This is a genomic window from Nitrospira sp. MA-1 (assembly GCA_032139905.1).
Taxonomy (GTDB): Bacteria; Nitrospirota; Nitrospiria; order Nitrospirales; family UBA8639; genus Nitrospira_E.
On sequence record JAQJDB010000007.1, the window covers coordinates 519,043 to 576,713 of the forward strand.

Below are 57,671 nucleotides of genomic sequence, written 5' to 3' on the forward strand. Positions count from 1 at the left end.
CACATTTAATGCGGATCATAAATGGACATTTACCATTTTCAAGATGCGGTCATGGAGTGAACAGTCTCTGAATGTCCTGGATTTGGTGCGTGGTCTTGGTTCTGCTGCCGAGCCGGTCAAAATTGAACAGCTTGTGTCGACCTATCGGTTTAATCTTCCCAGATACGATCAGACGTTGAGCTCGGTCGGGGAATGCGGGATCGAAATTGTCATTCGTAAGCGTCCCGTTGCGGAAGTGAATGCCGGTGGGCGTTGGGGGCGGCCCACAGACCAACCTCGAGAAGAAGTCCGGATTCATTGGAATCAGTACCGTGACGATCTTCAAACGCTTAAACATGTCAATCGGGAAAAACCACCGTTTCACAATGACCAGCCGCTCTGATATCTGGAGGGATCGATGATCATTCGCGCGCGTGCGCCTCTTCGGCTAGGTCTGGCAGGGGGAGGGACAGATGTATCGCCCTATTGTGATTTGTATGGCGGATGTGTGCTCAATGCCACGATTGATCGATATGCCTATGCTGTCTTGGAGGTGTTGACGGGCAATAAGGTGCAGTTTTGTTCTGCTGATCGCCAGCATTTTAGTGAATATCAGTTGGGAGAAACCATTCCATACAATGGATGCGTCGATTTACATCGAGCCGTCTATCTGTGCATGGTTGAGCAGTTTAATGAAGGACGCCCGTTGCCTGTGAAAGTTACCACGTACTGTGATGCCCCTGTGGGGTCTGGGCTTGGATCCTCTTCGACGCTGGTCGTGGCGATGCTCAAGGCCTTTGTGGAATTGCTGAATGTACCGATTGACGACTACGCATTGGCTCATCTGGCATTTAAAGTTGAGCGAGTAGATTGTGGGTTGCAAGGTGGGAGGCAGGATCAATACGCCGCGACATTTGGGGGGGTTAACTTTATTGAGTTTTATGCGGACGATCGGGTAATCGTCAATCCGTTGCGCATCAAAAACTGGATCATCTGTGAGTTGGAGGCCTCATTAGTGCTTTTTTTTACTGGTGTGTCACGATCTTCCGAAAAGATCATTGCCGATCAACGTACAAATGTCGAGGCTGGCACGGTCTTGGCACTTTCTGCCATGCATGCTATGAAGCGTGAAGCCTGTGCGATGAAGGAATGTCTGTTGAAAGGCGATTTCACTGGATTGGTTGAGTCCATGCGTGAGGGATGGGACAGCAAGAAGCGATCAGCCAAGAGTGTGTCCAACGCACATCTCGATGAAATCTATGAAGCGGCTATCAAAGCAGGAGCCTTGGCCGGCAAGGTGTCCGGGGCTGGCGGGGGAGGGTTTATGATGTTTTTTGTCGCGCCGGAAAAACGAATGGATGTAATTTTTGCGTTGAAAAAATTCTCGGGCCAGGTCAGTAACTGTCATTTTACCAAATACGGGATGCAAGGTTGGAAGATAGATTAAATCGAATCGTGTAGAAGAAGTCAGACCGTGTTTGATCTCTTCTGAACCGTTGTCTTGAAAGAGGTCCCTTGCATGTTCTCTGATCGTATGCGGAAACTGGCTTATGGCTCCGGCCTGCTCGGCCTCTATCATCGCCTTCGAAATCAACGCACGCTGACCGTGGTTATGTTCCATCGTGTGCTAGAGATTTCCGATCCGCGATGGCATTCCTGCGATCCGGAATATACGCTTGAAGTGGGTTTATTCGAATGTTGTCTTGCTTTCTTCAGGCGGCATTATAACATTGTATCGGTCGATGACGTCATCGCGGCTCGCAGGGGTGCTAGAGCATTGCCGCCACGCGCCTTGCTAATTACCTTTGACGATGGCTGGTCGGATAACGTCGATTTCGCCTTGCCCCGCTTACGTGCTGCATCTATGCCTGGCCTGCTGTTCGTGGTTGCCGATGTGATAGGTCGTCGGCTGCCCTTTTACCAGGAACGCCTTGTGGGTGGCTGGCGCCTTGGCAGAATCATTGCGGGAAAATTGCTGGCTGCGACAGGCAGCGCACAACTGTTGCGTGGGAATACCCTCGTGGACTTACGCCTTGCCATTGCGGTCCTCGAAAAACTGGATGATAACGCACGCGAACGGGTCCTCTCAGCATTTGCAGATGAAACTGATGACGGCCTGAGCCACATGGTGGCTAGCGAAGACCTCAGGACACTCGAGTTGGGTGGAATAGCAATTGGTCTGCACGGCAAGACCCATACGCCAATGACCCGCGCCAGTGATCTCGACGCGGAGCTTGGCGGGGCCCGTGGGATTGTTGCTGAATATCTTGAGTCAACCAAGCCACCCGTGACGATGTCATTTCCGCATGGAAGCTACGATCCGGCCATTGTGCAGTGTGCATGCGAGGCCGGGTATGAGCTGGTCTTCACCAGCGACCCGACACTCAATTTACTGGAGTCGCGGCCGGGGTGGTTGCTTGGCCGGGTCGGCTTTGAGCAGTCGGACATCGTCGATCGCCATGGGGCATTCCGTGCCGACAAACTTGCCCTTCTGCTGTTCTGCAAGCCCCAACGAGTACTGGCTACGGACAGCACGGACTAGGCAATAGTACTATTCAGCTTTGTGCGCTGAGGTTGGGTGCCAATTGCTGAAGTGGATAGGTGTCCCTTCATCTGCTATTGGGGGTAAATGGTTGATCATATTAGGTCAATTTTCTACAGGCAGAGATGTTAATTTTTGGGTGTTGTTGCCTTATGCGTCATCAGCTGAATTGTTCGTAAAAAATCCCCTTGTGTCGTCATTGGCTGGTGTTTGGTTTCACGTGTGTAGACAGGAGCGTTTCATTTGGTTCAAATAGGAATCAGAAAAGCCATTGTTCTGGCTGGGGGACGTGGTGAAAGACTTCAGTCTGTCGTTCCGGATCTGCCTAAACCCATGGCACCTGTTGGAGGTCGGCCATTTTTGGAATATATTCTCGATAAAATTGTCGATGCTGGTGTGACCGATGTCATTATATCGGTTGGATACAAGGCCGAGGTCATTCAAGAGCATTTTGGTCGCGCTTACCGCTCACTTCAAATCAGATATTCAAGGGAAAGCTATCCTTTAGGAACCGGAGGAGCGATGGCCTTAGCTCTAAAAGGGGAAGATTCTTCTCCGGCATTGGTCTTCAATGGGGATACGCTTGTTGACATTGATTATTCCGCACTGATGGTCTGGTATGAACAGACCATAGCTCAGGTTGCAATAGTCCTTCGGCAAGTTCCTGATGTGAGCCGGTTTGGTTCCGTCATACTTTTGGGAGAACGAGTCGTTGAATTTCAAGAAAAAGGTCAACAGGGTCCAGGGCTGGTGAACGCAGGTGTGTATGTTGTTCGACCGGAAATATTTTCCCAATATGAATTTGGAAGTGGAGAGCACTTTTCCTTTGAGACAGATATCCTTCAAGCATATTGCCGAGAGCTGCAACCTCGCGCATTCCTCACCAAAGGATACTTTATTGATATCGGCACGCCAGGCGATTATGAACGCGCTCAGAAAGAAGCGGTCTTCAGTCGGTTTAACTGAGCGGCATCGGTTCCGCAACAATGGAGAGTGAGATGGGATACGAGAAAGAGTTCGAACAGTTTTGGGAAAAGGGTTACCTCATTGTTCCAAACCTGTTCGATCAGGAAGAAATGCATATTCTGAAAAATATCATCGTGAATCATGATGGTATGAAGCAGCGGACCGAAGGTCTTGTGCAAAAAATGTCTCAAGGAAAGCGTCCTTCATTTGAAACAATTTTTGTGTGGAATGATACAGCCGGAAATGACGTCTTTGCCAAAGCCACTCGTCGTGCGTCGATTTTCGATCGATTGGGATTTTTCTTCAACGATTCTATCTATGTGTATCATAATAAAATTGCCTTAAAATATCCTGGTATGGTTGGATTTCGCTATCATCAGGATTATGCGTATTGGTATGGAATGGGGAATTTATATCCGGATATGGCTACGGTACTCATTGCCGTTGATCCGATGACCAGGGAAAATGGGTGTTTGAAGATTCTCGAGGGGTCCCACAAGATGGGTAGGATTGACCATGTGTTTCATGATGGAGTGTCCGACAGCGGTGTGTGTCAGGACCGACTCGCCGTGATTGAAACACGTTTGCCAGAAGTGTTTGTTGAATTGAAACGGGGAGATGTGGTCATGTTTCATTGTAATACCCTGCATGGTTCTAATGATAACCATTCGGCCCATTCCCGAATCGCCTTAATCGGTTGTTATAACACCAAAGCAAATAATCCGTATAAGTCGGCGGGGGGCCATCCCTTTTATCATCCCCAAGAACGAGTATTGGAGAAAATTACCGAACAAGATTCAAGAAGCCTTCCTGATTTTGATTTGCAATTTTCCTGATTTTACTTCAGAGTTGGTACCGAAGGATGACTGACCCGTTACCGATTGACGATAATTGATGTACAAATAAGGATCGAATCTGAAATGAACAGGGAGTTAATAGTCCAGGGAGGTAAAAGCAAATGAGATATTTAGGGAGTTTCCTTGTAGTCAGTATTATTGTCATTGTGTTCGGATTCGAAGGTTTGGCATCAGCTTATCTTGATCCTGGTACCGGAAGCATGGTGTTACAGCTCTTGTTGGGTGGTATCGCCGGTGCCGTGGTGATTCTCAAATTGTATTGGAGGCGATTTGTCGGACTATTTCGTGGAAATGCTCAAGAAGAATCTGAACATCCCTCTTCCGAAGATCAAAAGTAATGGGTGGCGTTCAACCCCTTCCAGGATCTTTCCGGGATCCCAGTGGGAACGTGTATCAGGTTGAGGGGGGTATCTTTAGGACGGTCAATGAATGCTTTTCTCAGGATTTTGATTTTGTCACTTCAACAGGGCTATTCAAGAAACTTGCAGCCGAAGACTTGCTCCTTCCTTTTGAGGTCGTATCTTCAGAAGTTCTGAATCTCTCAGATCCTAAGCCTCGGTATGTGTTGAAAGCTCCCAGGCTCCCATTTATCTCCTATCCGTATGAATGGTCATTTCCGGCTTTGAAAGCCGCTGCCCTCCTTCATTTACGCATCCATTTGCAGGCATTGGAAGTGGGTGCCACGCTCTCCGATGCCTCGGCTTACAATATTCAATTTCAGGGAAATCACCCTGTTTTTATTGATCACCTCTCTTTTAGGCGCTACCAATCCGGTGAAATGTGGGTTGGTCATCGTCAATTTTGCGAACAATTCCTGAATCCTCTGTTACTTCGTGCATTGTTCGGAATATCCCACAACGCCTGGTTTCGAGGGACGCAGGAAGGAATTGGAACTGGAGAAATCCGAAGACTACTGAAGGGGCGACACTACTGGAAGTGGAATGTATTGACCCACGTCGTCTTGCAAGATCTTTTCCAAAAAACCTCCACCAAACGTACTAAAAGCTTGCAGGATCATTCGTTAGCCAAGGCCTCGCTCCCTCTTTCTTCTTTCAAGGCGATGCTGGGAAAAATGTCTCATTGGATTAGCCAATTGAAACCTCTGAATAAGGGAGGAAGTACCTGGGGAGACTACGATAAGACCTGTAGTTATTCTTCAATGGAAACCAAATCTAAAAAACAATTCATTCTTGAATTTGCCCAAAAGGTCCAGCCCTCACTGTTATGGGATTTTGGATGCAATACCGGGGAATATTCGGAAACGGCATTGAATGGCGGGGCCAGGAACGTAATAGGGTTTGACTTTGATCAGGGAGCCTTGGAGGGTAGTTATTATCGAGCCGTCGAGAGGCGTCTCTCCTTTCAGGCTCTCTTTATGGATGCGGCGAATCCGAGTCCAAGCCAAGGGTGGAATGGTCGCGAGCGAGAAGGTCTGCAGTCCAGGGCCTCAGCGGATGCCGTATTAGCACTGGCTCTTGTTCACCATCTGGCTATTGCCAGGAATATCCCTTTGGTCCAGGTCATTAAATGGCTGATCACGCTTGCGCCACAGGGAGTCATTGAATTTGTTCCGAAAAATGATCCTATGGTGCAAGAGTTATTAAGCCTGCGTCAGGATATTTTCCCTGATTACACCGCTGAACATTTTATGGCGCTTCTTACAAAAAAGGCAGTGATCATTAAGAGCGAAACCGTCTCAAAAAGCGGACGGCTGTTGGTGTGGTTTAAACGAATGTAATTCAGAAATCTAATACCTGGTCAAATGTACGTGAAAATTTGAACCATCATGAAAATTCCGAGGTGTCGCTGAAAAACGCCTTGAACTTTTCTGCACGTTTTCCTCAAAGACACTTTTCATCCTCCCCATAAAATCTGTATTTGAGCTTTACCTTTTTCTCTAGGGACCTAAATGACCACTTCGTCAGGTGAGCCAAAAAATGACTGGTAAGCGTATTGTCTTGAATGATTTTTTGCATTTGTTTGCTCTCGTTGGCTTTGCCATTGCCCAGCCCCTTTATGATCTTCTTGGACAAAACCCCGAGTTTTTTGTCTCTCATAAAGCCAGTTCTGGGCTTATCATGGGTATGATCTTTGTCCTATCAATGTGTATGCCTTTAGGTCTGGTGCTGCTTGAGCTCGCCGCTTGGGTGGTTGGTGAACGTGTTCGAAATAGCCTGCATCTCATATTTGTCTTTGCCCTGGCGTTTCTCATTGTCCTGCCTCCGGCGCAGCGATTGGTCGATGGGACCGATTTCTTGGTTGTCGGGTTTGCATTGTTAACCGGATTATTCTTTTCGGTCCTTTATGTTCGCTGGCAAGCGACCCGTCTATTCCTTACGGTGCTCTCACCCGTGGTGGTAGCATTTCCGCTTTGGTTTTTAATGTTTACTCCCGCCGGTCGTCTTGTTATGCCTGATGTCACTGAAGCACAGAACGATATTGTGATTACTAACCCGGTCCCGGTTGTCCTGGTGGTGCTGGATGAATTCAACATTACAGCATTATTAGATGCCAAAGGTCTGATTGATCCTGTGCGATTTCCTAACTTTGCGGCCTTGGCTTCGGAAAGCCAGTGGTTTACCAACGCCGCTGCAACGTATGTAGAAACCGCAGTTGCGGTGTCTGCAATTTTGACCGGGCGGAAACCCAGAGCCGATGTTCGACTCAACCCGACGGCAACAGATCATCCTCAAAATCTGTTCACACTATTGGGGGACCATTATCGTCTTAATGTTATTGAGTCGCTGACAAGATTATGTCCTCATGAACGTTGCAAGGAAGAAGAGGGTGCGGATGAATCCTTTCGTGATAAGTCGTTTTTTGCAGATCTGGTGGTGATATTTTTACATATCATTTCTCCCAAAAAATTAGCACGACACTTACCACCGCTTCATGCTCAATGGACGGGTTTCGGAGAGAAATTGTTGAAAAAAGGGATTTTCTCTCAGGCTAAGGTTGGTAGCCATTTCGATCCTTCTCCTGGCGGAAATAACTCCAGAGAGACGCGCCTTACCTCTTTCCTTTCCCAGATAAAAGAAAGCTCCAGTCCTGTTCTCCATTTTCTTCATGTGGTTCTTCCTCATACGAAATATGAGTATCTGGTGTCGGGGCATCAATATTCCTCCAAAGGAGGACACATTCCTGACGGTTGGATTGATGGACCTGGTTGGGGGGGGAGATGGATTGGAAAAGAGCCGATGATTCTCACCGCGTACCACCAATATCTCCAGCAAATTGGATATGTTGACCAGTTTTTAGGGAAATTGCGCAGTTCACTTGAAAATGCACATCTTTATGATAAGGCTCTTATAATTGTCACAGCCGATCATGGTGTCTCCTTTCAGCGTGGGCTATCCATGCGAGAAGTGCAAAAAGGAAATGAAAGCGATATTCTAAAAGTTCCCATGTTCGTCAAATTGCCTGGGCAACATCAAGGGAGCATCAATGAGCGACTTGTCAGCGGGATTGATGTGTTACCAACTATTGCTGATGTCCTTGACTTCAAGATCCCCCGGGATATAGATGGGCTTTCTATGTTGGATAATGTAACCCCGCCAAGGGATGAGATAGATTTTCTCGGAGTTGGAAATATCAAAGCCCAGGACCTGAAGGGATTTCCTCGTCTCAATTGGCAGGTAGAATATTTTGGAGAGCACACTTCACTTGATCGGCTTGTGCCAAAGGGGCCGGCTTCAAGCCTGATTGGACGAGACCCTTCCGATTTGGTCATTGGGCATTCGGCTTCGCTGCATTATATAAATGAAAATCTTAATCAATTAGATCAGGTGGATCCTGATGGCGCATACCTGCCTGCTCTTTTTAGCGGACAAATTGTCGGAACGAGCCGTCGGGACTTGCCCATTGCTGTTTCGCTTAATGGTCGAATTTGGGCCACCACGGAAACGTCCCAATGGGATGGAAAACTGAATTATTTCTCAGTTTTATTCCCTCCTTCAGCCTTCCAGGCAGGGGAAAATGAAATCAGTGTTTTTTTGATCCAGGAAAATCGTGGGGAATTAGCTCACATATCTTTGTTACATCCAGGTGCTGGGAGTGATGAGCCGTCAATGATCAGTTTGCGCCAAGAAACGTCTGGACAAATGAAACTTGTTTTCCCCGATGAGCGAGAGATCCTGGTCGATGTGGGTAAAACACACCTGACTGGCAATCTGGATCGTGTCACTCTTTCAGGGGGGGCATTTATTATAGAAGGATGGGCTGCTGATCTTGAAAAGAATCAACCGGCTGAAGAGGTATGTATTTTTGCGGGCGGCCAATTAGTGGCTAGAGTGGCACTTGGAATATCGAGGCAGGATGTCGTTGAGGCGCACCAGGAGGAAACTTTATTATACAGCGGATTCAGTATTAAAATCCCCCAGAAAGTGATCAAACTGTATTCGAGTTCGATCAATTTGATTGTTGTTTCACAAAACAACCGGGCACGGGAATTCTCATTTTCCCTCAAACAAACGGATTTTATGCGATCCACTCTTGAGAAAGACATTTTCACGCAATAACCCCAGCCTGTAATGGCATATTCAATCATTTGTCATTGCAAGGCCAAGCTAGAACTCAACCGGAGAAAAATAGATACGTTTTAGTGTGTGAGGAGTAGTTCCAGCTTTTGAATCAGCGTGGTTCCCAAATCCTGGCATTCGAGCCTTTTTAGGATTAAAAGTGAAGTCTCCTGGGGTTGGAATGAGTGGGGCATGTTTTGTGGATTCGTCTGATCTGAGATTTTTGGAAGCTACACGTGCTTTTGTCCGTCTGGTTCTGGAGGAACCAATAGTTTGTTCTTGCTGCAATTGTTATTCGTAAAGCAGGGGCTGGGTGCCGAACCGGTTTCCCAAAAAGTATTTCATACGAAAATTATTGGCAGAATTGAAACCTCCCCTTCCGGCTCATTGGCGAGAAGTTAGCCGTGCAATCCTTAAAACGAATGAAAAAGAACTCTGTCATTGTTATGGGATCAACCATTATTGCTATTTTTATCATGGAAGCTTTACTACGTGGGATTGGGGTTCCATCTAAACTTAACTCGGGTTGGGGATGGGAAAATTCTGCGGGTAGAAAATTGTCAAAATATGATGCTTTGACAACCAATCAGTTTGGATATCGAGGACAAAACATTAACTATGATGCCGATGACTATGTGGTGCTGCTTGTGGGCGACAGCCAGGTCGAAGCGTATGCAGGTCGGCCGGAACATATGCCTGAACAGTTTCTTCAGGAATTCCTTACTAGTCAGTTGCATAAACCAGTGAAGGTATTTTCTCTTGCTGCTTCAGGGTGGGGACAGGACCAACAGCTCCTGGCCATTCAAGAATATTTTAGGGTTTATAGGGCAGACTTGGTTTTATTATGGGCAACCCCGGGAAATGACTTTTGGGAAAATGCGTTTCCAGATAGAAGCGTGACTCCGCTAGCGGGCCCTTTGAAGCCAACCTTTAGGTTGATAGATGGGAAGCTCTCTGGCCCTTATTTTACATCAGAATCCTACTTGCACAATAGCGCTATGGCTCAATTAATTGAGACTGTGATGGCAAATATGCAACAGGAAACATTAGAACAACGCATTCTTCGTCGTTGGCTTCAAAAGATGCCATCGTCCCATACAACCCATAAACCCGATAATGAAAATGTGTGTGGGGGACTGACAGTTGTTAATCAAGTAGAGTTTTTTAACACGATTTTTGATCTCAATAAGGATATTGGTTATACGGTTAAGTCTGGACAGGATGTCGTGAATAGCAGAAGTCTCTTTTCTGCTTATATGTTAGATCCATCCAATCGAGATGAATATCTTGTTGCGATTACTGAAAGTCTTTTGTGGCATGTAAAAACGGAAGTGAAAAAGAATCATTCGGAATTTCTTGCTTTTTATCCTGTTCGGGAAGATTTTGATAAGCGAGGAATGCAAATGGTGAGATGTGTGGCGGATTTTCAAGGAAATATATTTAGGGTTTCTTTGGACTTTACAAGTCGCTTGCAAGATGTAATCTCTTCTGAAGACTTAGTTGTCTTTGATTTGCTTGGTGGTAATGAAATTGTTGTTTCACCGGAAGATAGGCATTTAAATGATTTCGGAAACGAATTAGTGATGAAGAAACTGTCCTTAACTCTTATGGAGCGTTCGATATTCAATTGATAGGAATGGTTCCCCTCCGGGGCATCAATGCATTTATTTCGATGGGGTTGGATTAGGCATGCAGGCATTTCCGCCAGCGCGCTGACGAAATTCCCTGGTCTAATGCTATATGTAACCCATGGAAAAGGATGTTATCTTTAGTACATGTCCCCCAGGGTGAGTCTGTTAGCAGTCAGCTGTCTAATAGACCGTATCTATGTAACCTAATAGGAAATCTGGATCAATGGAGGGTATTCCGACTACGCAAAAGCTCTGTTCCATCATCATTGTGACCTATAATTCGAGTTCCTGCATCGGTGCCTGTCTGAGTTCCTTACTAAACATTTCCGATATTGAGCTCGTGGTTGTAGATAATGATTCAAAGGATGGTACTGCAGCAAAATTGCAGAAAGAATTTCCACAGATCACTCTTATTGCCCTTCAAAATAATATTGGTTTTGGGCGTGCGTGTAATATCGGGTTGGCGGCTTCGGGTGGCTCCTTTGCCCTATTTTTGAATCCGGACACCATTGCGAATGAAAAGGCCATTCGGACTCTTGTCCAATTTTATGAGAAGCATCCGCGAGTTGGAATTATCGGAGGCCGTCTTGTTGATCCGTGTGGCAAGCCTTTGCAATCAATGGGGGATACGCCTTCTTTGACTGGCCTTGTGCTGGATAAGCCCTTGGCCTGGGTGGCTAAGCGTGTGGGGGCTCAAGGGGTCTTTCGTCGGATATTAGGCCGATGTTCGGCAAAATTTTTAATGCCTCCTGAAGCAGAGCCCGTGGCCTGGGTGTCGGGTGCATTTCTTTGTTGCCGGCGTTCAATCTGGGATACAATTGGCGGCTTTGATGAAAAATTTTTTTTGTATTATGAAGATGTCGATCTGTGCCTCAGGGCCAAGCAGGCTGGTTGGGAGGTGTGGCACGTTCCTGAAGCGGTTGTAGAGCATCAGTCCGGGGCTTCATTTGGAGGCGATCTTTTTAAACAAAAAGAAATTTATTATGCTAATCAATATTATTTTTTTCGGAAACATTTTGGTCGTCCGATCGCATGGGCCTTGTGGATTTTGCAGAGTGTCTATTCTCGATTAGGAATGTACCGTCGCCTTGGAACCGACCGAATTGGTCGTGGGTTGTTATAGTGTTGATGGGGAGAAACACAGAGAGTCTGTATGAGAAATTGGGGCCGTAATGCGGGTTCTCCAAATTGTTGCCGATGGTAAACCCGGGGGAGGCACAACGCATGTGCTTCAGATCCTCAAAGGTTTACGGCATGCCGTCTCTTTTCAACTCATTACGGAAGAACAATCATATTTAATGAAGGAAGCCGGTGCTCTTGGAATTCCCTGCCAGGGGCTTCGTTTTTTTATTAGCCGGCTTAATCTTGCCCTTCCTTTCCAGCTTCGTGCGCTGGTTTTGGCCCTTCAACCTGATCTGGTTCATGTCCATGGTGGGCGTGCGGGGTTTTTCTTTGCGTTATCTCTATTGAAAATCCCGATGGTATATACCGTCCATGGATTTCATTTTATTGAAAAGTCCCCGAGAATTCGCCGGATGGCATTAATGGCGGAACGTTGGAATTTTCGACGTGCTTGCCATTCTATTTTCGTGTCGAAGTATGATGTGACTCTTGCAGAAAATTCTCGATTACTATCAGGTTGTGACAAAAGGGTCGTCATCTATCCTGGTTTTTCTTTGAAAAATCTTCCGAAGGCTCACCCGCGTACGCTCCTACATATTGGGTTTCTTGGACGATTGGAATATCAAAAGGATCCTCTCTTGTTTTTAGAAATGATGGCCTATCTGCCTGAGTATTCGGCCACGATTGTTGGTGATGGGGCGTTGGCTCCGATGATCAAGCAGGAAATTGCCAAGAGGGGTTTATGCGGACGGGTTCACATGGTTGGGGAGTTGTCTCATGGAGAGGCTCTGGAAATTCTCGCTACTTTCAGCGTTGTGGTTTTAACCTCCAGGTGGGAAGGCTTGCCGGTTTTGGTCTTAGAATCTATGGGTATTGGGGTTCCGGTCGTGAGCATGAATGTGAGTGGATTGGAAGAAATCATTCATCACGAGGTAAATGGAATGCTGGTAGAGAAAAGAAGAGGGGAAGATCTTGCGGATAAAGTTAGAATAATTACCCACAATGAGGGTCTCAGGGCTTTCCTCATTAAGAATGCACAAGCGACTATTCACGAGGAATTTTCCATGGACAATATGCTGGGTTCGATCTTGAAAATATATCAAGAAGCATCTGTTGCATAGCGGTCGGTTATAAAGGACACAAGTGAAGGTTGCGCTGGTTCATGATTGGCTTACTGGAATGCGAGGGGGGGAGCGGTGCCTTGAAGCGTTGTGTGAACTGTTTCCTGATGCGCCAATTTATACGTTGTTCCACGTAAAAGGCAGTGTGTCGGATACGATTGAGCGGCATCCCATTATTCCAAGCTTTCTAAATAGAATCCCGTTTGCGAAGAGCCGATATCGGTATTTGCTCCCTTTCTTTCCTTCAGCCATTCAGCGGTTAGAAATTCAACAGTATGACTTGGTGGTGAGTTCGAGCCACTGCGTGGCCAAGGGTATTCGAGTGCCTCGCGAGACCTGCCATATATCCTATGTTCATACCCCCATGCGATATATCTGGGATGGATTTGATACCTATTTCGGAAACGCAGGATTTTGGAATGTTGGCAGGTTAGGAATGGCCCTTTTTCGGGCGCGACTTCAGCAGTGGGATATGGAATCCAATGCCCATGTGAGTCGTTTTATTGCCAATTCCCACAACGTGGCAGAACGAATCACGCGACAGTATGGGAGACCGGCATACGTGGTCTACCCACCCGTCGATTGGCAGGGCCATCAGGTGTCGCGTTGCCATGAAGGATTTTTCTTGATGGTCACGGCCTTTGCGCCTTACAAAAAAGTTGACCTGGCCATTGCCGCAGCGAATGAATTAGAGATTCGATTGAAAATTATTGGCCAAGGACAGGATGAAAAACGATTAAAGCGAATGGCCGGCCCTACTGTCGAGTTTCTTGGCTGGCAGCCAGACCATCGTGTCAGAGACTTTTACAGTCGGTGTCTGGCTGTTCTCTTCCCCGGTGAAGAGGATTTTGGTATTGTGCCATTGGAGGCAATGGCCACCGGGAAACCGGTAATTGCCTATGGAAAGGGTGGAGCCCTTGAAACCATCGTTCCTCTCAATCCTTTGCCTAAGCTAGGCGAAAATCATTTAGAATGGGGCGCTCAAACGAGGGAATCTCATTCCGGGCTGACCGGGGTCTTCCACTATGAGCAGTCGGTCCAAGCAATCATCGAAGCCATTCAGTTATTCAAACAGCACCTCACTGAGTTCGACCCGGATGCGATTCGGGACCATGTTGAACCATTTGATCGCTCGCATTTCAAAGAGCAGGTGCAGCAAGTTATCATGTCCGCTTACCATGAGTTTCGTCGGGTCCCACTATGTTGAAACGTCACAGTGAGTTTTTAAAAAATCTTCTCTTCCTCTCCGATTTGGTTGTGATCTGCGTATGTTGGGTTGGCGCCTACTTCATTCGTTTTTCTGTGCCGCTATTTCCCATTACCAAGGGCATTCCTTCCATTGACCCGTATCTCTGGCTGCTTTTTCCAATTGTCGCCGTATGGGGAATTTGTTTTTATTCATTTAATCTCTATCGGCCTAGAAGAATGGGATCTCACCTGGCGGAATTTGTCGACATTGCCAAGGCCAATACGCTGAGTATCCTGATCTTGGTCGCATTGACCTTTTTCTCGAAGCCGTTTGAGTTTTCCCGTTTGGTGATCATGTATTTTTGGTTGTTGAATTTGGTGGTATTGGGTTTTTCCAGGATGGTTTTTCGGGAAATTCTCAGGGTATTCAGGCGTATGGGATACAACCAACGCCAGGTGGTGATTATCGGAGCAGGAAAACTTGGGCAGAGGGTGGGAGATACACTCAAAATGCATCCAGAGCTTGGCCTCCAGGTTCGCGGGTATTTGACCAGGAATGCTGAAAAGGTTGGTCAAACGTTGGAAGGGACACCTGTCATTGGAACATTTGACCAGGCGGCAGAAGTTTTAACCAGCAATGTGGATATCGTATTTTTGTGCTTGCCTCCTGAAGTGGAAAGTGAAGCTGAGGGACTGATGAAAATTCTGTCTGCCACCACAGCAGGAGTGAAGATCATTCCATCCATTTATGAGTTCGTGACGTTGCGGGCGGAAGCCGAAATGTTCGAGGGCCTTCCTATTATTACTCTCCAGGGATCTCCGCTTTACGGGTGGAATTTGTTTTTGAAACGGATGGTTGACGTTTGTGGTGCCGCCGTGGCCCTGGTGGTGGCCTCACCAATCGCATTGATGATTGCGGTACTCATTAAACTCACCTCTCCAGGCCCTGTCTTTTACCGGCAGACTCGTGTTGGCCTTGATGGGAAATCGTTCAATATTGTGAAAATTCGGACCATGCGTATGGATGCCGAAGAAAAGACAGGTCCCGTCTGGACAAAAGCCCACGACCCACGCAGGACGCCCATCGGGACGTTTCTGCGACGAACCAGTTTGGATGAATTGCCGCAATTCTGGAATGTCTTAAAGGGAGAGATGAGTATTGTGGGGCCGCGTCCCGAGCGACCGGAGTTTATCGAGAAATTCAGGGCCCAGATTCCCCAATATAACCTGCGTCACACCATGAAAGCCGGAATTACGGGTTGGGCACAAATTAATGGATTGCGCGGAAATACCTCTTGGGAAAAACGTTTAGCCTACGATATGTATTATATTGAGCATTGGTCGTTATGGCTGGATGTGAAGATTATGATTATGACTCTTTGGAAGGGGTTGGTCCATCGGGAGGCGTATTAGCCTTTCACTCTTTGTGCAGCGACACGGAACCCTTCCATGTAAGTCTCTTTGGCAATCGGGTTGAATTTCTTTCCTCGTAATTATTCCTGACATTTTCCCGAGGATGTAGTTTCTTCATTGCGTGAAAGGGCATCAGCGATTCTTTTCAAGAAAAATTTGGGGGGAGACGTCCCTGAATTTGTGAGTAACAGAAGCATAGAGGATTTCATTTGATCCTTGTCCCTGCAGGGATCTCCTGCGACATGTTTAAAAGTTCAAGGACCTCTTGATCTCCTGCAGCTAACACCATCCCTTGGGATTCAATCCCCATCAGTTTTGCCGGCTTGAGATTCGCCACGACAACAATGGTTCGCCCTACCAATTCCTCCGGGGCATATTTTTTCCCAATTCCAGCTACGATCTGACGCTGTTCTGTGCCGATATCCACCTGGAGCTTGAGAAGTTTTTCGGACTTTGGAACTCGCTCTGCCGTTAAGATTTTGGCGACCTTTAATTGAATTTTTTGGAAATCGGCAATGCTGATCAGTATGGCGTCGACTGAGGCTGTTTGCTGTTGGGTCGATTGAACGGTCTGAGGTGTTTCCATGTGTGTCCTGTTCGGGTGAATGGTCATTTTCTGTTCAGGGCTCTTCTGGGATTCCTGTGGGGAGGAATCTCTTCTGGGGAATAGCGAAGGGCCTTTACTGGTTTGTCCCTTATAGAGGTAGGCCCCCCAACGAGGGAATTCTTGCAATGCGGGTGTGGAAAAATTGGTCGACAACCCCAGTCGAGTTTTCATGGTTTCGGCGATCTGTGGCATAAATGGATACACCGCCAACGTAAGAAATCGCAAGACCTCCGTGAGATGAAACAACACGGTGTGAAGACGAGGGGTGTTCCCAGGATCCTTAGCCAACTTCCATGGAGCGGTTTTATCAATATATTGATTGGCTGACTGGACCAAACCCCAGGTCGTTTCCAATGCGCGATTAAATTCTAAGTGGCGAAGGTGCGCGTCAATGGTAGGGAAAAGGGATGAAGCCGCATGTTGGAGTTGACGATCCTGATCCGTTTCGTGCTGGGCGTCAGGCTGAGGAACGGAATTGTTGGAAAAATTCGCCAGCATCGTGAGCGTGCGGGAGAGCAGATTGCCAAGATCGTTTGCCAGTTCTGCGTTATACCGGTTCCCGAATGCTGAGATGGAAAAATCTCCATCCTGGCCGAATGGCACTTCCCTCAAAAGAAAATAGCGAAAGGCATCTGCGCCGAATTCTTCTACCACGGCATAGGGATCAACGACATTCCCTCGACTTTTTGACATCTTTTCTCCATTTACGGTCCACCAGCCATGCGCAAAGATGGATTGAGGGAGAGGCAGTTCCAAACCCATTAACATGGTTGACCAGTAGACGGCATGGGTGGTCAGGATATCTTTTCCGACCAGATGGAGGGAGGCGGGCCAGAATGTTGAGGTGCTGGGAGTTGGAGAGATGTACTCCAGTGCTGACAGGTAATTAACCAGGGCGTCGAACCACACATAGGCTACGCAATCCCGATCAAATGGCAATTCGACACCCCACGACAACCGTGACTTGGGTCGGGAAATTGACAGATCTTCCAGGGGCTTTTGGAGAAACCCTAAGACCTCATTGCGACGGGAGTCGGGTTGAATGAAATCGGGGTTTTGTTGGATATGCTCCTTCAACCGGCTCTGAAACCGACTCATGCGAAAAAAGTAATTTCGTTCACTCACTTGTTCTACTAGTCGCCGACAATCCGGACACAGGCCGTTCTCCACATCCTTTTCTGTCCAAAATCGCTCATCAAATGTGCAATACCAACCGGTGTATTCGGCTTGATAAATCAAGTCTTTGTCGTAGAGGACTTGAAGGTACCGCTGTACGATTGCCTGATGTTGGAGATCGGTGGTGCGAATAAACCCATTGTTGGAGATATGCAATTGCGACCAGAGATTCTTGAACTTTGGCGTGAGGAGGTCACAATGTGCTTGCGGATCGATCCCGGCCTTCGCGGCAGCCTGTTGAACTTTTTGCCCATGTTCGTCTAATCCGGTGAGGAAAAACACCTCGTGGCCTGTTAGCCGGTAAAACCGGGCTAGAACATCGGCGGCGATGGTGGTGTAGGCGTGTCCGATGTGAGGCACATCGTTGACGTAATAGATAGGAGTGGTGACGTAAAACGTGTTGGACATGACAATACATCCTCTGTTAACTCCGAACCCTCATGTGTAAAACGACTCGGGTGGTCGTTGAACCGGGGTAAGCAGGCAATTGATGGTTGTTAGGCGAGCTCTGGTGAATTCGATAATTCCAATTGGTCGTGGAGATGAAAGAAAAATTGCTCCAATCCGATTTGCACATTAAGATTTCGTTGTTGTCCTCGCTCGAGTTGGTTGAGTTCATGGATTAAGGCCAGAAGTGAAGAAGGGGTAATCAGTTGGGCCAACTCGCGAAGAGCAGATTCTTTATCCTGGTACAACGTGGGAGACAAGGAATGATCCAGGGTCAGCAACAGCAAGTCCCTGAGCCCTGCCCAAAACCAATGAATCGCTTCCTGTACCTGGTTAGATTTGACCAGCCCTTCACTCATATCCATCACCCGTGAAGCCGACGCAGTATGTTCCCCAAATAGCAGATCCCAGTACTGACGGAGTTTCACCTTTAATTCTACGGGGTCACAAGACAAAGCTGAACCCAATCGGCCTTCCGCAAATGCCGCGATTAACCGGGCATCCGAGGCTTCTCTACCCGTCCGGTCTCTCAGGAATTCATAAATGCTGGTAGAGGAAAGTGGCGCAAATCGTAATGTAATGCATCGGGACCGAATCGTCGTCAGTAGGTGTTCTGGACGGCTGGTGATCAAGAGAAAGAGGCAATGGTCTGGAGGATCCTCCAATGTCTTGAGCAAGGCATTGGCCGCTTCCTTGGTCATGGAGTCGGCCTGATCAATAAGACATATTTTATGTGACCCCAGGAGAGGACGATAAATGACCAGATGTTCGATATTGCGAATTTGATCAATGGGAATTTTGGGATTCTGTTTCTGGGTATCTTCGGGTTGAATCAACAGAAAGTCGGGGTGTGTGGCTTGGGCAATTTGGTGGCATGACCGGCAGAGGCCGCAGGCATCAGGTGTGGGTGCCGTCTGGGGTGCCTCACAGTGCAGATATTGGGCGAGCGCGACAGCGGTCAGTCGTTTCCCAATGGTCGGTTCTCCATGAAACAGATAGGCATGTCCCAGATGATTCGTGGAGACCGCTGTTTGGAGCCATTTAATCGGTCGTTGATGCCCGACGAGATCTCGAAATGCCATGTTGAGGAGCCCCTTTCGTCTGGACGCGCTTGGTAGGGCGGCTGGGTTGATGAATTGTTTGAGTCAGGCATGTCGATGGCAACGTCTGAATGAGATGTGACATCATGGACGCGATGAGCGTGTTCAGGATATCAGGAGACTGCCTGGCATCCAATTTTTGAATACGTTGGGGGTTCTCCTTTGCGAGGGCGAGGAAGCCTCGACGCACGCGTTGATGGAAATCCAAGGATTCCTGGTCAAGCCGATTTTGGTGTCCGGCCTGTTGTCGTCTGGTCAACCCTTCTTGGGTCGGGAGATCGAGTAAAAAGGTGAGGTGTGGAGTCAGTCCTTCTGTAGCAAATCGGTGGGAATGCTTAAGAAAAGTGATATCACGGTGTCGTCCGTATCCCTGGTAGGCCAGGGTTGAATCAAAAAACCTGTCACAGAGCACAATGATGCCTTTGGCAAGAGCTGGCCGAATCACATGAGCCACATGTTGGGATCGGGCAGCCAGGATCAGAGATGTTTCACATTCTGGAGTGATGATTTCATTATTGGATTTCGTTATAGAGTAGGAAAGCAAAAGACGACGAATGGCCTCGGCAAAGGGGGTGCCCCCAGGCTCTCGAGTTTCTAATACCTGATAGCCTTGAGCACGAAGTGCTCGAGCCAACCGATGGCATTGCGTAGTTTTTCCGGACCCTTCTGTACCTTCAAAGGTAATGAATAACCCGGAAGGCAGTTCACCTTTTCCGTTTTTGTGGTTTCTTGGTTTCATGGAAATTTACACTGAGCGATCCTAGTCTAAGTCATTGAAATTCGCAAGAAAAGTCTTGCGGGAATCCAGTCCTAATTGTAAGATGCGGTAACATCCCTGTGGCTTCCTTCCTTAAGTAATGACCCTGCCTGCCTATGTAGCGGGTACAAGGCAATCTTTTCATGAATACCCTTCGCGCCTCCCTCAGACGCTATTTTTTGACAGGCCTGTTGGTGATTACCCCAATTTGGGGAACCATTCTCATTTTAAAAACCCTGTTTGTGACTGTGGATAGTATTCTGGGAACCGCATTAGCGGATTTGGTGTTGCCCGATTATTACTTCCCTGGTCTAGGTATTTTGGCATTATTGCTGTTAATTTTTTCTGCCGGGGTCTTTGCCACCAATTTTTTGGGTAAACGATTAGTTGTCCGGTGGGAAGAATTTTTAGACCGTGTTCCGATCGTACGTGGGATTTACGCAACACTAAAGTCGATGATGGATATTTTGTCCTTTAAACAACGTGAAAAATATAACAAAGTGGTGATGATTCAATTTCCAAAAGAGGGACACTATTGTTTATCGTTTGTCACGGGGGAGACCAGAAAGGAAATCCAGAATCTGGCTCCAGAGCCTCTGATTCATGTGTTTGTCCCCACGTCTCCAAATCCCACTTCCGGGTATTTTCTCCTGGTTCCCGAGAGAGAAATTGTTCCTGTAGATATGGGAGTTGAGGAAGCCATGAAGCTTATTGTGTCAGGTGGGTTCTATTCTCCTCCAGATAAATCCTCTAGCATTGAAATTGCAAAAAAACGGGATAGAATGACGATCAAGGACTCACCAAAAGTCCAAACCCCATAAACAAGTAACCTTTGACCAATGGCATGACAAGCGTAATGAGTGGTAAAAAAAACACGGCCGCGATGATTCTGGCTGCGGGGCAAGGTACCCGGATGAAATCGGCTTTGCCCAAAGTCTTGCATCAAGTGGCCGGTCGTCCCATGCTGTGGTACGCCGCGACCTTGGCCAGGAAAGTGGCGACACAGACCGTTGCCATTGTGGTCGGCCATGGATCGGAACAGGTCCAGGCCTATCTCGAACAGGAAAAGGCTGATTTTGAGCCGTTTGAAGTGGTGATCCAGGAGAAGCAATTGGGGACGGGGCATGCGGTTCAACAGGCTTATCCCGTGTGTACCAGGAACGACGCTAACCAGGCCGACCAATTCTTGATTCTTAATGGAGATACCCCCTTATTAACCCAAAGCACCCTGGCTTCACTTGTTGATTATCATCAATCTGAAAAGGCTGGCCTGACAATTTTAACGACGGTCATACCGGAATCACATGGATACGGGCGAGTGGTTCGCGGGCCATCAGGCGAGATCCGCCGTGTCGTCGAGCATCAAGATGCTTCAGCGGAAGAACGCGGTATTTCGGAAATTAATGTTGGGACATATGTCGTAGACGCCAGCTTCCTTGGGAAGGCATTGAGCCAATTGCGTCCGCAAAATGCCCAAGGGGAATTTTATATTACCGATATTATTGAAATGGCGGTTCAGCAAGGCCTGAAAGTTGCGGGATGGGTGACGAATGATTATTTGGAGACGACTGGGATAAACACAAGAGAACATCTGGCCATAGCCGAGAAAGAAATGCGACGACGAATTTGCCAGCGTCTCATGTTGTCCGGGGTCACCATGTTGGATCCTGAACGTGTGATTGTTGACGATGGGGTTGAGGTCGGAAGGGATACCAGTCTGTATCCTGGAGTGATGCTGGAAGGTCGGACCGTCATTGGAACCAATTGCGTTATTCACGGCAATTCGAGGTTGAACAATTGCTTGGTCGGCAATAACGTCCTCATTCAGGATTCGTGCGTGTTGCTGGACGCCCAAATAGAAGAAGGGGCGGTCATCGGGCCATTTGCACATTTGCGTCCTGGTAGCGTCATTCATCGAAAAGGCAAAGTGGGTAATTTTGTAGAATTGAAGCAGACTGAAGTTGGAGAAGGGTCTAAGGTCAACCATTTAAGTTATCTCGGAGATACGGTGATTGGCAGGAATGTGAATGTCGGCGCCGGGACCATTACCTGTAACTACGATGGATTTCGAAAGGCACGGACACAGATTGAGGACAATGTCTTTATTGGGAGCGATGTGCAGTTAATTGCTCCGGTTACGATAGGAGAAGGGGCGTTGATTGCGGCAGGGACCACCGTTACGAAAAATGTTCCACCCAATGCATTGGGAATTTCTCGAGTGGCGCAAATCAATAAAGAAGGTACGGCCGCAAAACGGCGAGAAATTCTGTCTTCATCCTCAGCTGCCCATACTCAGGCCAAACAGCATGATGACCCGGAACCATCGTCACTCGGATCGAACCTTCAACAAAAAAAAGACTCTGTCTAGTGTCCCCTATTGATGAACGAAGCCGAGCGATGTCTGGCTGGACTCATGTGTTTTCGTTCCAGATTTCACTGGTCGATACCATCCTGATCTTTCCCATAAAAATAAAAAACATCATGAGATGTAAGGAGCGTTAGATTATGTGTGGAATCATCGGATATGTTGGAGGTGAATTAGCGACCCCTATTTTAGTGGCCGGGCTACAACAGCTGGAATATCGAGGGTACGATTCCGCCGGGATTGCGATTCAACATAATGGAGAGCTGACGATTCGAAGGACGGTGGGCAAGCTCACCAATCTCCAGGCCGTTTTGCAAAACGGAGCTGTCGCTGGAACAATAGGAATTGGTCATACCCGTTGGGCCACGCATGGTCGGCCATCTGAACAAAATGCCCATCCTCACCGTTCGGGAGAGATCGTCCTCGTTCATAACGGTATCATTGAAAATTTCCTGGATCTCCGCCATCGATTGGAATTAGAAGGCTTTCGATTTGAGTCTGAAACCGACACTGAGGTTATTGCGCATTTATTATCCTCGCTGACGTTAAAAGGGCATGGGCTTCAAGAGGCGGTCAGGTTAATGGCCAATGACCTGCATGGGAGTTATGCCATCGCCGTAATGTCGTTGGCTGAGCCAGGATGTATCGTCGTCAGTCGTTCAGGATGCCCCCTGGTGATTGGCCAAAATGGAAAAGGGGCATTTTTGGCTTCTGATGTCACTCCTCTCCTGGCCCATATGCGGGAGGTAGTGTTTCTTGAAGACGGAGATATCGGCATTTTGAAAAATTCTGGTATTGCCATTTTGGATTCGGACGGCCAACCGAAAAATTTCAAACCGGTTACGATTGACTGGGATGCTGAGGCAGCTGAAAAGGGGGGCTATCCGGATTTCATGATGAAGGAAATCCATGAACAGCCACAGGTGATCATGGATACGCTTCGGGGCCGGTTTCAATATGAAACGGGCGAAGCGGATCTTCCCGATTTGGCCATGACCGATGAGGAGTTGCTCAATGCCAGGCGAATCTGGATCGTTGCCTGTGGGACGTCCTGGCATTCAGGGCTCGTCGGGAAATATTTATTCGAAGAAATGATTCGACGTCCCGTTCAAGTGGATATTGGATCCGAGTTCCGGTACCGGGAGCCCATGATTCAAAAGGATGATTTATTTATTGCTATTTCACAATCAGGCGAGACGGCGGACACCCTGGCGGCGGCACGGGAAGCTAAGCACCGAGGGGCTCGTGTTCTGGCGATTGTGAATGTGGTGGGGAGTACTCTGGCTCGCGAAGCCGATGGGGTGATTTATACGAGATGTGGTCCTGAAATTAGCGTGGCTTCCACGAAAGCCTTTACCGGACAGGTGATTGCCTTATATCTATTGGCCTTGCATGTGGGACGGGTGCGTGGCACGTTAAGTCCGGAGGAAGGACGGTGGTGGTTGGATCATTTCCTCAAGCTTCCCGGCCAAGTCGAGTATATTCTCAAGCAAGAAGCGGCTGTTCAAGCCATTGCCAATCGGTATTATCAAAAACGAAATTTTTTGTATTTGGGTCGTGGGATTAATTATCCCATTGCCCTGGAAGGTGCCTTGAAACTCAAAGAAATCTCATATATCCATGCAGAGGGGTATGCAGCGGGGGAGATGAAGCATGGTCCTATTGCGTTGATTGATGAAGACATGCCCGTAGTCGTCCTATCGCCTAAAGATCGGCTCTATGAAAAGTCTGTCAGTAATCTGATGGAAGTGCGCGCCAGGAGTGCCCCCGTGATTGCATTTGTAACCGAAGGGGATCATGCCTTGGATCAGGTTGCCGATCACGTGTTCGCGATTCCTGCTGTCCATGCGCTCTTGACCCCGATTCTGTTTACCGTCGGTCTTCAACTGCTGGCCTATCATATCGCGGTGTTGCGAGGGGTAGATATTGACCGTCCGAGAAATCTTGCCAAGAGTGTGACGGTTGAGTAAGGCGTTCTTCCGATATCTCACCGGAGTTTATCCTGGTTTGTCCCCAAGGCTTCTATCAATTGGAAAGTATTGATTCATGGAGACCATGATTGTGACCGGAGGCGCCGGGTTTATTGGCGCCAATTTTGTTCGGATGGCTCTACGCAAGACCGAGGCACGGATTGTTGTCGTGGATAAATTGACGTATGCGGGTCATCGAGAAAGCCTTGAAGGATTATGGGACCATCCCCGTCTAGATTTTGTCCAGGCAGATATTGCCGATGCGGGAGAAATGACCAGGGTCATGGATTCATTCTCTCCCAGGTGGTTGTTGAATTTTGCCGCTGAATCGCATGTAGACCGGTCCATTGACGACCCGTATCCCTTTATCCATACCAATGTCACGGGAACGCTGGTGTTGTTAAACGTGGTCCGGCGTTTCCTGAAGCATCGCACTCCCGAGCACCAACGGGAATTTCGGTTCCTGCATGTTTCGACTGATGAAGTGTATGGAACGTTAGGCCCAACAGGGTTGTTCTCCGAAGAGACGCCCTATGCCCCCAATTCCCCCTATGCGGCCTCGAAAGCCAGTGCCGATCATTTAGTGCGCGCATTTTATCACACCTATGCTCTTCCGACGTTGATGACCAATTGCTCGAATAATTATGGGCCTTTTCAATTTCCCGAAAAGCTCATTCCTCTCATGGTCTTAAATGCCTTGGAAGGGAAGCCTCTTCCGATTTATGGGGACGGTCAGAATATACGGGACTGGTTGTTTGTTGAAGACCATTGTGAAGGCTTACTCCTGGTCCTTCAGCAAGGCATACCTGGAGAAAAATATAATCTTGGCGGGCGTTCGGAACGATCAAATCTTGACGTCGTCGACGCCCTATGCCGGATCTTGGAAGATGTCGTACCCAGCGGTTTGAATTCCTCCCTGTCTCAACGTGGCATTATACGATACGCAGACCTGAAAGTATTTGTGACTGACCGTCCCGGTCATGATTTTCGTTATGGAATTGATACCACCAAAGTTCAAACGCAATTGGGTTGGAGCCCCCGCCACTCTTTCGAGTCCGGGCTGCAGCGGACCATTGAATGGTACGCTGCCAATCGACAATGGTGTCAGTCTGTGACCGCGAACTCCTATCAACGCGAACGACTTGGATTAGCCTCGGTTCCATCGACATAGGGGCAGGGACGTTCTTTCATTTTGGCAAGGTACCATGAGAAGGACGAAGACATTAGAATACAAAGGGGCACGATGAAGGGAATTATCCTAGCGGGTGGATCGGGAACTCGGCTTTATCCCTTAACCCACGCCGTGAGCAAACAGCTCATGCCGGTTTTTGATAAACCGATGGTCTATTATCCGTTGTCGACCCTCATGCTTGCTGGAGTCCGCGAGATTCTGGTGATCACGACTCCGCATGAGCAGGAAGGGTTCGTCCGGTTGTTAGGTGATGGCAGTCATCTCGGGTTAGCAATCCGCTACCAGGTTCAACCCCGACCGGAGGGAATTGCGCAAGCCTTTGTAATTGGGCGGGAGTTTATCGGGCGGGATCGGGTGGCGCTCATTCTGGGTGATAATATTTTTTATGGGCATGGGCTGTCTCGCTATCTTCAGGAAGCGGCCTCTCAGGCCTCAGGTGCGCAAGTTTTTGCCTATCAGGTTCGGGACCCTGAACGATACGGTGTGGTGACCTTTAACGATCACGGACAAGCCACTAGCCTGGAGGAAAAACCCCTACATCCCAAATCACCCTATGCGGTAACCGGGTTATATTTTTATGACAATCGGGTTGTGGCCATAGCCGATTCTCTCAAGCCTTCGGCGAGAGGAGAGTTAGAAATCACCGATGTGAATAGAACCTATTTAGAGGCAGGATTGCTGCATGTGCGGGTGTTGGGGCGTGGGATTGCCTGGTTGGATACGGGGACTCACGAATCGCTCATGCAAGCGGCCCATTATATTCAAGTTTTGCAAGAGCGACAGGGTCTGATGGTTTCCTGTCCGGAAGAAATCGCCTACAAAATGGGTTACATTCAATCCGATGACGTGTCCCGCTTAGCCACGAAAATGAAAGACAACGGGTATGGGCAATACTTGCTGCATTTAGTGAATCAGGGGCAGGAGTAACCGGGCATGAAATTTCTCCCAACCAGCCTGACGGAGGTTCTGATTGTTGAGCCTGATGTGTATCGGGATCCCCGTGGATGGTTTTTAGAAACGTATCATCTTCAAAAGTATCAGGAGGCAGGAATCCCGCTTCCTTTTGTGCAGGATAACTGTTCATCGTCGGTCCGCGGGACGCTTCGGGGTCTTCACCTTCAAAGGACCCGCCCACAAGGGAAGCTTATTCGGGTGATCCGAGGGGAAATTTTTGATGTCGCGGTCGATATTCGAAAGGGGTCGCCGACTTTTGCCTCATGGGTGGGAGTGAACTTAACGGCAGAGGATTTCAAACAAATTTATATTCCTCCGGGTTTTGCCCATGGATTTTGTGTCCTCAGCGAGGTGGCGGAAGTGGAGTACAAATGTACCGATGTCTATGCGCCTGGCGGTGAGGTGACCATTCGATGGGATGACCCACGTATTGGCATTCAATGGCCGATCGATCGGCCACTGCTCTCCACAAAGGATGCTGCTGGGCAGTTACTTGACGACCTGTGCGATCACCTTCCGGTTTATCAACCATGAGGCAGAGTCGAATTTTAATCACAGGGGCCCAGGGGCAATTAGGGCAGGCACTACAACGGCAATATGCCGACCATGAGGTCACAGCCTGGGATCTTCAGGATCTGGATATCACGGAATTTGAGGAAGTTAAGAAAGCCCTTGATCAACTACGACCACACATCGTGATTAATGCGGCTGCTTTTACGCAGGTGGATGAGGCAGAAGTGAAACAGGATGCTGCATTCCGTGGCAATGCCCTGGGCCCGAGAAATCTTGCCGTGGTGACGAATGACTTGGGAATGACTCTTATCCATTTTTCCACCGATTATGTGTTTGATGGTCAGCAGAATCGGCCGTATCATGAATTCGATCGTACGAATCCGTTAGGCGTCTATGGGCAGAGTAAATTAGCCGGTGAATCGGCGGTTCGGACAGCGAACCCACGGCATTTTATTGTCCGGACGGCCTGGCTTTATCACACTGTGGGGAAGAACTTTCCCAGTACGATTTGTCGAATGGCGGGACGAGAGGTTGTCAAAGTCGTCAGCGACCAGTATGGGTCACCGACCTTTGCCCCCCATCTTGCCCAGGCAGTATTCCAGTTGGGTGAGACCGATGCCTTTGGGACCTATCACATGGCCGGTGCAGGCGGAGCCAGTTGGTACGAATTAACCCAAGCGCTTTATCAGGCGTTGGATATTCAAACCTCGGTTGTGCCTATAGCCACCGCGCAATTTCCTCGACCTGCTCGAAGACCACCCTATGCCGTGCTGACCTCTCTGCAGAACCCCTTGATTGAATTGCCATCCTGGGAAGAGGGCGTTCGTGATTTTGCCAGTCAGTGGAAAGGCTAGGAATCGTCCTCTGTTCCGTGAATTATCTTCTGCTGATCACCAACTAAAAGAAAGGCATTCATAAACGATGGGCTACATCGAAGCGGTGGTGCTTGCGGTCATACAAGGACTCACAGAATTCCTCCCGGTATCCTCTTCGGGACATTTGGTTCTGGCTCAACATTGGTTTGGTCATTTCAGTGAGACCAATTTGTTGTATGACATTATGTTGCATCTCGCGACGGTGACCGCGATCCTTGTGTATTTTCGGCATGATCTCCTCACATTGGGTTTGGGATATGTTGGAAGGACCACAATGCAAGGCAGCCTGTTTCAAGGATATGAGCGGCGGACAATCCATTATGTCCTGCTTGCATCCGTTCCCACCGGGATCATTGGATTGGGTATTCGATCAATCGGTCTTGAAACATTAGTCCGGCCCTCCGTCGTGGGCATTATGTTGCTAACTACCGGAGTGATTCTCTGGTTAGGGCGAGGGAGAAACAGTGTCCGGGGGATCCAGGACATGAGCATTCGGGATGCCGTGGTGATCGGTATTGTGCAAGGTGTGGCAGTCTTTCCCGGAATTTCCCGGTCCGGATCAACCATTGCCAGTGGAGTGTTGTTGGGTTTGGATCGGGAATTATCGGCCCGGTTTTCTCTCCTGATTTCTATACCAGCTATCGTGGGAGCGACGATTTTGGAAATTGGGAAGGGAATAGATCAGATGCATGAACCGATAGGGGTTTATGTGGTCGGAATGGTGGTCGCGGCGTTGGTGGGCTATGGATCAATTTCATTGATTATTAAGCTCGTCAGACAGGATCACTTTCATTTATTTTCCTATTATCTGTGGCCACTCGGAATCAGTATTCTCCTTTGGGATACGTTGAAATAAATCCCGCTGGTTTTTTCCCTCTCTTGGGACTTCCTGCTTTTACATGTCCTCTTCCATGTCCTTTTTTGTCCGACGGGCCATTCCGGAATCAATTGCTGCCTGAGAGACGGCCTTGGCGACTTTGGGCACGACCTGTTTGTCGAACACGCTGGGGATAATATATTCCTCACTGAGTGCAGAGTCAGGAATCATCTTTGAGAGGGCATGAGCGGCAGCAATGAGCATGGGTTCATTGATCGTTTTAGCTTGCACATCAAGGGCTCCACGAAAGATGCCGGGGAACGACAGGAGGTTGTTACATTGATTGGGATAATCCGATCGCCCGCTTGCATACACGCGACAATGGGGAATGGCTGCCTCGGGTAGGATTTCGGGGTCAGGATTGGCTAAAGCAAACACAATGGGATCCTTGGCCATTAAGGCTAAATCTTCGGGTTTTAAAATGTTGGCCGTGGAAAGACCAATCACCACGTGGGCGTCTTTCAGTGCGTCCTGAACGGTTCCCGTCGGCTGATCATACTGAATGAGGCTGCGAAGAGTATGGCGATGCGGCAGAAGGTCTTCCACTGGTCGATCCAACACCAGACCCTGCTTGTCACATCCCTTAAGTCTGGTAACTCCGGCTCCTAAAAGTAATTCACAACAGGCTGTGCCTGCGGCCCCCAATCCGACGACCACGACGGTAATTTCATCGATGGTTCGACGTGTGACTTTTAAGGCATTAAGCAGTGCCCCCAAAATGACCACAGCCGTTCCATGTTGATCATCATGCATCACCGGAATATCCAGCTCGGCTTGCAGTCGGCGCTCAATGTCAAAGCATCGGGGAGCACTGATGTCTTCCAGATTAATGCCTCCGAATGAGGGAGAAACGGCTAGCACCGTACGGATAATCTCTTCCGAATCCTGGGTATTGAGACAGAGAGGCCAGGCATCGATTCCGGCAAATTGATGAAACAGCATCGCCTTGCCTTCCATAACCGGCAAGGCTGCGAGAGGGCCGAGATTTCCTAATCCCAGAATGGCCGACCCGTCGGTCACGACAGCAATACTGTTATTTTTCGTCGTAAAGGAATAGGCTTTTTTCTCATCCGCGGCAATCGCTTTGACGACGCGCCCGACTCCAGGCGTATAGACCATGGACAGGGTATTTCTGGTTTTCACGGGGAACTTGCTCTCCACCCGGATTTTTCCACCTAAATGCATGAGGAAAATCCGATCGGAAGAGGCGATGACCCGGACATCGGCCAACGAATTTAGCCGTTTCATGACTCGTTCGCCATGTTCTTCACTCTGGACATCCAGGGTAATATCCCGAATTACTTTGGTGCGAGTGGCCGAGACCATATCGTACGCGCCCAAACTGGCGCCTTCTTCCGCGATGGCCGTGGCGAGTTGTGCGAATACGCCGGTCCGTTGAGTCAATTCTAATCGCACGGCCATGCGGTAATTGGAATAGGGGCCGATGTCTTGAGAGGAGCTCTGACCATTTTGCTGCCGTTTAAAAAAATTCCACACCAAGGAGTCCCTCCTCTTCAGTTGCGCAATGAATGAATCTTGATCGGGTTACTCATAGGCTACAGACTTTTTTCTTATATTGTATCGGATAAACCAAATTAGGGATATGTGCTGCTGGCTGGAAATGGGCCATTACTTTAGGCTAGAAAGGTTTTAAGAAATAAACGAAATGATGCCGGGGTTTGTCTCGGTAGCCGAGGTCAAATTACATAGTGGGTTCCAAGGGGCGCCACCCTCCCTTCGTAACAAGACTCCAATCAAGTGGCTCTTGGCGCGGTCCAAGGGATACCCTGCGATGCTCGCCCTCTTTCCACTTTCTCTTCGCGTCTTTGCCTGATAAAAGCACCAGATTCTTAGACGTATAGAATACGCAATATGCGGTAATGGCGAATATGTTGCTGGCGGTGCCCAGTGGCGTCCGTATCGAGCATATCACCTGGAAATCATGTTATCCTTCCTGGTTTTTTACGAAGGCGAAAAGTCCTTGTACCCGTGAGACATGAGCATGGAATCAGAGCAATCAGTTGATCTCACATCCGATACCCGTCCGGATCTTCGGGAAGAATTTCGATTTTCCCTATTGCTGACCGTACTGTGTTTGTTGGTGTGTGGGGCGGGTATGGGATTGTTGTTTTGGGCGGTGACGCTTTCTGATGATGTACGCCTGGCTTCACCTGAAAGCAGGGATCTTGAGCGTATCGCCAGCCGAATGCTGGGTTTTGAATCTCGTTTGCCTGAACTCTCCTTGTTGGAACAAGTGATGTATCGTTTGGGGGGACAGGACGGGGAGACCCAGGAGCAAATCCAACGGTGGTATGAAGAAAGAGTTAATGAACGATCCAGGCCATTAGATGGATTGTATCTGGGAATGATCTATGGAGAAGCGGGTTTAACGAATCAACTCAGCCGAATTGTGGAGAATTGGGAGAGTGAGAGAAATCTTTATGCTCTTTTTCGTGAGTTTTTGGAAGTGGGATATGGCCAGAGCGAAACGTCGTCTCCAGATTATCCCTTCTTGCAAGCAAGGTTAGCTGAAGAGGTCCCCACAAATTGGTTTTACTTTCATCTTGCACGACGAATAGCTGTTCAGGCCGGCGATCGAAATTTACAGGCAAATCTTCAATTGCAAGAGTATCAGTTGACCGACCCTCCGTTATGGAAATGGCGTGCGCTATTGGTGGGTGAGGTTGTGGTGATCGGGATTGGGGTGGTCCTGCTTCTCCGTCTTGGTATTGCTCGCCTGAGAGGCAGGGCGTCACCGATCCAAACCGGCTTCATCAAAAGGGGCATACCTTGGACATTCCGGGAAGGAATCGCCGTTTTAGCCCGTGGAGGGGCCTTGACGATTTTGTTGATGGGGCTGGTGGCGGTCATACCTGATGGCATAGGAATTATTGAGGATTTCGGGATTGCTTTACTGTATCTTCCTCCCGTCGTCCTGACCGCTATTCTGTTGTGTCGAACCAGGAAACAATCGTTGCTACAGGTGGTGGGCTGTTCGAATGTGTGGCAACGATTGAAAGACTGTCTGCCATTGGTCGTGATGTTGGTGACGTTTGGCCTTGTTGGGGACTGGCTGATTGTGCTCGGGGGGGATGCGTTTCAATCTTCCGTTCATTGGACCGAATGGTTTGTCCCACAGCTGATTTGGGGAACGCGGATGGAACTCATCAAAACCACTGTTGACTTCGTTCTTCTGGCGCCCTTTTTCGAAGAACTTATTTTCCGCGGAATTCTCTATACGACACTTCGAACCAAATTTAGTTTTCCCCTCTCCATGGTCGCAAGTGGGTTGATCTTCGCCTTGGCCCATGGCTATGGGCTGATCGCGTTTCTGACGGTTTTCTGGAGTGGGTTGTTGTGGGCATGGGCCTACGAACGAACCGGGAGTGTGATTCCCGGTATGGCGGCGCATGCCGTCAATAACGGAGTGGTGGTGTATTCTCTTGTCTCATTTTTCCGCTAAAAATGATCAGGGAGCTGCTTGTTGTGATGAGTTTTCATGATGATGAATGCCGTTCAATGTCGTCCAAGGCCTGATAGAGGTCAGGAAATCGAAGGGTATAGTGAAGGGTGGTGAGGAGTTTATGAATGGAGACCTGTTTGCCGATTTCTCGATGGGGCGTGGGTGGGGGAATAGGCATGCTCCACTTTTCTGACGCAATTGAGAAAATCTCTGTCCAGGTCCGTGGGGTCCCATCGCTAGCCAAAAATGTGGTACCTTTCTGAGCCCGTTCAAGGGCTCGCAAACAGATTCCTGCAGCATCTTCCACATGGAGGAGATTGACCCACTTGGGAGTATTGTGAATCCTCCCGTTTCTCATCCAATTCAACACATGACGACCTGGCCCGTATAGTCCTGCCAACCGAATGATGACGGCGCCCAATTGTGTCCGAAGATATTCTTCTCCCTGAACCCGGGGAAGGTCCAGGTTCACAGGAGCCTGTTCGGTCACGATTCCGCAGTTTGTGCCATAGGCCGATGTGCTGCCCATGACCAGAATTCTGCCGGAATCCATGGGGCGGGTGGCGAAGAAGGCTTGCACGAGGCTCAATGGCGTCGCCGGAAAACACCAGATGAGATGGGCTGGGCTGGGAATGAATCGCCAGGTTTCAGTTTGGGTCAAGTCAAAAGCAATTCTAGATTCAGGTGGAATATCTGAGAGATGAACATCAGGCATACGGCTTGTCGAGAAGGTGTTCCATCCTGCATTGACTGCCTGGTGAAAGAGCCGTCGACCGGTATAGCCGGTTCCCAGAATGACCAGCGGAATGTGTTGGAGAGAAGAGCGGCTCACGGAAAAGGTCTTGTCGAAGTGTGTGGTTAGGAAGAGGAATCTTTCCAGAGCCAGGGCATACCGTGGTTGGAGCTTGATGGAATTCCGATATTACCCATTCTGTTCTTCGACATATTGTTGTGCGTATCGAATGTAGTTCCCGGCGGATTCTTTGATCCACTGGACTTCGGCATCCGTCAACAGGCGTTTCACTTTGGCCGGAGACCCCATGACCAGGCTCCTCGAGGGGATGTGGATATTTCCCGTTATTAAGGCTCCAGCGCCAATGACACAGTCTTCTTCGATCACGACGCCATCCATGATGATGGTCCCCATCCCGATTAATACCCGATCATGAATCGTGCATCCATGGAGCACCACATGATGACCGACGGTGATGTCATCGCCAAGAGTGAGGGGGTGCGTATCATGTGTGACGTGCAACAGACAGAGGTCTTGAATATTGGTCCGATGGCCAATGCGGATACTATGTACGTCTCCGCGTATAACGGCATTGAACCAGACGCTCGATTCCGATCCGATGGCCACATCGCCGATGACGATGGCCGTGTCTTCGATAAACGCGCTGGGAGCGATGGTTGGGGCAATGCCTCGATAAGTTTTTAACATGAGGGCGGTCCTTTCGCCGAATATGGGTTCTCCGTGTGAGGACGTTTGGTGAAGGCTAGAGTCGAATGAGTATGGCGCAGATAACCAGGCCTGAGAGAACCGCGAGGATGGTGAGGTACGTCGCCACACTTCGATCCGAGAGCCAGTCGGTTTGCCAATGTTGAGGATAGGCGGTTTTCCCCGAAGAAATCCAGCCTTCCTGGTACAGTCCGATTCCCCTCTCGAGTTCAATTAACTGTTGTTTGGCCATTCGGTGTCGAGTGGCTTGTTGAAGAATCAGATAGGCCACAAACCCTGACAGTATGCCCACCCCCAAAATGGCCAACCAACGCATGGCCAAGTCTGGGTGTCCGGGGGAAATCACCGCTATGGTCATAATCAGCAGCACTAATACCGTATTGTAGAATGCGGACAACCGGCTCATGTATTCCCGCCGCCGGAGCACCTCGTTTTTAAATAACGGATATAGCACGCGAAAGACTTCGAGTTGCTCTTTGGGTAATTCCTTGTTGGTATTTGGTGGATCAGGCATGAAACCGGTCTTTTCCCATCATGAGGGAGGCAAATAAGCGATCATCCACTTGGCCAGATGGTTGGTCATCAGACGAAAATCTTCAGGTCTTCCAAATTGGTGGTTCGCACCGGGAATGAGCCGAAAATCCTTTGACACGTTGAGAGAAGTCAGTAAGCGATCAATCTGATGAGCGGGAATGATTTCGTCTTGATCACCATGCACAATCACTGTGGGGGCTTGAATACACGAAGCAGAGTGGTAGCCGTTGTAGGTGAGGCATTCCTCGAAAAATGCATACGGCAACCGTGTTGGAAGGTCGCCCCCAAAGACGTTGGGTATATGATCGGTGATTTTCCATTGGTTCATGGCGTCCGCCCCCAATTCCAGGCGAAGCACTTCAGAAAAATCAACCACCGGGCATTTCAGGCCAAGGGCCTGTAGTTGGGGATACCGGGAAGCTGAAAGAATGGTCATGAATCCACCAAAACTGGATCCAATCAGTCCGAGAGCCTTCATGGATCGTTCGGTGAGAAAGTGAACGGCGGCATCCAGTTGATCCTCACATTTTTTGATGCTGAAGGTTGTCAATGGTTCCGGTGAGTCACCCATGCCATACCAATCAAAACGAAGAGTTGCGATGGATTGAGGAATGAGAAGTTCCGTCAGTCGCCGATTGGTTCGACTGTTCTTATCGGAGGGAAAGCCATGACAAAGGATTACCGCTCGATTCGTGGGAGCAGCAGGCTGAGCGAAAATCCCTGTCGTCACAATGCCGGATGGACCGGTAACGTTGACAGGGGTTTCAGTCCCCCCGTCCCCGCTTTCTGTGGGCGATGCGGTCTCCACGAATTGCGCTATGATTGAAGAAAGTAGAAGTGGTCGGTAGGGCCATTCCCCTGGCCAAGGGCTAGACCGTGACGAATGGCCTCGGTGGTATAGTGTTTGGCAGCCTCAATTGCGTCGGGAATGGTTTTCCCCTTGGTGAGGTTGGCAGCAATGGCAGAGGCCAGGGTGCAGCCGGTTCCATGGGTCGTTTTCGTCTGAAGGAATTCACCCTTAAACATGCGAAAAAACCGGCCGTCATAGAGTAAATCGGTCCCCGGCTGTTCCAGCAGGTGCCCGCCCTTGATTAAAACATGCTTGCAGCCGAATTGATGGATTACTTTTGCCGCCTCTCTGGCATTGGCCAGGGTTTTAATGGAGAGGCCGGATAACAATTCGGCTTCGGCAATATTTGGGGTGAGAAGAGAGGCCTGAGGAAGCAATGCCGTTTTCAGTGTTGCCATCGCATCCTGTTCCAGCAGTGGGTATCCTCCTTTTGCAACCATAACCGGGTCGACAACCAGGTGTTCAAGATGTTGCTTGGCCAGATTCCGACTGACTGTGGTGATGATATCGGAGGTCGCCAGCATGCCGGTTTTAGCGATCGTGATCGGAATGTCGGAGAAGAGTGCATCCAGTTGAGACTCAATAATCGAAGAAGGCAGATGGAAAACGGCAGAGACGCCGCACGTGTTTTGTGCGGTTATGGATGTCAGCACCGACATGCCGAACACTCCATTGGCGGACATGGCTTTGAGGTCGGCTTGGATTCCGGCTCCTCCACTGGAATCAGATCCGGCGATGGTGAGAACAGCTTTTTTCATATGTGTCAGCGAATGAGCGTGTGGACGAACAGCGAGTCTAGCATGTCATATTCTGATGATCCAGGGATGAAGCCTCCTTATTTTATTTGGGTTGAAGACCCTGCTGTTCCATCTTACGTCTGAGTGTGTGGTGTTTTTGAGTATTTTTTCTTGACATTATAGAAAAAATATTTCATGGTGTTTGATTATAGAGTCACTCCTTGATGGTCTGGCCTTGCCGGGCTTTCAAGGATAGATGCTGTATGGAATCTCCCCATCCTTCAAAGGCTTCTCCTCCTTCCGATAAAGAAGTGCATCGGGAGCACTTGGGAGATCTGACGCTTTCCCTTGGGTCTTCCCAAGGGTCCTCTGGACAATTATCTTCGGAATCTTCGAGCCACCATTACCGAGTTCGAGAGTCCCTCCAATCCAACCTGTCGCCAGGTACCCCACATTCTGTTTCACATGAAGAATTGAATGCTCTCCGTCAGCAGGTGGAGCGGTTCATTTTTGCCTCTCAGGGCTCTCGTGAGGGGTTATGGGTGGCTGAAATTTGTCCGGATATTCCCTGGTATTCTCCAGATTGTCCGGTGTGGTATTCCCCTCAGTTTATCGCGATGTTGGGGTATGAGGAATCTGAGTTCCCAGGAGTGCGGGGAAGTTGGGAGCAACGGTTACATCCTGACGATCGGGAGCGGGTGTTTGCGGCTTTAACCAATCATATTGAAAAGAGGATTCCGTACCATGTGGAGTCCAGATTACGCACTAAAGCCAATGGTTATCGTTGGTTTGAGGCCACCGGCGAGGGCACCTTTGATGCCGACGGCAAGTTACTTCGAGGTGGAGGAACCATACGCGATATTACGGAGCGTAAGTTGGCCGATGACATTTCAAGGCGAAACCACGCTCTGTTAGATGCGGTCCTTGAAGAAATGAGTGATGTGGTGTACGTCAAGGACCAGGATGGTCGTTACCTCCTGGTGAATCCTTCGGGAGCGGAGATCATGGGAAAGACCATACATGAGGTCATCGGAAAAACCGACCAGGAAATATTTGGGAACCATTCGCCGGCGTTGTTTGTTCAGGGTGATGCCCAGGTGATGGAATCTGCCGGGACTCAGACATTTGAAGTAGACGTACAGGAGCAGCATCCCGTGTCCCGAACGTTTTTAGTCACGAAAGACTCCTTTGGATCCTTAACGGAGGGTCAGAATGGGGTCTTGGGTTTTGCTCGTGATATTACGTTCAGAAAAGCCGCTGAGCTAACCATTCAGGAACGGGAAAAACGCTTTCGGGCCATTATGGAAAATGCCTATGACTTGATCACGGAAGCCGATTCGGAAGGACGGTTCCTGTATGTGAGCCCTAATTTTAAAGAATCTCTGGGGTACAGCTCCCAAGATCTGCTAGGCACAAGTGTCTTTGCCCCAGTTCATCCCGAAGATCGAGAAATGGTGGAAGCAGAGTTTTGTCAAGGCATGAAGACACAAGGTTCCGGTCGGTCGGTGTATCGCTATCGACATCAGAATGGAGAGTACCGTTGGTTTGAAAGCACTGGGCGAGCTTTTCATACGGCGCTTGGTGAACTTCGAGCTGTCGTCATTTCACGGGATATTACGCAACGAAAACAATGGGAAGATGCCCTGGAATCGATTGTCAAAGGCAATGTGCTTCCTGGTTCTCCAGATTTCTTCGAAGTTCTAGTTGTCGAATTGGCGAAAGCTCTTCAGGTGTCCATGGTGTTTTTGTCGGAGCGGATTGAGAAAAATAACAGCAAAGCCCGGACATTGGCTTTTTGGAACCAAGACCATTTTGAGCCGTCAACGGTGTATGAATGTATGGGGGGGCCTTGCGAACTCGTCCTTGGGGGTGACCCTGTTGGCCATCCCTCCGGAGTTCAACAACTCTTTCCACACAGTGAAGCGATTCAAGCCTTGAAGGTGGATGCGTATTATGGAACTCCTCTTTTTAATTCCAAGAATGAGGTTGTGGGAAATCTGGCGCTCCTGGATACGCAACAATTTGTTCTTTCCTCTCAAGGGCAAAATCTTTTGAAAATTTTTGCGGCACGAGCGGGAGCTGAACTTGAGCGGAAGCGGGCACAGGAAGAGGTCCAGGAAAGCCAGGACCAGTATCGTGAGCTCTACGATCAGACCCCATTAATATATTTTACGGTGAATAGTCAGGGTCTCGTCCTCTCCGTTAACCAGTATGGGGCTCAATTGTTAGGGTACCAGGTTGAGGAGTTATTGGGGACATCTGCGTTCTCCGTGGTCCATGAAGATGATCGTGACTTATTTAAATCAGGGCTGGAGAAGGGATTTCGTGAATCGACCAAAGGCGTTCTTCCTGAATTTCGGAAGGTAAAAAAAGATGGAACCATCCTTTGGGTGAAAGAAACAATTCAGGCCATTGAGAAACAATCCGGGCCTCGTGTGTGGTTACTATCTTGTGAGGATATTACAGAGCGGAAACGGACCGAGGAGGCTTTGGTATTGAGTGAGACCCAATTGCGGCATACTCAAAAAATGGAGGCGATCGGTACCTTGGCCGGTGGTATTGCCCATGATTTTAATAATATTTTGGGTGCGATATTGGGATATTCTGAGTTGGCCATGGCTTATGCTACCAAGGATGAACGTCTGAAATCGTATTTAACTGAGGTGGTTGCCGCCGGGAATCGGGCTCGAGATTTGGTGAAGCAAATTTTAGCCTTTAGCCGTCGGTCGGAAAAAGATAAAGAAGCGATTGACCTGCGATTGGTGATCAATGATGTCCTGCAAATGCTGCGTGCCAGCTTTCCTTCCTCAATTGAAATTCGAACGTCATTAGATCTTGAGTCCACGGTTATTTATGGTGACCGTACCCAAATCCAGCAGGTGATTATGAATCTGTGTGCCAACGCAGAATATGCCATGCGGGAAGAGGGAGGTCTGTTGGAAATTGGCTTATGTCATGAGGGTATTCCCGAGGAAGGGATACCGGGCATGGGTATGCTTAAGGTCGGATCCTATCTTCAGCTTGTGATTCGTGACACGGGAAAGGGTATTCCCCTCGAAATGGTCGAGAGAATATTTGAGCCATTCTTTACTACAAAACCTGCTGGGGAAGGCACGGGACTCGGGCTGGCCGTCGTGCATGGTATCGTGCATAACCATGGTGGTGAGATTGCCGTGTCCAGTCCTCCAGGAGGGGGAACTACCTTCACGATACTCCTGCCGCGCCTGGATGTGGTGGTGCCCGTAAAACCCGAGGAAGTGATGGCCTGGCCGACTGGATCGGGAAGGATATTATTTGTGGATGATGAAGAAATGCTGACGCGCTGGGGGACGCAATTTCTCAGCCATTTAGGCTATTCCGTTGTGGCAAGCGTCAATCCGTATGAAGCGTTAGATCTTTTCCGAGCACATCCGTGGGATTTTGACGTGGTCGTGACAGACCAAACCATGCCGACGATGAGTGGTGAGGCCTTATCTCGTGCATTGTTAGGTATTCGAGCGGATATTCCTATTCTGTTGTGTACGGGGTTTAGCCACACCATGACTCAAGAAAAGGCCGAGCAACTTGGCATTCAGGCCTTCTTAATGAAGCCGGTCAACGGACTGTCTCTGGCTATTGCGCTCCGGGACATCCTGGACGGAGGTCCCACTCCGCACTCGAGCCAACATCAGTAAAGTTCGCTGCCCTTTGGGCGGGGAACTTTACTGATTATCCCGTTTCGGTCAATGATGATTATGACGAAGCTCTGACACATTCTTCGAGGTCGATCCCAGGAAGTAGGTTTTATCATGCAGGCAATATGTCCAGGGCACCTCTTAAAACCCGTAGTTATTGGACCTCCCTTCCCTGGCCTGCTTGAGTATTGGGCGGAAGGCCCTGAGCATCGTGTGCGTGAGAGGGCGTGGTTGCCTGGAGTTCGTTCAAGGCCTTTCCCGCTGCCCCCTGCTGCAGACTGGCGGCTGTGAGAAACGGCACCCGTGGGACGGTATCACCCTGATTCTTACGCCCGATCTTTGCTCGAGCTCGCCCCACCCACTCGCTCAAATGAGCCGCCTCCCATCGCGGACATGTGGTGACTGAAGACCTATTCGACGCGAACGCGCGTCTGCGCTCGACGCCGATTCCGATCCTGTGGCTGCGTCGACAGAGGCTTGTCCCGATAGTCGTTTTCCTGCTTATGGGAGCGGAGGTCCTGGATGTTGTCTCCTGTGAGCTATAGGCGAATCCGCCCCCACGACCGGTCCGCCTGGCTCTGGGGGCTACCCGGCCTCCCGGGCGTGGCTGTCCTGCATGGTGGCTGGCGTTACGGTCTCTCGCCGAATCCGCTTATGCGGCCTGTCGACATTCACCTGATTCTTCTAACCCGAGTGATGGTCCCCCTGCGTGCTTGGCCAACGGGCATCTACATCGTTCTGCCGTCGTGGGGCCGGGTGGGCTTCCCACGCTGTGGCGCTTCTGCCCGCTTTCATCGCCGCAGTTTCTTCTCGGCTATGCCCTTGCTGCGGAACCGGGACCCAGGACGCATCAATCCGTTGGTCCCCTCGCGGTTGGAGTCCCTGATCGTCCAGCTAGGCGTCCCATGGCTCGACCAGGGCGTCGACCACGTCCGCTGCTGCCAAGGGTTCTCGAACCAGTCCGAGAGCCTTCGCATCGGGAATGCCTTGGGCCCGATCGAGGGAGAAGAGGCGCATACACGACACACGATCGCGGAGCTGATATTCCGTTTGGGAGTCGGACACATTCTAAAGGGCGTTGCCGAAGGCCGGTCAAAGGGCTTCCCGACCTGCGTATGGTGAGCTAAGGGATCGCCCCAGTGCCTGAGGGCCTACTAGCGTGTCGTAATATCAACGAATCCAAGTGGCCGCAGGGTCGACAGCGGTAAGTCCTCCTTGGACAGGCCGCATGGCATCCTTAAAGCCCTTTGCCAGGAATTTTTAGAGATTCCCTCTATTGAGGATGGAGGAAATATTCTTAGAGGTATCTTGCGGATGAGTATTTGTTGGTTGTCGATTGATGGATGTCAAACTTCGTGACCCAGTCCACGGCATTACAAAGCTCTTGAAAGTCTAGGGGTTTTTCAAAGACCCGATTGACGCCGTTTTTAAATGCGCGAAGACGGACAATGTGGGATAATTCAGCAGTAATCAGAAAAATTGAGAGAATTTCCTGGGAATATTTATGATTGACTTGTTCAATAAAATCAAGTCCATCCATCTGTGGCATGTTGTTGTCGGTAATGATGATGGAGACCGCCTCTTTTTGCAAAGTTTCAAGCCCTTCCAGGCCATTTTCTGCTTCTGAACACAAATACCCCCGAAGTTCTAAAAATTCCTTCAGGCAAGTACGATGATTTCGATCATCGTCAACTAACAAGATTCGGTCTTTAATGGGAACCTTGGGTGGATCGGGTTTTGGTGAATGCTGGTATACGCCTAAGATTTTCATGATGTTTTAAATTTATTGGGGTCAGATTTGTTTCCTAAAAAGGTGGCGGAGGGACCTTTGAGAAGGTGGCTGATGAGAAGACCAGACTCCGGGTGCGGTCGAAATCGTAGTTCCCCTGAAACCAGTCCCTCCGCCGAGGCTCATATCGAGGCGCTTAAAACCAGTATTATCATGTGTCAAGTTGGTGGTTATGAAAGTCGAATTGCGTCATTCTCCATGCTATTAGGTCGTAAAAGCGGAATATTTAAAAAAATGGCTTCGCCTCCAAAAAACTGGTGTGCAGTAATAGTTGATTGGTAAAAGTGCAAGGGGTGTTCCAAGAAATGTTATTATAAAAAAATTAAAAATTTCAAATGGTTATGAGGTGTGGGGACAAAAGTTTTGCCAAAAACTATGCAGGCGAAACCCTACAGCACCGAGCGGACTCCCTTCATGAGTCAAATGGTCGGACAGCTTCAATTGATTAACTTGGGAAAGCATTTGACGGGGCGGCTTTTGCTTAAGAAGGGCTTGCCCACGAACGCCAGGAATAGAGAAATGGATGTTTAAAGCACGACGAGAAATGATTCGTGAAACGGAAAGTGCCAGTATTTTTTATATGAATTGTTAGATCTCGAAATAATTCGACATTGGGCCGGACCCTCTAAGAAACTTCACATTAATTGGTGTGTATTAGTTCGGGTAATGTTTCGAAATAGCCATTAGGAAAAGGTTTGAGTTGCCATATCTGAGGATCATTGTGAGTGGCTGTCTTGAGAAACTTTCGAGAACAAAAGGAGTTCCAGAGTCAGCGGTCCTGCTCCTGTTGGTCCGCGATGTCTAATAGTTGGTGAATACTCTTATCTGGCTAAATCCAGACGGAAGCGACTTGGGACAATGATGAGAATTCTGATGTTAGTAGGAAAGAAATATCTATGTTGGGGGAGATGGCAGGCGACTATGATGTCACAATTAAGGATGTTGAGGAGGGCTAGGCTTGCCCCATTGGGAAGCGTAAAGATCAGGAATAGCGGTTGTTTCATGTGGGGTGGCATGTAGTTTTTTCCTATCACCCTTGACCTGGATCCTACCAAAAGGCATTCTTAGGGAATAAATCAGGAGTGGACCTTAAGTTCCACGCCAGGGTTCTTGACATCATTCGAAGGGGCTGCATACAGTTTTGAGATTACTTTGTTATTGAAAATGACACTGTCATTTTCTTAAAGAAATTATTGTAGAGGAAATAAGAATGGAAAAAAGAATCATCATATTGGATGGGGTCTATGTGGATGCATCCGTCAGTCAAGGAAAGGAATAGTGGAGGTAAAACATGACCGAAGTATTGTTTTTTTCTAAGGTAAGGAGTGTCTGGAAATTTGGCCTACTGGGCGGATGCTTGGTTGCAATAATGGCGGGGTGTAGTTCCAAATTGCAAACGACGGTTATAAGTGTGACTGAACCTCCGGCCAAGTCTCAAGTGGTAAAACTTGAGCCTGTGGCGTCGCAGGCTGAGGCGGTTGTGCAGCCACCCGTAAAGGCGGAAACATTCATTGGGATTCCGGCTATGGATATTCCCGTTGAAGAGCCTGCTCGTCCATTTATTCGTCCTTCGGCTCCTGCTGATATATTTGCCACTCCTCGAACGACAGTCGTCGAACCGGCTGTTCCTGAAGCTCTTGAAGCTCCCCTGGTGGCTGAATCTGTGGTTCCTCCGTCTCCTATAGCTCCCACCCCGAACCAAATTTCTCCTCAAGAATTATCACAAGAGGGTGGAGTCCCGCCGATTTTGTCCGAACCGGAAACACCGGCACGCCCGGCAATTCGTGGAGACGCGGTTCCCCCGGAACAATTGATCGCTCGGGTGGAACCCGAGGAGGACAAACCGGTGCAGCAGGTTGCAGAACTTCCAGAAATTTTTGAGGAGAAGACTGAAGATCTTCTCAAGTCTCTGGGGGATATTTATTTCGATTATGACCGATTTTCTATTCGGAAGGATGCCATTTCAGTTCTGTTAGAAAATGCCCAAACACTGGCTTCGGGTTTGTCGAATAACAAAATTGTGATCGAAGGGCATTGTGATCAGCGTGGTACCGAAAGTTACAACATGGTGCTTGGCGAGCGAAGAGCAAATGCGGTGAGGGAATATTTAGTTGATTTGGGCGTTCCTAGTGAGAATCTTCAGGTTGTGAGTTATGGAAAAGAGAAGCCGTTTTGCACCGATCAGAATGAAAAGTGCTGGCAGGAAAACCGACGTAGTCATTTTGTCGTACAGTAAGAGGATTAAATTGATTGGGCTAGAGACGTTTCTTGGAGGAGCGTCTTGAATGGAGAAGGAGCGGGCCATTCCTCCTGAGGGAAATGGCTGCCCCGTTCCTTAATTGCCGTTTTTGAATTATCGGCAGTCTTTCTGATTCTTCTGCTTGGTCCTTCAAAGCTCAGAGCTAAGCCGAACATTCTTCAGTGTTTCCCTCCAGATCTGCTTGCCCCCCGATTTTTCCGCCATTGTCAATTCCCAATTCGATCAGCCCATGGGAGTTAACCAGTACTAAAATTGAGAATGCGATAAAGCAAGTGACCTTTTCTAGAGAGGTGGAGGCAATGGAATTATGTCAAAATCTGTTTGCCAATATTCCTGAACACCTTAATCACGAATTGACGAGTGAGGTATTGAGGAGTCGTTCTGTACGAATTGAACGGATAGTGTCACGGGGCCAGGCGTCTCCACCAGACTTTTGGTATGACCAGGCCGAGCATGAATGTGTTGTGGTACTGGCAGGAAAAGCCACACTCAAAATTGAGGGACAACCTGAACGGGTGCTTTGTCCTGGGGATACGGTTTATCTTTCCGCGCATACCAGACATCGTGTGGAATGGACCGATCCCAAACAAAATACGATCTGGCTTGCAGTGTATTGGAAGGACTGAGCTTTTGCCGTGGTGCAAGCTTAATCCCGTGGTATACGTTCTTCTGTATGGATTTCACTGCGCAACGTGCTCATGAGTCGGTGGCCCGGAAAACGGGCGAGAATATTTAGTTGAATGCAAGAATAATAAAAGGGGAGATGAGCCAGAATGTTCCTTTGACCAAGAAAAAGACCACTCCATACCATCCAAACTTTTTTATCCAGGTAGGTTCCTGTACAGGATTCTGGAATATCCCGGTTCTCAATGTGCGCATGGTTGTTTTCCTTTCCCCGGGAAATAAATGAAGCACGCCGCTACGTGGATATTTCAGGCAGCGGATTGTGTCATTTTGGCCTTCAAGTAGCCATAGTCCTTGGGGCTTGTGGTTTTCCCATGAAGCTCCCTATGAATAGTCGTGGAATAAGTTTGGGTACTCGTTCTTGATAATCTTTATACGCCTCTCCATGGAAAGCCACCAAATCCTTCTCTTCCCATTGAATGGCCATCAGGATATAGATGGTAGTCGTCACCGAAAAGACCAGATGGGCAACCGTTATCGTGGGAGTGGCCCAGAATGCCAAGAGCCAACCGACATAGAGAGGATGCCGTACCTGCCGATACAGGGCCGGGGTCCTGAACGGTAATGGTGTGTACTCTTGTTTTTGCAGATAGAGCCAGACCTGCCGCATACCGAACTAATCAAAATGATTGATGAGGAATGTGGCCATGAGAATTAATCCCCAACCCGCCGCAAACATGCCATACAGCAGGCCCTGCCCGACTGGGTCTTGAATGTGCCAAATCCAGTCTCCCATGGGTTGCCAGGCATAAAACAAGAGAGCCAGTGCAATGTTGGTACAGAGCACATAGGTGCTACGTTCAATGGGTTTGGGAATATATTGTGTCCACCATTGTTTAAAGGTCTGCCGGGCCATGACGCTATGCTGGACCGCAAAAATTCCCAACAGAAACGAATTGAGGGGCCAGAGCCTGCCAAACTGGAACCCCGGGTTGGCCATCAATGGTATTGGAGACGCCAAAATTTCCAAGAAAGCCTAAGGCATTTAAAAAGATGCCTAGGAAAGATAGGTAGCACAGGGTGCCATAGATAAAAAACACCAGACGTTGCATGATCGTAGCTCCTTTTTGATTCGGACGTTTAAGGGCCGACTGCCTCAGGTTGGGCCTGAGGCAATCAGTTATGTCTGTCCTCAGTTGGTCCCTTTTGTATCTACCGAAATGGCCACCGGCACGGGATTGGATACAATGTCGAAAACCGGTGAATACTTCGTCAATTCCCGAATTGTCTCGGCTGGCGCATTACTTTTCACGGTGAAGTGTACCCGGAGGTTTTGATAGCCCGGGCGAACGTCTTTGGACAGCCCCAGAAACCCGCGAAGATCCAAATCCCCCTCTAGGCGGGATTCCACTGAATCAATTTTGATGCCACGGGCGGCCGCATGATAGACCATCGACGTGGTTAAGCAGGGCGCCAGGGCATGCAACACAAACTCCACCGGGTTGGCTCCCTGATCCTCTCCTAACAAGACGGGCGGTTCATCGGCATCAAGCACAAATGGCTCGGTTCGGGTTGTATCTTCTTTGCCCACTCCGTAAAACTCCTTGATCGTGGTGCGATTGTGCCCCCCATTGACCCAGTTGTTGGTGGCCCGGAACTGAAATTTGGCCAAACCGGGTTCGCCTTGAATGGCATGGATATTGGCCCCTAATTGTTCGACGTTGACCCCATTGATGGTTGATGTTGTGGCGACAGATGACATGGCACATCCTCCTGGTTGAGTGTGAAACAGCATGTGAAAAAAAAGTTGATCCGCCTGACGGCACATATCCTGAAGGTTCCGCTTTTCAGCTGGCGTCTGAGAGTTTGAATCTCGCTCATCCTGACTCATCATGGTGTTCCTGCCTGTTCCTTGAGAACCTGGTTGATATGTGCTGTCTTCAAAAATATTTTATTTTGCAGGGGGTGTGCCAAGCGTAAATTCCTAATAAAAATCAATAAAAACCAATAAAAACAGTATGTTGAAATTTTATGAAGCGTGAAAATCGCTCACGAAATTTGCCGAATTGCGAAATTTCATAAGACGAATTTGCGAAAGTTCGCAAATAGGATAGAATCCTGAAAATGAAGAAATGCTGAAAGAGAATCGGAAAGACATGAAAAAATATGGGTAGAAATCGTGCAGGAATTATTTCGCGCGAGTAATGCCCAAAGCTTTCATACGAGATGCAAGGGTTGAAGCATTCATGCCCAGTAGTTTGGCGGCTCCTTGTTCACCGGATACTTTCCAGCCGCTTTGTTCCAGAGCTAGAAGAATGTTTTGCCGCTCAAAACTCTGAAGTTCCTGAAGAGTGCGAATGCAGGTGGATGGCTCCTGTGTAAGAGTTTCTGGAGAAGAGGAGAGTTTCGCTTCAACATCAGGGAGGGCACGGTCAAGATTTAATTGACTGTTTTGGGCCGTAATGACAGCCCGCTCGATCACGTTTTGCAATTCCCGCACATTTCCCGGCCAATGGTAAGCCGTGAGGCGTCGGAGTGCGTCAGGGGAAAGGGGGGCCACCGTCCGACCCATTCGTTGAGTAAAATTCTGAACAAATGTCCTGGCTAGGAGGACCACATCCTCTCCGCGTTCCCGCAAAGGCGGAAGATGGATGGGAAAGACATTCAATCGATAATAAAGATCTTCACGAAATTTTCCGTCTTGGACCTCCTTCTGTAAATCCCGGTTTGTGGCTGCCAGGACACGGACATTTACCTTTTTGGTGTGGGAACTGCCGACCGGATCGAATTCCCCTTCCTGAAGAACGCGTAACAGTTTCCCTTGAAGATCCAAAGGTAATTCGCCGATTTCATCCAGAAAAATGGTCCCTCCGTCGGCCAATGAAAACCGTCCTTCCCGCTTTTTTGTGGCGCCGGTAAATGCACCCTGTTCATGTCCAAAAAATTCACTTTCGATTAAGGTAGCAGGAATGGCCGCGCAATTTACTTTGATGAATGGGTGATTCCGACGCCGGCTGTTGGCATGAATGGCGCGGGCCATCACCTCCTTGCCGGTTCCGGTTTCGCCTGAAATGAGCACGGTGGCCTCGGTATCCGCGACCTGTTGGATGTCCCGGAGGACGTGCACCAAGGCGGGACTATTCCCCAAAATTTCCCCAAAATTTTGGAGCTCATGTAATTCTTCTTTGAGGAAATCTTTTTCAATCGTGAGGGACCGAATTTTTTGTTCCGCTTCCAGGCGTTCATTCAAATTACGAAGAATCAGGGTGTAGTAGACCCTTCCCTCTATATGAAATTGGGAAAGCGTGGCTTCCGCGGGAAATTCCGAGCCGTCCAGGCGGAGAGCCGTGAAGCCTCCGGAAATCCAGAGAGATCGTTGGCCTGCAGGTTTCGTGTTGAGATCCTGGATAAAAAGCCGTAATTTCTCAGGGTCCTTTTGGGCAAGAGAGTGGGAAAAATTCTTACCAAACAAATGGGTGGCTTTACATTGAAACACCTTCTCGGCAGCCGGATTAATTCGGGTGACTCGAAGATCCTCGTCTAATTCAATGATGGCATCCATTGCACTGTCGACCAATCGCCGCAACTTTTGTTCACGTTCACGTGTCGCGGATTCTGCTTGGAGGCGCTGGAGTTCGGCGCTCGCTCTTGATGCAAAAATTCGAAAAATTGTCTGCACCCGCGGTTCCGCCGGCATGGGTCTGGTATCCATGACCGCCAGATGTCCAAGAATATTTCCGACCGAATCGGTAAGCGGGAGACCCATATAGCTGGCTGCCTTGATGCCGGTGATATCCGGATCAATTGGAAAGAGATTCAATAAGTTGTCTGGAAAATGAATGAGCCGGGCTTGCTCGATAACGTGCTCGCACGGGGTACCGGCAATATCCATTTCCCAATTTTTGAGGAACGTGCCATCTAAAAAAAACGCCAGGGCTTTCAATCGTCGGGAATCGGGGAAATATTCCGTGACCCAGGCGGCATCGGTGTGCAGGGCTTTGGCGAGATTTTCCACAAGCGCTTCAAAAAATCGTTCCCCAGTGGCGGTGGCCGTCCCTTCCAGAATAGTTCGGAGTGCGGTCTCTTCGTCGAGGTTTGTTAGCGGATAGTGCGGGGATCCAGGCATAAAGCCTCCCAAATAAAAACCCTATTATGATCCATTAGTTTTTGACGTGTAAAGAATGGGCTAATATAGGTTTGAGGATTCTGGGTTTTTACAGCATACAAAGATAGGGCCGTTGATGAGGTTTGGAAGGGGAGGGAGTTCGCAAGTGTTGTTTCAGACACGCATGAACCTACATGAAATTTAAAAGAAACCTTGATCGGAAATTGACAAGTTCCATATGTCCGGTGTGATAAAGTAGTCTAATTTCATTTGTAGGGTATTGCCTTGTTGGGTATGTCTGGTGAGGTAATCGAGGGAGCCAGGTGGTAGACATGACCGTGAAATCGATTATCTATGTGGTTGATCCCATGTGTTCGTGGTGCTGGGGATTTTCCCCGGTTATTGAGGAGATCGTTCGGCGGTATCGGGATCAGGTCACGATCGAAGTCTTGTTGGGTGGTTTGCGCCCCGGAAATACCGAACGATTTGATGAGCGAAAACGTGCCTACATCCTCAGCCATTGGCGTGCGGTGCATGAAAGAACCGGCCAGCCATTTAACTTCAATTTTCATCCGGAGCCTTCGTTCATCTATGACACCGAACCATCATCCCGAGCGATGATAGTGGTGCGACAATTGGCTCAGGATAGGGAGTTTATGTTTTTGAGTTCTGTGCAGGAAGCATTTTACGTGAAGCACATGGATATTACGCATGAAGGAGTTTTGGCGGATCTTGCCAGCCGTCAAGGTATTGACCGCGACAGATTTTTGCAAGGGTTCAATGATTCTGTGATTAAGCAATCGGTCTGGCAGGAGTTTGATCGGGCTCGCCAATTGGGAGTGAGTGGTTTTCCTGCGTTGCTTGGTCAAAATAAAACTGACCACATCAGTTTTACGCATGGGTATCAATCCACAGGGGTGTTGGTTCCTATCATTGACGAATGGATGGCCGAGCCATTTTCTGGCTTCTCCCGTTCATCGAAAGTCTAGATCATTGCATGAGAATAGAATGATGGATGACTTTTAGATGATGGGTTTTTGTTTATCAATCAACGAAGACCATACAACGGGTATGTCTTCAATTTTCACAGGAGGTTACATGATGCGGAAGGTTTCGAAAGTGTTTTCTTTGATTGGCTTGGTTCTGATCGTTGGTTTTGGGCTTGTTTCTGCTTCGTTTGCGGAAATGGCTAAATGGAAACTGGATCATGACCATTCCAGGGTTGGATTTCAAGTTGCCCATATGGTGGTATCCAAAACCAATGGCAGGTTTACCGAGTATTCAGGAGTTGTGGAAATGGATCCGGAGGCCAAAGAATTTAAAACCATTGAAGCAGTCATCCAAACCGCCTCGGTCACGACCGACCATCAAAAACGTGATGAGCATTTACGAAGCCCGGACTTTTTTGATGTCGAGAAGTTTCCGACCATGACGTATGCCATGAAAAGTTATAAAAAATCCGGAGATGACTACACCGCCATCGGAGAGTTGACTCTGTTGGGAGTCACTAAAGAGATCACGTTAGTCGGAACGTTTAATGGGGTCGCGCAGGATCCTTGGGGCAATACACGGGCTGGTTTCACCGCTTCCGGAACGGTAAACCGAAAAGATTTCGGTATGAAATTCAGCAAGTTATTGGATAGTGGAGGAATGCTTGTGGGTGATGAGGTCAAAATCATATTGGAAATTGAGGTGATCAAAGAAAAAACCGTCGAAAAAGTGAAACAAGAAAAAGAATAAAAGGGCAGGGGGACATGTGTGGTAAATTTATGCATTTTCCCTTTCCATATAGCTGAGGAAATCCGAGCGGTGAAATCATGAAGGTAGGGTTGGGTGAGGCTTCATGGTAAGCCAATCGGCAACCTCAGAACATTTTCCCCAAAGGATTTGGCAATGGCTATATCCTCACCCTAACAGAGGTCCTTCGTGGTAAAGCCTAGGATGACAGGCTATTTTAAGGATTGTCCGCTAACAGGGAAATCAGTGAGTAGAGAAATTTGGTAGCAATGGTCAAGTTTTCAGGTTGAATGGACTCTAGGGTATCAGAAGGTTGATGAAAATGGGGGTGTCTGCCACTGCTGACGACTGTGACGGTCGGCACCCCCGCCTCAAAAAATGGGACATGATCTCCCCCGGGAAAATATCCATACATTTGAATTGTGTCCTGTAATCCCGCCAGGTTGGCTGCTTGCTGAGCCATCGTCTTTTCCATTCGAGTGACTCCAACAGTCAGTTTTCTATCACCCGCTCCCAGATGATCGAGATTAATCATGGCGACTGTTCGATCCAATGGAAATGCCGGATGGCTGACATAGAGAGTCGATCCCAATAGGCCTCGTTCTTCTCCGTCAAAAGACACGAAGAGAATGGTTCGTTTGGGTGCGGTTGTGCTTTGGGAGAGCATTCTGGCCAGTTCCAACATCACGGCTGTCCCAGATGCATTGTCATCGGCTCCAGGAAAAAGCAGGCCGGTTTGTTGACCAAAGTGGTCGCGATGTGCACCGATGAGAATGAGTTCGTTGCGTGGTTGCTGGTCCCGACCCGGTAATATCCCGATGACATTCGTTAGCGTTCCGGGCAGGCTGTGGCTTTCCCAGTGGAATTGCGCCAGAAGGGGGAGTGGTCTGCTATGAAATATCCCGATATCGTTGGCGGCTTGTTGCAGAGCTTCAAGGGAGGCATTTGCCGCGTTCAAGGTCTGATCAAGAATTTGCCCATGTATCCATGCCCCAGGAATGGGGCGGTTATCGGGTTTCTCTCCGTAGATGGCCAGAGGACCTTGTCCCAGACCTTTGCGGGCTTCATAACGACCAAGCAGTGGGCCGGTTGCCGTTAAATACCCTATCGCTCCTTTTTCTTTGGCAATTGCCGCTTTTTCTTCATGCGTGACCCACTTGGGGTAGGTAGGGGGTTTACCCCGAAGAAATAGCACGATGCGATTGTCGACATTCATTCCCTGGTACTCATCTATTCCGCGGGCAGGGTCAACAATTCCGTATCCCACAAAGACAACTTTGCCTGTGGTTCTGGTGGAAGGAGAATCCAAGATTGGAAGAAACTCCTGCCCTGGGACAAGCGACATCGTCATTGACGATTGGCTTGAGTCAACCAGAGAAAGGGTGATTGTCGCCGGCTCAAGCAATTGAACCGCTGTCAGGGACCGTTGTTGTAACCAACTGAAATCCTGTTCTTGTTCGGAGAAGTGGTTGCCCGGTTGTAAGCCGAGAGATTCGAATCGATCGACCAGATAATTGGCTGACTGTAAGCTACCATCCGTGCCGGCCTGCCGACCCTGATACGATGGATGACTCAGTTCGCGAATGTCCTGAATGATATTCCCAATATCCAAGGGAATGGATGGAGAAGAAGAGAATTGATTGTCAAAGCCCAAAGCCGGAGCCGTAAGGGCTAATCCAATCAAAATGTGGATAATGAGAAATCGTAACAAGTTCCTACTTTTCTCCGGAATTTACGGGGGACTACACAATACGTGTAAAAGAGGTTCCGTCCAAATGGCTGTGTGGAATATGGACCCTGCTGCAGCACGTGTGCCGGACTTTAATCTTCTAAAGGAATGGTGATGACAATTGCCCCCATGACGTCGCCTTTGCTGAAGTCACGCTTGGGACTTAAGGGGTGAGCATTATGGCACGTCGTGCAGGTATCATTAATCGCTTTGTCGGCATAAATTGCCTGAAATAAGCGCTTTTTCCCGGTGGAAACAATTCCACGTTGGGGTGTATCGGAATTTAGCGAAAGTTGTTCCAAGGCCTTTCGTTCGAAATCCGTTGCAGGGCCATTCCTTCGATATATTGGCCACAGACTAATTAAACGAAATCGAATGCCGTGACCTGATTCCGCGACTAATTTACTGGAAATATGGAGGAACTGGGCAGGAAGGGGAATGGCATTTTTGTTTTCCCAATCTTCCCGCGCCACCACGACGCCTTGCTCCTGCATTCTCTTCACGATATGTGAAGTGTAGACATGGCGGTCCGCCTCCACGATGGCATGGATAAAGTCTGCCACTTTCTCCGGTGACAGATTTTTCATGGCGTTGGATTCACCTGCTTGCAAAAATGATGAAGAAAATATTCCAATGAGGAGGGTCGAAAGAAAAACCATCGATAAACCGATGCTACTTCGTACGCTTGTCATGACGTCGAATTCCTTTCCTTTGCCAGGTGGGCATTCGAGACGGGTAAGGTAATTAAACAGGTCGTACCCCGGCCCTCTTCACTTTCCATTCGAATATGTCCGCCTAATTTATTGATAATCCGATAGGCAACGGTGAGTCCAAGGCCCGATCCTTCTCCCTGGCCTTTCGTGGTAAAAAAAGGATCAAAGACTCTTGGTAGATGCGTTGGAGGGATACCGCCGCCCGTGTCTTGAATGCGGATTTCCAGTTCGTGTCCTGACGTTTCTGTTGAAATATCAAGCTTCCCACCTTGTTTCATCGATTGAAAAGCATTAGTGATAATGTTGGTAAAGGCTTGTCCGAGTTCCAGGGCTTTTCCTTGAATGGATGGGATGGACCCCAGGTGAGTCTGAATATTAACCGGGATTGATGGGAAGAGATCCTTGACCGTGGTCAGAGATTGTTCCAACAGTTCATTGAGGTTAATGAGCGATTGCCCTTCGGTCAATTTTTTCCCGGATTGACCGGTAAAGTCCCGAACAATGGAAGCCATACGTTTTCCATGTTGTACGATGCCCCTGGCATATTCTTTGATTTGTTCGGGATTAGTCTCTTCTTGTATTGCTTCGCCTAATCCAATGACTCCGACTAACGGATTATTGAGCTCATGTCCAATCCCGGCGCTTAGAACCCCCAAGCTTGCCAATTTTTCCCCTTGGATGACCCTGTCCTGAAGAATGCTTTCCTCCGTTGTATCTCGTAATACCAATCCGACACTCGGCCCCCTTCCCGGTCGGGCCTGGACACCAAACCACCGGTACCGGAACGTTCGCTGATTGATTCGAATTTCCTGGCGATGCGTCCCTGTTTGGGTCCAATTGGTGGGAACCAAGGGGTCTTGCAACGAGGCGTTAGACGGATTGGTCTTTGTATTGTCTGAAGATGGAGGTTCCGTTATTTGGACAGCGTGCATTTCCTGTTTAAGCCGGTCTTGTGTTGCGGGGTCCAATGAGAAAATTTGAAACAGTGGGGAACCGATCATCTCGCCATTGGCGACGGCAAAGGCTTCTTTCGAGGCGTTATTTAAATATTCGATTTGTTCATCTGGTCCGACCATGAGGACCGGGTCAGGCACATTATCCAAAATTTTAATAGTCGACTCCTCAAGGTATTTTACTTCCTGGGTTTTCATCTCAACTTGGCTTTCCAATCCGGCGAACTGGGACATCAATTGTTGGTTCATGCGATTGACTTCATCGGCCAATTCCTCAATTTCATCTCCGGTGGACAAAGTAAGGGGCTCGCGATATTCCCCCTTGCCGATTTGTTTGGCGGCTTCCTGAAGACGGCGAATGGGTGCGGCAATTCGACTAGCCGCGATATATCCCAACGTGACGAGCAACCCGACTCCCAGTAACCCAAAAGTCGCTATCCATTTAAAAAAATGCTCTATAGGGGCAAAGACCTCTTCAGATGATTGCCAGACAAACATATGCCAGGTCTGCCCGGTGGATATTTGAGTAATCTGACGAGTATTGCTCAGAGGGGCAAATCCGATGATGGAAGTTGCAGTACCCCCATGCCCATCGCTTGGGGCTAGAGTCCATCCGGCATGCAGCGGGGTGACGAGGGGAATAAGCCGGGTGTCACTAATGGAAGTGCCCGTGGGAAGGATCGGGCAGCTCAAGACCACGCCACGGCTGTCAATGAGCATGACATGGCCGGTTTTACCAAATCGAATAATGTCGATTGAAGGAGCAAAGAACTCCTTGGCGTCATAAACACGGAGCAGGACGCCGATGGCTTCATACCGCAGGCTATCCATAATGGGGAGCGCAAGGGTAAATGTATAAACACCCCGAAGGGAATCAAACGCCACCTGGCCGATATACGGTTGGCCGACGCCATTGTGAAATGCGCCTTTCCACCATGCTTCTTCCTGATGAAGGTAGGGAATGTCGGAATCCAGGCTTGCAACGACCCGTCCCGCGCGATCGGTAATAAATAGGCCACGGGTGGCAGATCGGGTAATGACCGGAATCGGGTGGCCCGGGTCCATAAAGGTTCCCCCCACATGTTGTTGCAGAATCCCGGCAAACGGCCCTTTCAGAATTCTTTCAAGGAGGTCCGCCTCCTTGCTGTTCCAGGCTTCTTGTTCCTGTTTGAGGGTGAGAGCCAGCTCTTGAGGATTCAACTCACTGAGGGCATCGCGGGTGCGTTCGAGTTGTTCAATGATTTTGATATCAGTGGTCAGTAGGGCGGTGCGGGCGAGTTCATCAGCCATGACTAGATCAAGCTTTCTGGCTGTTTCGGTTGCGAGCGCTTCAAAGCTGGATCCATTAACCTCGCGAATTTCCTGGGTGCCCTGGTAGAAAGCCAGCACGAGTCCAATGACCAAAGGGAGGGCACCGACCAGCAACATGGACAGGACCAGTTTTTTGGTCAGTCCTTTTTTTCGTTTGGCGGGTTCAGGGCTTTTCACGAGACACCATATTTTCTGCAGGAGAAATGACGGGGAAGGACAAGCGGAACGTGGTGCCTTTCCCTGGTTCACTTTCGACTTCAAGGTCGCCATGGTACTTCTTGACAATCGTTTTAACGTTATACAGTCCGAGGCCTGTCCCTTGGCCCTTAGGTTTGGTTGAGAAGAAGGGATTGAAAATTTTTTTGAGGTGTTCGGGGGAAATGCCACAGCCTGTATCGCTGATAGCAATCTGAACTGTTCCATTGTTATGTGAGGTGGTAATGGTGAGGCTGCCTTTTTCTTCCATGGCATGGATGGCGTTGGTAATCAGATTGATGAATACCTGGAGAATTTCTTCGGGTTTAGCCTGGACAGTCAAGCCGTTTTGGTAATGTTTCTGAACCGTAATTTCTCGAAATTTTGTCGCAAACCTGGAAATGCTTAAGGCTTCATCCAGTCTTGCATGGAGGTCGATTTGTTCGAGTTCCTGATGACTGGATGTGCGAACATAGTCCGTAATATTTCGTGAAATGGCTTGAATGCGTTGTGCCGCCTCATGGATGCTGGCGGCATGTTGTCGAATTCGATCGAGATTGTTTTCCTCTTGAATTTCTTCGGCCATCGCCAAAATGACATACAGCGGGTTATTAATGTCATGGGCAATCCCTGAGGCAAAAGTTCCCATGCTGGCTAGTTTTTCCGAATGAAACAGTTGGGCTTGGATAAAGGTTTGATGTTGGATCAACTCTGAGAGAACTTTGGCGGCGGTTCCTCCGAGCACTTCAGCTCCGCTGTGTTTGTGCTCCGTAATGTATGAAGGAAGTATGGGATCGCCGGTCACGTCGATGATCAAATTCAACTTGTCTTCTTGAATAAGCTTCAGAGGGTGGGAGACAGTCGGGATATTGTGAAGTCTGGCCAATTGAAAGCCCAGGGCGTGAGGATTGGTGTCGGCAATGCCCAATAGGCGGATATGGGGTAAATTAAGAAAGGATTCCAACATGGCCGTTCCCCCTTTGCCGGCCCCGAGAATGGCAACGGTAATTGGAGGATCAACGGTTGACATGGAATCCCTCCTTGATTGTGAGAGTCGAGAATGAGGTGAGGCTAGGGTCGAATGCGGAGCAAGAGATGTTTCTCCATGCTGAAAAGTCTATATGGTATAAAGCCCTATCCTGAGGATAGGGCCTTATTTGATATACCATAGTCTTCTTCAAGGGGAATCATTCTCCCGTGAGAAGAACCTCGGAATCTGAACAGGCAGTCCCGTCAGATTACAAGCGATTGAGATCTCGTTTTTCCATGGCAGTGGCCACGGATTTAATTAATTTTTCCTTTTCAACCGGTTTGACGAGATAATCCACGATCCCTTGCTTCAGAAACCCCGTGGCCATTTCCATGTCCGGGAATCCCGTGAGTACGATGAGTGGAACGCGCGGGTATTGTTGCTGAAAGTAGTTAATGGCTTCCACGCCGTTGATTTTCGGCATGCGAATATCGGAAATGATGACGTCCAACATTAAGGGGTTTTCGCCTTTCTGCACTTCCTGAATTGCCTTTTCCCCATCCTCAGCCTCAATGACATCATATCCGGCCTTTTCGAGAGTCATCCGTACAACTTTTCGGACATCGGGCTCATCGTCCACGACCAGAACCAGGCCGTTGGTTTTGTGTCCGCCAAACATTGCTGCAGTTGTTTCCGCCATAATGCATCTCCTTAGGTTGTGAGGTTGAAAACTCGAATGGGTATCCCACCAAGTATGGTCAAGAACATTTTTAATGTCTCTAGCTCTCCGCCTCCATTATGGAAATATTCTAGCTTAATCAATTGAATAATAAAAAGAGGAAATGTTCCTTCTCCTGACCAAAGGCAATGGATTGAGAGGTCATGGAGTCCTTTTAACTGTGCCCATTCCGGCCGAAGGATGAAACTATTAGCCCGGTATGGCCCATGGGTAGGCTCCTAATGCCCGTTGATACTGCATTTGCATTTTTGAACGTATCAGCGGTCGCCAATAGATCGCGGGCTGGAGGGTTGACGGAAAATCATGTGGGTTCAAGAGTGTGGTTACTTTGTAGTCAAGATGATCGTTCCCTGCCAATCCGGGGACGGAGGATGGTTTCGATAATGACTGCATAGGCTCAAGTAAAAATGACTGGGCCCATCTCTCCCCCGAAGTTGCAAGCATGTTCGAAACGATTCCTCGGCTTGGTCCCAGCGCCGGGTATAAAAACATCCTACTCCGTGTAAAAATTTTTGAATTGCTTTCCGGCAAATCTCATCCACTTCGGATTCCCGACCCAGAAGTTCATAAACCACCACCGGCCTGGTTTTCCCAATTAATTGAAAACTCCCTATCATTCGGGAGAAGATATCAGGTAAGTCTTTTGCGACGAGTTGAGTAGCCAGGAGCCGAGTGCCCAGCCTTTTATTGAGGTTTTCAATCCGGGAGGGGGTGTTGACGATATCGTCTACGGGGGTATAGGTGTAAAACTCCCCCGCCCCAACGGTTCCCGTAAACATTGGTCCACCGCTTATTCCCATTCTGGTGGGGGGAAGACGGCATTGGGCCTGGTCTGGCGACGGTGAACCGCCAACTGGTGGGTCTGTAAGGGCCGATAGCCTCGCAAGCCTTTGGTGCGCCGCACCTCACGGCTGATCGTGGACTTATGGACTCCCACAACCGCAGCAATGTTGGTTTGGCGATGGGAAAAGCCACGATCCTACTGCAGGTTGCCTTCTATCCACCATGGTAGAATTGCACTTACGAGTTGAATTCATGTCACATTTTTGTGCGAACACGAGCGGAAGGAGGCCAAAATAATAAGGAAGGAGGTATGTTAGAAAAAAGCATGAATGGTGTCCGCCAGGTAGTCGAGAGGGCAAAGGACGCTGATCTCTGGGGGAAAAGGGACACTTTCCAGGTTGGCGAACTACAGGATTCCAGACACTGAGAAAATGAAAACTATGTTGGCGATGGAGAAGAAGGCGACCGGGAGCGGGGAGGCATGAAAGATTCCGGTGTGCCGAATGGCAGACTTTCGATATAAATGGAACTCGATGGAAACGCAAAGCTGGCCTTCTCGCCCTCGACGGTTTCCTTGATTTTGTATGCCAAGCGTTCTTTGGCTTCCAACCACTCACCCCACACAATGGTCTTCGTAAAACAATACAGCATAATGTCAATGCTCGAGTTGCCGAATGAATCCAAAAAAATAAAGGTTTTGGTCTTTTCCGGATTGGTTTCAAAGTCACCACATTCGTAAATATAGGTCGAAATGCCATGGATGATGTTCCGAATTTGATCATGAGTCGAACGATACTCGATCCCGATCTTCCAATAAATTCTCCGGTTCGTCATGCGGGAGTAATTGATTAATGCTTCATTGGCCAATTTGGAATTA

Annotated in this window: 49 protein-coding genes and 1 pseudogene (2 of these 50 only partly in view); 27 read left to right on the forward strand and 23 right to left on the reverse strand. The window is 48.8% G+C overall.

Annotation, left to right across the window (positions count from 1 at the left end; translation table 11 throughout):
• From PJI16_15085 to PJI16_15145, 13 genes are all read left to right on the forward strand, one after another.
• On the forward strand, nt 1-382 hold the 3' portion of the coding sequence (locus PJI16_15085; GenBank protein MDT3778889.1) for a class I SAM-dependent methyltransferase. The gene continues 356 nt to the left of window position 1, outside the view; 382 of the gene's 738 nt are visible here — the last part of the coding sequence; the start codon falls outside the window, past its left edge; the stop codon is at nt 380-382.
• A gap of 15 nt (nt 383-397) precedes the next feature.
• Nucleotides 398-1,426: a dehydrogenase gene (locus tag PJI16_15090; protein ID MDT3778890.1), complete on the forward strand. Its 1,029-nt coding sequence runs from the start codon at nt 398-400 to the stop codon at nt 1,424-1,426.
• 72 nt (nt 1,427-1,498) lie between these two features.
• Entirely contained in the window at nt 1,499-2,521 is a 1,023-nt protein-coding gene (locus PJI16_15095; GenBank protein MDT3778891.1) for a polysaccharide deacetylase family protein, read from the forward strand.
• Nucleotides 2,522-2,764: 243 nt separating this feature from the next.
• A complete protein-coding gene (locus tag PJI16_15100; protein ID MDT3778892.1) occupies nt 2,765-3,487 on the forward strand; it encodes a nucleotidyltransferase family protein in 723 nt (240 codons plus the stop codon).
• Between the two features lie 32 nt (nt 3,488-3,519).
• On the forward strand, nt 3,520-4,323 hold the full coding sequence (locus PJI16_15105) for a phytanoyl-CoA dioxygenase family protein (protein ID MDT3778893.1): 804 nt from the start codon (nt 3,520-3,522) through the stop codon (nt 4,321-4,323).
• 122 nt (nt 4,324-4,445) lie between these two features.
• Nucleotides 4,446-4,682: a hypothetical protein gene (locus tag PJI16_15110; protein ID MDT3778894.1), complete on the forward strand. Its 237-nt coding sequence runs from the start codon at nt 4,446-4,448 to the stop codon at nt 4,680-4,682.
• Complete coding sequence (locus tag PJI16_15115; protein ID MDT3778895.1) at nt 4,682-6,082, forward strand: class I SAM-dependent methyltransferase; 1,401 nt, start codon at nt 4,682-4,684, stop codon at nt 6,080-6,082. Before PJI16_15110 ends, PJI16_15115 begins: the two co-directional genes overlap by 1 nt.
• A gap of 199 nt (nt 6,083-6,281) precedes the next feature.
• On the forward strand, nt 6,282-8,861 hold the full coding sequence (locus tag PJI16_15120; GenBank protein MDT3778896.1) for a sulfatase-like hydrolase/transferase: 2,580 nt from the start codon (nt 6,282-6,284) through the stop codon (nt 8,859-8,861).
• A 404-nt stretch (nt 8,862-9,265) separates the two neighbouring features.
• Nucleotides 9,266-10,492 (forward strand): hypothetical protein, encoded by a 1,227-nt coding sequence (locus PJI16_15125; GenBank protein MDT3778897.1) that lies wholly within the window; start codon nt 9,266-9,268, stop codon nt 10,490-10,492.
• Nucleotides 10,493-10,715: 223 nt separating this feature from the next.
• Complete coding sequence (locus tag PJI16_15130; protein MDT3778898.1) at nt 10,716-11,615, forward strand: glycosyltransferase family 2 protein; 900 nt, start codon at nt 10,716-10,718, stop codon at nt 11,613-11,615.
• A gap of 49 nt (nt 11,616-11,664) precedes the next feature.
• Nucleotides 11,665-12,735, forward strand: a complete 1,071-nt coding sequence (locus tag PJI16_15135; GenBank protein MDT3778899.1) for a glycosyltransferase — start codon at nt 11,665-11,667, stop codon at nt 12,733-12,735.
• 22 nt (nt 12,736-12,757) lie between these two features.
• On the forward strand, nt 12,758-13,942 hold the full coding sequence (locus tag PJI16_15140; GenBank protein MDT3778900.1) for a glycosyltransferase: 1,185 nt from the start codon (nt 12,758-12,760) through the stop codon (nt 13,940-13,942).
• Nucleotides 13,936-15,336 carry an undecaprenyl-phosphate glucose phosphotransferase gene (locus PJI16_15145; GenBank protein ID MDT3778901.1) on the forward strand — a complete coding sequence of 467 codons (1,401 nt, stop codon included), beginning with the start codon at nt 13,936-13,938 and terminating at the stop codon, nt 15,334-15,336. Before PJI16_15140 ends, PJI16_15145 begins: the two co-directional genes overlap by 7 nt.
• Before the next feature lie 205 nt (nt 15,337-15,541).
• Here PJI16_15145 and metG read toward each other — a convergent pair whose 3' ends face one another.
• The 3 genes from metG to tmk form a co-directional block, all read right to left on the reverse strand.
• Nucleotides 15,542-17,527 carry a methionine--tRNA ligase gene (gene metG / locus PJI16_15150; GenBank protein ID MDT3778902.1) on the reverse strand — a complete coding sequence of 662 codons (1,986 nt, stop codon included), beginning with the start codon at nt 17,525-17,527 and terminating at the stop codon, nt 15,542-15,544.
• 89 nt (nt 17,528-17,616) lie between these two features.
• Nucleotides 17,617-18,648, reverse strand: a complete 1,032-nt coding sequence (gene holB, locus PJI16_15155) for a DNA polymerase III subunit delta' (protein ID MDT3778903.1) — start codon at nt 18,646-18,648, stop codon at nt 17,617-17,619.
• Nucleotides 18,608-19,405, reverse strand: a complete 798-nt coding sequence (tmk, locus tag PJI16_15160) for a dTMP kinase (protein MDT3778904.1) — start codon at nt 19,403-19,405, stop codon at nt 18,608-18,610. The genes holB and tmk overlap by 41 nt, the downstream gene beginning before the upstream one ends.
• Nucleotides 19,406-19,566: 161 nt before the next feature.
• Between tmk and PJI16_15165 the strand changes: the two genes are divergently transcribed.
• From PJI16_15165 to PJI16_15200, 8 genes are all read left to right on the forward strand, one after another.
• Nucleotides 19,567-20,244 (forward strand): DUF502 domain-containing protein, encoded by a 678-nt coding sequence (locus PJI16_15165; protein MDT3778905.1) that lies wholly within the window; start codon nt 19,567-19,569, stop codon nt 20,242-20,244.
• Nucleotides 20,245-20,279: 35 nt separating this feature from the next.
• Nucleotides 20,280-21,791 carry a bifunctional UDP-N-acetylglucosamine diphosphorylase/glucosamine-1-phosphate N-acetyltransferase GlmU gene (glmU, locus tag PJI16_15170; GenBank protein ID MDT3778906.1) on the forward strand — a complete coding sequence of 504 codons (1,512 nt, stop codon included), beginning with the start codon at nt 20,280-20,282 and terminating at the stop codon, nt 21,789-21,791.
• Nucleotides 21,792-21,928: 137 nt separating this feature from the next.
• Nucleotides 21,929-23,758 carry a glutamine--fructose-6-phosphate transaminase (isomerizing) gene (gene glmS / locus PJI16_15175; GenBank protein MDT3778907.1) on the forward strand — a complete coding sequence of 610 codons (1,830 nt, stop codon included), beginning with the start codon at nt 21,929-21,931 and terminating at the stop codon, nt 23,756-23,758.
• Between the two features lie 76 nt (nt 23,759-23,834).
• A complete protein-coding gene (gene rfbB / locus PJI16_15180) occupies nt 23,835-24,929 on the forward strand; it encodes a dTDP-glucose 4,6-dehydratase (GenBank protein ID MDT3778908.1) in 1,095 nt (364 codons plus the stop codon).
• A gap of 72 nt (nt 24,930-25,001) precedes the next feature.
• On the forward strand, nt 25,002-25,877 hold the full coding sequence (rfbA, locus tag PJI16_15185; GenBank protein ID MDT3778909.1) for a glucose-1-phosphate thymidylyltransferase RfbA: 876 nt from the start codon (nt 25,002-25,004) through the stop codon (nt 25,875-25,877).
• 6 nt (nt 25,878-25,883) lie between these two features.
• Nucleotides 25,884-26,438 (forward strand): dTDP-4-dehydrorhamnose 3,5-epimerase, encoded by a 555-nt coding sequence (gene rfbC, locus PJI16_15190; GenBank protein MDT3778910.1) that lies wholly within the window; start codon nt 25,884-25,886, stop codon nt 26,436-26,438.
• Nucleotides 26,435-27,271: a dTDP-4-dehydrorhamnose reductase gene (rfbD, locus tag PJI16_15195; protein ID MDT3778911.1), complete on the forward strand. Its 837-nt coding sequence runs from the start codon at nt 26,435-26,437 to the stop codon at nt 27,269-27,271. The genes rfbC and rfbD overlap by 4 nt, the downstream gene beginning before the upstream one ends.
• 67 nt (nt 27,272-27,338) lie before the next feature.
• Nucleotides 27,339-28,148, forward strand: coding sequence for an undecaprenyl-diphosphate phosphatase (locus PJI16_15200; GenBank protein ID MDT3778912.1), 810 nt, complete (start codon nt 27,339-27,341; stop codon nt 28,146-28,148).
• A gap of 39 nt (nt 28,149-28,187) precedes the next feature.
• Here the strand turns inward: PJI16_15200 and PJI16_15205 are convergent, their stop codons facing one another.
• Entirely contained in the window at nt 28,188-29,666 is a 1,479-nt protein-coding gene (locus tag PJI16_15205) for an NAD-dependent malic enzyme (protein ID MDT3778913.1), read from the reverse strand.
• Between the two features lie 505 nt (nt 29,667-30,171).
• Between PJI16_15205 and PJI16_15210 the strand changes: the two genes are divergently transcribed.
• A complete protein-coding gene (locus tag PJI16_15210; protein ID MDT3778914.1) occupies nt 30,172-31,632 on the forward strand; it encodes a type II CAAX endopeptidase family protein in 1,461 nt (486 codons plus the stop codon).
• Nucleotides 31,633-31,666: 34 nt separating this feature from the next.
• On the opposite strand, the gene PJI16_15215 is transcribed toward PJI16_15210, so the two are convergent.
• The 5 genes from PJI16_15215 to thiD all read right to left on the reverse strand — a co-directional run bounded on the left by PJI16_15215 (nt 31,667) and on the right by thiD (nt 35,233).
• Nucleotides 31,667-32,464, reverse strand: a complete 798-nt coding sequence (locus PJI16_15215) for a hypothetical protein (protein MDT3778915.1) — start codon at nt 32,462-32,464, stop codon at nt 31,667-31,669.
• Nucleotides 32,465-32,554: 90 nt separating this feature from the next.
• Nucleotides 32,555-33,073 (reverse strand): gamma carbonic anhydrase family protein, encoded by a 519-nt coding sequence (locus PJI16_15220; GenBank protein ID MDT3778916.1) that lies wholly within the window; start codon nt 33,071-33,073, stop codon nt 32,555-32,557.
• A gap of 55 nt (nt 33,074-33,128) precedes the next feature.
• Nucleotides 33,129-33,605 (reverse strand): hypothetical protein, encoded by a 477-nt coding sequence (locus tag PJI16_15225; protein MDT3778917.1) that lies wholly within the window; start codon nt 33,603-33,605, stop codon nt 33,129-33,131.
• An 18-nt stretch (nt 33,606-33,623) separates the two neighbouring features.
• Nucleotides 33,624-34,433 (reverse strand): alpha/beta hydrolase, encoded by an 810-nt coding sequence (locus tag PJI16_15230; GenBank protein MDT3778918.1) that lies wholly within the window; start codon nt 34,431-34,433, stop codon nt 33,624-33,626.
• Between the two features lie 8 nt (nt 34,434-34,441).
• Nucleotides 34,442-35,233, reverse strand: coding sequence for a bifunctional hydroxymethylpyrimidine kinase/phosphomethylpyrimidine kinase (gene thiD, locus PJI16_15235; protein MDT3778919.1), 792 nt, complete (start codon nt 35,231-35,233; stop codon nt 34,442-34,444).
• Nucleotides 35,234-35,475: 242 nt separating this feature from the next.
• Between thiD and PJI16_15240 the strand changes: the two genes are divergently transcribed.
• Nucleotides 35,476-38,886, forward strand: coding sequence for a PAS domain S-box protein (locus tag PJI16_15240; GenBank protein MDT3778920.1), 3,411 nt, complete (start codon nt 35,476-35,478; stop codon nt 38,884-38,886).
• Nucleotides 38,887-39,040: 154 nt separating this feature from the next.
• Here PJI16_15240 and PJI16_15245 read toward each other — a convergent pair whose 3' ends face one another.
• The 4 genes from PJI16_15245 to PJI16_15260 all read right to left on the reverse strand — a co-directional run bounded on the left by PJI16_15245 (nt 39,041) and on the right by PJI16_15260 (nt 41,691).
• Nucleotides 39,041-39,256, reverse strand: coding sequence for a hypothetical protein (locus PJI16_15245; protein MDT3778921.1), 216 nt, complete (start codon nt 39,254-39,256; stop codon nt 39,041-39,043).
• Between the two features lie 524 nt (nt 39,257-39,780).
• On the reverse strand, nt 39,781-39,903 hold the full coding sequence (locus tag PJI16_15250; GenBank protein ID MDT3778922.1) for a hypothetical protein: 123 nt from the start codon (nt 39,901-39,903) through the stop codon (nt 39,781-39,783).
• A 280-nt stretch (nt 39,904-40,183) separates the two neighbouring features.
• The gene (locus PJI16_15255) at nt 40,184-40,657 is read right to left on the reverse strand and encodes a response regulator (GenBank protein MDT3778923.1); all 474 of its coding nucleotides are present in this window, start codon (nt 40,655-40,657) and stop codon (nt 40,184-40,186) included.
• Nucleotides 40,658-41,496: 839 nt separating this feature from the next.
• Nucleotides 41,497-41,691 carry a hypothetical protein gene (locus PJI16_15260; protein ID MDT3778924.1) on the reverse strand — a complete coding sequence of 65 codons (195 nt, stop codon included), beginning with the start codon at nt 41,689-41,691 and terminating at the stop codon, nt 41,497-41,499.
• A gap of 275 nt (nt 41,692-41,966) precedes the next feature.
• On the opposite strand from PJI16_15260, the gene PJI16_15265 reads away from it, so the two are divergent.
• The gene (locus PJI16_15265; GenBank protein ID MDT3778925.1) at nt 41,967-42,911 is read left to right on the forward strand and encodes an OmpA family protein; all 945 of its coding nucleotides are present in this window, start codon (nt 41,967-41,969) and stop codon (nt 42,909-42,911) included.
• A 323-nt stretch (nt 42,912-43,234) separates the two neighbouring features.
• A complete protein-coding gene (locus PJI16_15270) occupies nt 43,235-43,561 on the forward strand; it encodes a cupin domain-containing protein (GenBank protein MDT3778926.1) in 327 nt (108 codons plus the stop codon).
• Between the two features lie 335 nt (nt 43,562-43,896).
• On the opposite strand, the pseudogene PJI16_15275 reads toward PJI16_15270, so the two are convergent.
• From PJI16_15275 to PJI16_15285, 3 genes and pseudogenes are all read right to left on the reverse strand, one after another.
• A pseudogene (locus PJI16_15275) lies at nt 43,897-44,671 on the reverse strand (isoprenylcysteine carboxylmethyltransferase family protein).
• 80 nt (nt 44,672-44,751) lie between these two features.
• Nucleotides 44,752-45,321, reverse strand: a complete 570-nt coding sequence (locus tag PJI16_15280; protein ID MDT3778927.1) for an OsmC family protein — start codon at nt 45,319-45,321, stop codon at nt 44,752-44,754.
• Between the two features lie 426 nt (nt 45,322-45,747).
• Nucleotides 45,748-47,685, reverse strand: a complete 1,938-nt coding sequence (locus tag PJI16_15285; protein MDT3778928.1) for a sigma 54-interacting transcriptional regulator — start codon at nt 47,683-47,685, stop codon at nt 45,748-45,750.
• A 311-nt stretch (nt 47,686-47,996) separates the two neighbouring features.
• Between PJI16_15285 and PJI16_15290 the strand changes: the two genes are divergently transcribed.
• On the forward strand, nt 47,997-48,653 hold the full coding sequence (locus PJI16_15290; GenBank protein ID MDT3778929.1) for a DsbA family protein: 657 nt from the start codon (nt 47,997-47,999) through the stop codon (nt 48,651-48,653).
• Nucleotides 48,654-48,762: 109 nt separating this feature from the next.
• Nucleotides 48,763-49,404 (forward strand): YceI family protein, encoded by a 642-nt coding sequence (locus PJI16_15295; GenBank protein ID MDT3778930.1) that lies wholly within the window; start codon nt 48,763-48,765, stop codon nt 49,402-49,404.
• A 214-nt stretch (nt 49,405-49,618) separates the two neighbouring features.
• Here the strand turns inward: PJI16_15295 and PJI16_15300 are convergent, their stop codons facing one another.
• The 7 genes from PJI16_15300 to PJI16_15330 form a co-directional block, all read right to left on the reverse strand.
• Nucleotides 49,619-51,112, reverse strand: coding sequence for a M20/M25/M40 family metallo-hydrolase (locus PJI16_15300; GenBank protein ID MDT3778931.1), 1,494 nt, complete (start codon nt 51,110-51,112; stop codon nt 49,619-49,621).
• A 110-nt stretch (nt 51,113-51,222) separates the two neighbouring features.
• Complete coding sequence (locus PJI16_15305; protein MDT3778932.1) at nt 51,223-51,822, reverse strand: DUF3365 domain-containing protein; 600 nt, start codon at nt 51,820-51,822, stop codon at nt 51,223-51,225.
• Complete coding sequence (locus PJI16_15310; GenBank protein MDT3778933.1) at nt 51,819-54,284, reverse strand: ATP-binding protein; 2,466 nt, start codon at nt 54,282-54,284, stop codon at nt 51,819-51,821. Before PJI16_15310 ends, PJI16_15305 begins: the two co-directional genes overlap by 4 nt.
• Nucleotides 54,271-55,332, reverse strand: a complete 1,062-nt coding sequence (locus tag PJI16_15315) for a HAMP domain-containing sensor histidine kinase (protein MDT3778934.1) — start codon at nt 55,330-55,332, stop codon at nt 54,271-54,273. The genes PJI16_15310 and PJI16_15315 overlap by 14 nt, the downstream gene beginning before the upstream one ends.
• Before the next feature lie 208 nt (nt 55,333-55,540).
• Nucleotides 55,541-55,972 (reverse strand): response regulator, encoded by a 432-nt coding sequence (locus PJI16_15320; GenBank protein ID MDT3778935.1) that lies wholly within the window; start codon nt 55,970-55,972, stop codon nt 55,541-55,543.
• A gap of 362 nt (nt 55,973-56,334) precedes the next feature.
• Nucleotides 56,335-56,790: a hypothetical protein gene (locus tag PJI16_15325; GenBank protein MDT3778936.1), complete on the reverse strand. Its 456-nt coding sequence runs from the start codon at nt 56,788-56,790 to the stop codon at nt 56,335-56,337.
• Between the two features lie 442 nt (nt 56,791-57,232).
• A protein-coding gene (locus PJI16_15330) for a mechanosensitive ion channel family protein (protein ID MDT3778937.1) crosses the window boundary here: on the reverse strand, nt 57,233-57,671 show its 3' portion. The gene runs 728 nt beyond the window's last position; only the last 439 of its 1,167 coding nucleotides appear in the window; its start codon lies beyond the right edge, outside the window — the gene reads right to left on this strand; the stop codon is at nt 57,233-57,235.

Bases quoted from the DNA above. Each gene is read 5' to 3' on its own strand.
- PJI16_15090 (MDT3778890.1), top strand. From the start codon at position 398: ATGATCATTCGCGCGCGTGCGCCTCTTCGGCTAGGTCTGGCAGGGGGA.
- PJI16_15095 (MDT3778891.1), top strand. From the start codon at position 1,499: ATGTTCTCTGATCGTATGCGGAAACTGGCTTATGGCTCCGGCCTGCTC.
- PJI16_15105 (MDT3778893.1), top strand. From the start codon at position 3,520: ATGGGATACGAGAAAGAGTTCGAACAGTTTTGGGAAAAGGGTTACCTC.
- PJI16_15110 (MDT3778894.1), top strand. From the start codon at position 4,446: ATGAGATATTTAGGGAGTTTCCTTGTAGTCAGTATTATTGTCATTGTG.
- PJI16_15115 (MDT3778895.1), top strand. From the start codon at position 4,682: ATGGGTGGCGTTCAACCCCTTCCAGGATCTTTCCGGGATCCCAGTGGG.
- PJI16_15120 (MDT3778896.1), top strand. From the start codon at position 6,282: ATGACTGGTAAGCGTATTGTCTTGAATGATTTTTTGCATTTGTTTGCT.
- PJI16_15130 (MDT3778898.1), top strand. From the start codon at position 10,716: ATGGAGGGTATTCCGACTACGCAAAAGCTCTGTTCCATCATCATTGTG.
- PJI16_15135 (MDT3778899.1), top strand. From the start codon at position 11,665: ATGCGGGTTCTCCAAATTGTTGCCGATGGTAAACCCGGGGGAGGCACA.
- PJI16_15145 (MDT3778901.1), top strand. From the start codon at position 13,936: ATGTTGAAACGTCACAGTGAGTTTTTAAAAAATCTTCTCTTCCTCTCC.
- metG (MDT3778902.1), bottom strand. From the start codon at position 17,527: ATGTCCAACACGTTTTACGTCACCACTCCTATCTATTACGTCAACGAT.
- holB (MDT3778903.1), bottom strand. From the start codon at position 18,648: ATGGCATTTCGAGATCTCGTCGGGCATCAACGACCGATTAAATGGCTC.
- tmk (MDT3778904.1), bottom strand. From the start codon at position 19,405: ATGAAACCAAGAAACCACAAAAACGGAAAAGGTGAACTGCCTTCCGGG.
- PJI16_15165 (MDT3778905.1), top strand. From the start codon at position 19,567: ATGAATACCCTTCGCGCCTCCCTCAGACGCTATTTTTTGACAGGCCTG.
- glmU (MDT3778906.1), top strand. From the start codon at position 20,280: ATGAGTGGTAAAAAAAACACGGCCGCGATGATTCTGGCTGCGGGGCAA.
- glmS (MDT3778907.1), top strand. From the start codon at position 21,929: ATGTGTGGAATCATCGGATATGTTGGAGGTGAATTAGCGACCCCTATT.
- rfbB (MDT3778908.1), top strand. From the start codon at position 23,835: ATGGAGACCATGATTGTGACCGGAGGCGCCGGGTTTATTGGCGCCAAT.
- rfbA (MDT3778909.1), top strand. From the start codon at position 25,002: ATGAAGGGAATTATCCTAGCGGGTGGATCGGGAACTCGGCTTTATCCC.
- rfbC (MDT3778910.1), top strand. From the start codon at position 25,884: ATGAAATTTCTCCCAACCAGCCTGACGGAGGTTCTGATTGTTGAGCCT.
- rfbD (MDT3778911.1), top strand. From the start codon at position 26,435: ATGAGGCAGAGTCGAATTTTAATCACAGGGGCCCAGGGGCAATTAGGG.
- PJI16_15200 (MDT3778912.1), top strand. From the start codon at position 27,339: ATGGGCTACATCGAAGCGGTGGTGCTTGCGGTCATACAAGGACTCACA.
- PJI16_15210 (MDT3778914.1), top strand. From the start codon at position 30,172: ATGGAATCAGAGCAATCAGTTGATCTCACATCCGATACCCGTCCGGAT.
- PJI16_15220 (MDT3778916.1), bottom strand. From the start codon at position 33,073: ATGTTAAAAACTTATCGAGGCATTGCCCCAACCATCGCTCCCAGCGCG.
- PJI16_15225 (MDT3778917.1), bottom strand. From the start codon at position 33,605: ATGCCTGATCCACCAAATACCAACAAGGAATTACCCAAAGAGCAACTC.
- thiD (MDT3778919.1), bottom strand. From the start codon at position 35,233: ATGAAAAAAGCTGTTCTCACCATCGCCGGATCTGATTCCAGTGGAGGA.
- PJI16_15240 (MDT3778920.1), top strand. From the start codon at position 35,476: ATGGAATCTCCCCATCCTTCAAAGGCTTCTCCTCCTTCCGATAAAGAA.
- PJI16_15250 (MDT3778922.1), bottom strand. From the start codon at position 39,903: ATGCGCCTCTTCTCCCTCGATCGGGCCCAAGGCATTCCCGATGCGAAG.
- PJI16_15255 (MDT3778923.1), bottom strand. From the start codon at position 40,657: ATGAAAATCTTAGGCGTATACCAGCATTCACCAAAACCCGATCCACCC.
- PJI16_15260 (MDT3778924.1), bottom strand. From the start codon at position 41,691: ATGCCACCCCACATGAAACAACCGCTATTCCTGATCTTTACGCTTCCC.
- PJI16_15265 (MDT3778925.1), top strand. From the start codon at position 41,967: ATGACCGAAGTATTGTTTTTTTCTAAGGTAAGGAGTGTCTGGAAATTT.
- PJI16_15270 (MDT3778926.1), top strand. From the start codon at position 43,235: ATGGAATTATGTCAAAATCTGTTTGCCAATATTCCTGAACACCTTAAT.
- PJI16_15280 (MDT3778927.1), bottom strand. From the start codon at position 45,321: ATGTCATCTGTCGCCACAACATCAACCATCAATGGGGTCAACGTCGAA.
- PJI16_15285 (MDT3778928.1), bottom strand. From the start codon at position 47,685: ATGCCTGGATCCCCGCACTATCCGCTAACAAACCTCGACGAAGAGACC.
- PJI16_15290 (MDT3778929.1), top strand. From the start codon at position 47,997: ATGACCGTGAAATCGATTATCTATGTGGTTGATCCCATGTGTTCGTGG.
- PJI16_15295 (MDT3778930.1), top strand. From the start codon at position 48,763: ATGATGCGGAAGGTTTCGAAAGTGTTTTCTTTGATTGGCTTGGTTCTG.
- PJI16_15305 (MDT3778932.1), bottom strand. From the start codon at position 51,822: ATGACAAGCGTACGAAGTAGCATCGGTTTATCGATGGTTTTTCTTTCG.
- PJI16_15315 (MDT3778934.1), bottom strand. From the start codon at position 55,332: ATGTCAACCGTTGATCCTCCAATTACCGTTGCCATTCTCGGGGCCGGC.
- PJI16_15320 (MDT3778935.1), bottom strand. From the start codon at position 55,972: ATGGCGGAAACAACTGCAGCAATGTTTGGCGGACACAAAACCAACGGC.
- PJI16_15325 (MDT3778936.1), bottom strand. From the start codon at position 56,790: ATGTTTACGGGAACCGTTGGGGCGGGGGAGTTTTACACCTATACCCCC.